Origin of the sequence: Vibrio sp. 10N.261.54.A5, assembly GCF_041471145.1 — a bacterium.
In the GTDB taxonomy this organism is placed as follows: domain Bacteria; phylum Pseudomonadota; class Gammaproteobacteria; order Enterobacterales; family Vibrionaceae; genus Vibrio; species Vibrio crassostreae_C.
Window position 1 is genome coordinate 1 of sequence record NZ_JBFRNU010000024.1, and the last position, 57,671, is coordinate 57,671.

Consider the following 57,671-nt stretch of genomic DNA (forward strand, 5'->3'; position numbering starts at 1 on the left):
CCAGAGCCAGAGCCAGAGCGCCAATTTTCGAGTCACCACTCAAGCTACGCAGAAATACGCGCGGCTGAGTTTGAGGTTCCTAACCTTGAAGATGTTCAGAAACTACTCAGCCGTTTAGAGGCGACCAATGTTGTTGATGAACTGAACCTTGATGAGTTGATGGATCAGAACACCCAGAAAATCGCCCAGCAAGCAGACATGCAAATGTTTGATGTCGCGGTTGAGTCTGTTCAAGTGTTCGAAGAGCCAGAGATTCAGGATTGGAATCTTCCAGAACCCGATTTATCAATTGTTGTAGAGCCACCTGTTGAATCGCAGCAAATTGAAGAGTTACAAGCTGAACCGTTAGCGACGGAACAAGCAGAAGTTAAGGCTGTTGAGCCTGAACTTGACGTTCCTGAGCCCGAGACAGTTATTGAACCAGAAACTCAAGCCGGAGGTGCTGACCAGTTTACCTCTTGGGAAAGTACGGTTCGCAAAGAAGACTTTCAAGTCTTGTATTTTGATGTAAACGGCGTGACCTTTGCGGTGCCACTTGATGAGCTTGGCGGCATCCATCGCCTTGAAGAGTTAAGTCATATCATTGGTAAGCCAGCTTGGTATTTGGGTTTACAAACCAACCGTGATAGTCAGCTAGATGTGGTCGACACCGCAAAATGGGTGATGTCTGAGAAACTATCAGGTGACGAATACAAAGAAAACTATCAATATATAGTGATGCTTGGAGAGAGCTTGTGGGGCCTTGCGGGCACCGAGCTCAAAGGCACCGAGCTACTTAATACAGACAAAGTACGTTGGCGAGAAATGGCAGGGAAACGCCCATGGCTCGCTGGTATGGTAAAAGAAAAAATGTGTGCTTTGATTCATGTTGAAGCATTAATCGCCATGCTAAACGCAGGGCTAGATGTAAAAGCATTAAGCTAGTAATAAGCATTGGGCTAACAATAAGCATCAAGTTAATAATAGTGGTCGGTAACGACGGCAAGAGGATTATCTATGTCTCATATGAGTGAAGTTGAAGTAAGAAAAGAGCAAACGAATGATGAAGTACTTCAATGGGTGACTTTCCAGCTAGAAGAAGAAACTTACGGCATCAACGTAATGCAAGTACGTGAAGTACTACGTTACAGCGAAATTGCTCCAGTACCGGGTGCTCCAGATTACGTTCTAGGTATTATTAACCTACGTGGTAACGTTGTTACTGTTATCGACACTCGTTCTCGCTTTGGTTTGATGCAAGGTGAAATCACAGACAACACTCGTATCATCGTTATTGAATCTGAGCGTCAAGTAATTGGCATTCTAGTAGATAGCGTTGCTGAAGTGGTTTACCTGCGTTCTTCTGAAATCGACACAACGCCAAGTGTTGGTACTGATGAAAGTGCTAAGTTCATCCAAGGTGTAAGTAACCGAGATGGCAAGCTACTTATCTTAGTAGATCTAAACAAACTACTAAGCGAAGACGAATGGGATGAGATGGCTCACCTGTAATGTTTGAAGCGCTTCCTTTAAGCCCTGTCGCTCTGATATCAGGCGTTGGGGTTTTTACGTTATTTATCCTGATTTTGATTAGCAAAGTAAAACGTGCGATTCAAAAGCAGCTCGATCAGTCACGCCTGCAAGTTCGTAACTTGGACAAAGAGCTTCAAAAATCGAGTAAGCAATTACTTGAGGTTCGCTCTGTTGTGGTTGGCCTTGGCCAGAAAGTGACTGAACAACAAGATCTTATCAAACATTTGAATGAACGTATTGTTGAGCTGGAACATGCGGATACCGATGGACGTTTGTACACACGTGCAACGAAAATGGTTCAGCTTGGCGCTGGGATTAACGAGTTAATTGAAGAATGTGAATTACCCAAAGCAGAAGCTGAGCTGATGATGTCTCTGCAGAACAAGCTTGCTGGTAAAGAGAAAATTCCTTCATTACGAAGCGACCCTTCATCGTACGATCAGCAACCCGATGCCTCTCGCGATCGCAGAGACCCGCCTCGACGTCGTTAAATTGAGCGCTTAATTCGTATTGAGCAATTGATGTTTATTACGTATTCCTCTTAAAAGAAGCTTCGGCTTCTTTTTTTATGCCTGTCCGATCTATATAGAACGATGTTTATAAGTGCTTGTATCTACGACAATATCTTGTTTGTTGATGAAAATGTGTAAATTGTGATGAGGTGGTAACAGTTTCTTACCGACTTTGTTCTATCGAAAACGCCTAGTCCTGTTTTGTCACCATGTTGGTGTGCTACTATAGCGCTCTCATTACTCGACTAAATTTACCTATGCTAGAAGTCTCAAATTTAACTGCTATTCGTGACGACAGGATTCTGTTTGAATCGTTGTCTTTTCAATTGAAACCAGGTGAGCTGGTTCAAGTTGAAGGTCGTAACGGTACCGGGAAAACGACACTCCTTAGGATTATTACTGGCTTAGGCGATCGCGATGACGGCACTATCTCTTGGGACGGTGAGTCTATTGAATCGAGTCGAGATGTTTATCATCAAAATTTACTTTTTCTTGGTCACCAAACAGGCGTAAAGCGCGAGCTTAGTGCTTATGAGAATCTGAGCTTTTATCAGTCGATTCACAGTGGCGGTACCAGCAAAGAAGAGCTTTATCACGCGCTGGCTCAAGTCGGGCTTGCGGGCAGAGAAGACGTACCTGCGGGGCAACTTTCAGCAGGCCAACAACGCCGAGTTGCGTTGGCTCGCCTTTGGTTGAGCAAGCAAATGTTGTGGATTCTTGATGAGCCGCTGACTGCCATTGATAAGCAGGGCGTGAAAGTTCTCGAATCTCTTTTTTCTCAGCATGCAGACAACGGTGGCATTGTGTTGTTAACCACACACCAAGATATGTTTGCTGATAGCCCGAAACTAAGAAAAATAAAGTTGGGTGAGTAATATGATCTCTTCAATGACCACGATTATCCGACGCGAACTGCTTATCGCGTTTCGACGTCAAGCGGATATCTTTAACCCTTTGTGGTTCTTCATCATTGTTATCACGCTTTTCCCTTTGAGTATTGGCCCAGAGCCAAACCTACTTGCGCGTATTGCTGCGGGTATTGTTTGGGTGGCCGCTTTGCTCTCTGCATTGCTCTCTTTAGAGCGTCTTTTCCGTGATGATTTTCAAGATGGCGCCCTTGAACAGATGATGCTGATGCCAATCCCGTTGCAGTTGGTAGTATTGTCCAAAGTCATAGCACACTGGTTGTTGACCGGGTTACCATTGATTTTAATCAGCCCATTATTGGCTGTTTTGTTGTCTTTAGATTTTGATACATGGCTCTCAGTTGTGTTGACCTTGCTGGTAGGAACACCCGCATTGAGTTTTATTGGTGCGATTGGTGTTGCGTTAACCGTTGGGTTACAGAAGGGCGGAGTCCTGTTAAGCCTGTTAATCTTGCCGCTTTACATCCCCATTTTAATCTTCGCGACGTCAGCAATTGACGCTGCGGCTTTGGGCGTTGCATACAACGGTCAATTGGCGGTGCTTGGGGCAATGTTAATGGGTGCGATGACTATGACGCCTTTTGCGATCAGTGCCGCACTTAGAGTAAGTGTGAACTGATTGGGGTTCCGTTATCGTATAGCCAATGTGAACCAAATGTGTCGATTGGACTCATAGAGTCAATAAAACTGAAAGCAAGACAAATAAAATTATTATAATTATAGCTTTAATAGCTGTAAGCAATATGAAGTAAGAGTGAGATTACAACATGTGGAAATGGCTCCATCCCTATGCCAAAGCAGAAACCTCTTATCAGCTTGCTGGTAAACTTTTGCCATGGTTTTCGATCCTAGCGCTATTGTGTCTATCCGTCGGTACCGTGTGGGGGCTTGCATTTGCGCCTTCTGATTACCAACAAGGCGATAGCTTCCGTATCATCTACATCCATGTACCGTCTGCAATCTGGTCTATGGGCGTTTACATGTCGATGGCGATTGCTGCCTTTATCGGTTTGGTATGGCAGGTAAGGCTATCAGACATGGCCGCACTGGCGATGGCACCGATTGGTGCTGTGTTTACCTTCATTGCGTTACTAACCGGCGCTGTTTGGGGTAAACCAATGTGGGGCGCCTGGTGGGTTTGGGATGCGCGTTTAACCTCAGAGCTGATTCTTCTATTCCTATACTTGGGTGTGATTGCACTACACCACGCTTTTGACGACCAAAAAACAGCAGCGAAAGCGGCAGGCATTTTGGCTATCGTTGGTGTCATCAACCTCCCTATCATTCACTTCTCTGTAGAGTGGTGGAATACACTTCATCAAGGCGCGACCATTACTAAGTTCGCAAAACCTTCGATCTCAAGTGACATGCTATGGCCGCTTCTTCTTAACATCTTCGGCTTCGCTTTCTTCTTTGGCGCTTTAACCATGATTCGTTTCCGTAACGAAATCATCAGTAAAGAGAGTCACCGTCCATGGGTTCGCAAGCTTGCGGCTGAAAAAGCGTAGTAGGGTAGGTAATTATGTATTTTGAATCTTTGAGTGATTTCTTAGCCATGGGAGGTTATGCCTCGTATGTCTGGAGTGCATTTGGAATCACATTCCTCGCGATGATCATTTTACTGGTCGTAAGCGTTCGTCGTGGTAAGCAATTACTAAATGAAGTACAAGCTAAGATTGATCGTCAAGCTCGTATCGATGCAGCAAAAAATATGGAGAACACTCTATGAACCCAAGACGTAAAAAGAGGCTGGGCATTGTCTTAGCGATCTTTTTTGGTATCAGTGCGACTGTTGGATTGATGGTTTACGCACTTAACCAGAACATGGATCTGTTCTACACACCAACTGAGCTGGTCAACGGCAAAGATGGTAAGAAACCTGAAGTTGGTCAACGCCTACGTATTGGTGGCATGGTCGTAGTCGGCTCTGTAAGCCGTGACAATGAATCACTACGTGTAAGCTTTGATTTGCAAGATGTAGGCCCTAAAGTAACAATTCTATACGATGGCATCCTTCCTGATCTTTTCCGTGAAGGCCAAGGTATTGTTGCTCAGGGTGTTCTTAAAAATGCAACGACAATCGAAGCGTTTGAGGTGTTGGCAAAGCACGATGAAGAGTACATGCCTTCTGAAGTTGCGGAAGCAATGAAGAAAACCCATGAGCCTTTGCAATACACGACTGAACAAAAAGAAGGAAATGCTCAATGATAGCCGAGATCGGCCATTTTGCGATGATCCTGTCCTTGGGACTTGCATTGCTGCTAAGCGTGCTCCCACTGTATGGAGCCGCTCGAAATAACACATTATTGATGAACAGCGCACGACCGTTGTCGTGGGGTATGTTCGGATTCTTAGCGATTTCGTTCTTTATCCTGTGTTACGCGTTCTACACAAATGATTTTACGATTCAATACGTAGCAAGTAACTCGAATAGCCAACTGCCTTGGTACTACCGAATTACGGCGGTTTGGGGCGCTCACGAAGGTTCATTACTGCTTTGGGTTCTTATCCAAGCGGGTTGGACGGTTGCTGTAGCGACGTTTAGTCGTGGTATGCCTCAAGAGTCTGTGGCTCGCGTACTGGCTATCATGGGTTTGATTACTGTCGGCTTCTTGCTGTTCATTATCGTAACGTCTAACCCGTTCCTACGTACATTGCCTTTCTTCCCTGTAGATGGCCGTGACTTGAACCCACTACTGCAAGACCCGGGTTTGATTATTCACCCGCCAATGCTTTACATGGGTTATGTAGGTTTCTCTGTTGCGTTCTCTTTCGCAATCGCTTCTCTAATGAGTGGTCGTCTTGATACGGCATGGGCTCGTTGGTCACGTCCTTGGACAATCGCAGCTTGGTTATTCCTAACGGTAGGTATCGCACTAGGTTCATGGTGGGCTTACTACGAACTTGGCTGGGGTGGCTGGTGGTTCTGGGATCCAGTAGAAAACGCTTCATTCATGCCTTGGTTGGCTGGTACTGCTCTAATGCACTCACTAGCGGTAACTGAAAAGCGTGGCACATTTAAAGCTTGGACAGTATTGCTGGCTATCTCTGCATTCTCGCTAAGCTTACTAGGTACATTCTTAGTTCGTTCGGGCATCTTGGTATCTGTTCACGCATTCGCGTCGGATCCTGCTCGTGGTATGTTTATTCTAGGTTTCCTAGTCTTTGTTATTGGTGGTTCACTGCTGTTGTTCGCGGTTAAAGGCGCATCGGTTCGTGTTCGCGGTAACTTCGATTTGGTTTCTCGTGAAAACGCACTGCTTGGTAACAACATCTTATTGATTGCAGCGCTTGTCGTTGTATTAGTCGGTACGCTACTGCCATTAGTTCACAAACAGTTAGGCTTGGGCTCGGTATCTATCGGTGCTCCATTCTTTGACATGCTGTTCTTTTGGTTAATGATTCCGTTCTCGTTCTTGCTTGGTATCGGTCCTCTGATCCGCTGGAAACGTGACAACCTGTCTAAGCTTGTTAAACCAATGCTGATTTCAGGTGCATTCTCACTGGGCTTGAGTGCGCTAATGGTTGCTCTATTGGCCGACCGCTTCAGTGGTACTGCGTTTGCTGGTTGGGTAATGGCGTTCTGGATTATCTTCATGCACGGCTTTGAGTTGCATGAACGTGCGACTCACCGTCACACATTCCTGAAAGGTCTAACTAAGCTACCTCGAAGCCACTGGGCAATGATGTGTGGTCACATTGGTTTAGCCGTGACAGTGATTGGTATCGCGATGGTGCAAAACTACAGCATCGAACGTGATGTGCGTCTGGCGCCAGGTGAAAGCTACCAGCTTGAAGAATACAGCTTCCTGTTTACAGGGGTTCGTGACAAAGATGGTCCTAACTACGATGGTTACATTGCTGACTTTGAAATTACTAAAGAAGGCAAATACATCAACACGCTTCACGCTGAAAAACGTTTCTACACCACCGCTAAGTCTATGATGACGGAAGCAGCGATTGACCGTGGTGTAACGCGCGATCTTTACATCGCGATGGGTGAACGTTTAGACGACAACAAATCTTGGGCTGTACGTATCTACTACAAACCATTTGTACGTTGGATCTGGGCAGGCTCTTTGATCATGTCGATTGGTGGCGCTATTGCTATCAGTGACCGTCGTTACCGTTTCCGTAAGCCAACCAAAAAGTCGGCTGAAGAGCAGGAGGCTTAATCCGAATGAACAAGAAGATTTTATTCATTCCATTGATTGCGTTCATGGTTCTAGCTGGAATCTTTGCAACGCAATTAATGCGCAACCAGTCGGGTGATGACCCAACTAAGCTTGAATCCGTATTGATTGGTAAGCCTGTGCCTGAGTTTGACCTAGAAGATTTAGAGCAACCAGGTAAGCTGCATGATCAAGCTATCTTTAAAGGTGAGCCGTTGCTTCTTAACGTATGGGCGACTTGGTGCCCTACTTGTTATGCAGAGCACTCTTACCTGAACAAACTTGCTGGTCAAGGGGTTAAGATCATTGGTCTTAATTACAAAGATGATCGCAATAAAGCGGTTGGTTGGTTAAAAGAGCTGGGTAACCCGTACCTAATCAGCCTGTTTGATGGTAATGGCATGCTAGGTCTTGACCTCGGCGTGTATGGCGCACCTGAAACTTTCCTAATTGATGCTAACGGTGTGGTTCGTTACCGCCATGTTGGTGATGTGAACCCGACCAACTGGGCATCGACGCTTGAGCCGATGTATCAAGAGTTGTTGGAGGAATCGAAATGATTAGAAAGGCATTGATTACTCTATTTGCTACGTTCGCAATCTCAGCGACGGTTTCTGCTGCACCTATCGAATTTCATGAATTTGATACCGTAGATCAAGAGCAGCAGTTCAAAGAGCTAAGCAATACATTACGCTGCCCTAAATGTCAGAACAACACGATTGGTGATTCGAACGCTGAGTTAGCGGTCGACTTACGTCAAAAAGTGTACGAGATGACAAAAGACGGTAAGTCGAAGCAAGATATCATTGATTACATGATTGCTCGCTACGGTAACTTTGTGACTTACAATCCACCACTGACACTAGCAACATCGATCCTTTGGATTGGTCCGTTTGCGGTGGTTGTGTTTGGATTTGGCTTGATCATTTTGCGAAGCAGAAAGTCAAAATCGAAAGCGGCAGTAGAGTCAGATAAAGACTGGGATGCAGACAAAGAAGCTCGCTTAAAAGCGTTACTCGATGAAGAGAACGACGGAGATAAGAAGTAATGACTCTATTTTGGATTTCTACCATTATCCTTTCGCTAGCGGCAATTTTCTTAATTGTTCTGCCTTTCATTAACAAGAAGGCAAACAATGACGAAATGCTTCGCGACGAGTTGAACAAAGCATTCTATAAAGACCGTCTTGTCGAGTTAGAAGTAGAAGCAGAGGAAGGTCTTGTTGATAACCAACAAGAACTGATCGATGATTTGAAACAGTCTCTGCTTGATGATGTTCCTGCACAAGAAGAGATGAAGAAGACTCAAATCTCTACGCTTGGTGTGGTTGTACCGTCGATCATCCTTGTCGTCGTTGTGACTTATGGTATGTACTTTAAGTTCGGTGCGTTGGACAAAGTTCAACACTGGCAAGAAGTGAGCTCGAACCTTCCTGAATTGTCTAAAAAGCTAATGTCATCGGAAGGTGGTGCACTAACGGATGATGAGTTGGAAGATTTGACTCTAGCGCTTCGTACTCGTCTGCATTACCAACCAAAAGATTCAACAGGTTGGTTACTACTCGGTCGTATTGCACTGGCTAACCGTGATGCTGAAACAGCAAAAGATTCTATGGAGCGAGCTTACAAGCTTGAACCTAAGAATGAAGATGTTCAGTTAGGTTTCGCACAAGCACTGATGCTTTCACCTGATGAAGCGGATCAAAACCAAGCTCGTTTGATTTTGAGCCGTTTGATTCAAAACGATTACGTCGACCTTCGTGTGTTCTCACTGCTAGCGTTCGATGCATTTGAGCGTCAAGACTACCCGGGTGCTGTGAAGTACTGGAGCATCATGCAACAGATGATTGGTCCACAAGACAGTCGCTATGAAATGCTTTCGCGCAGTATTGAAAGTGCTCAGAAGAAAATGGGCGACACTATGGGTGTCGACCAAGGTAAGACTGTTGCTGTAACGCTCGATCTATCTGCAGACGTGAATGCTGACCCTAACTCAGTGTTAATTGTGTCAGTACACAGAGCTGATGGTTCTCCAATGCCTATCGCAGCGGCACGCTACCCACTAGGGACTTTCCCTCGTACGGTTGTGCTAGATGACGGCAACAGCATGCTGGAAGGGCAAGAGCTGTCTAGCCTTGAAACACTGATGGTTAGAGCTAGGCTTGATACAGACGGCAACGTTTCAACTCGCGAAGGTGATTGGTACGGTGAAAGTGAAGTGGTTGAATTGGGCGCTCCAGTTACCATTGATATCAATAAGCAATATTAATCATCACTTTGCATAGGTGTTATCTATTCCGATTTGCAGATAAACGGTATAGACTTAGCCAAACAATTGAGGCCAGCGATTGCTGGCCTTTTTTATTATTTGAATTCCTTATGGAAAAGGTGATATGTCTGTCAGTGTTTTAAGACTCTCGAGTTTACTTTTTATCGCAAGCTTAACGGTTGGGTGTTCAAGCGCGCCGGACGAAAGTGTTGACGATGATAACCTCGAAACCTCTGAATACGTCGAAGAGTCCCACTCCAATGATCCTTTTGAAGGTTTCAACCGAGCGATGTGGGATATCAACTACGAATATCTAGATCCTTACTTAGTTCGCCCTGTTTCCCTCGCTTATGTTGACTACACCCCTGTGCCAGTGCGTTCTGGTATCTCCAATTTCCTAGCCAACTTAGACGAACCATCAAGCATGGTGAATAACCTTATTATGGGCAATGGTGAAAAAGCACTCGACCATTTCAATCGTTTTTGGATTAACTCAACGATTGGTTTGTTAGGCTTAATCGATATTGCTAGCGAAGCTGGGATCACCAAGTACGATGATAAGTCGTTCTCTGATGCGATTGGTCATTACGGGGTAGGAAATGGTCCGTACTTCATGGTGCCGGGTTATGGCCCAATAACAACGCGTGAAGTAACTGAAACCGTTGATGGTATGTATGTGCCTCTGTCTTTCTTGAACTTCTGGGCTAGCTTAGGAAAGTGGGCATTCGAAGGCATGGAAACTCGTGCTCAGTTAGTGTCACAAGAAGCGCTCTTGGATAACTCTCCTGATCCATATGCATTAACGCGTGATGTTTACATTCAACGTCGTGATTTCAAAGCCGAGATTGAACCTGAAGAGGTCGACCTTGAAGAAGAAGATTTCATCGATGGTTATCTAGAAGATTACTAGAAACACGATTTAGAAAACCGATAAAAGACAGGCTCGATGTTGATGCAACATCGAGCCTTTTTAATATTTTCTACTTTTAGGGCGGTAGATTAGAAGCGGTAGTTCGCTTGGATGCCCACTAACCAGATGCTACCAGTCACTTCACCTTCGAAGTCACCACCAAATGGCGCAGAACTTGCGTCATCTTCAACCATTTTTGCGTCTTTCGCTAGGATGTAAGTGAAACCAGCGTCTAGTGTTAGTTGCTCAGACCATTGGTAGCCAGCACCAATACTCAACCAAGTGCGGTCTGTTTCCGGAATCGTCGCAGTACGGTGTTCATCGCTTACCGCTGAAGTGTCGTACGCAATACCAGAGCGCAGAGCTAACTTAGGTGTCATTTGGTAAGTTGTACCGATCGCAAAGCGGTAGTTGTCTTCCCAGTTCTCTTGCTTGATATCTTGAGTTCGAGCAGGACCGAATTCAGGGATGTCAGCTACTAGTTCTTCAAAGCTACTCCAATTAGTCCAGTTAACGCTCGCATGTACAGCGACTTTATCTGATAGTTGATGGAAGCTTGCAAGCTCGGCGGTTGCTGGCAATGCAAGTTGCATTGAGCCGTTATATTTTGACTTCACAGGAGTACCTAAAGCGCCAGCAACAGCATCAAAAGCGACACCATTTGCGTGGCCCTCAAGCGTTAGGTCTACTTCTGACTTGTAGGTAAAACCAAGGCGGTTGTTTTCATTGATCTGCCAAGCGGTACCAACTTGCCAGCCCCACGCTGTGTCATCACCTTCCATGTATTTTAAAGCTGTACCTTGAGGCATAGGAACTAGAGAGTTAACTGTAGATACCGCTCCAAAGCTACCTTCAGCCATGATGTAACGAATACCACCACCAATAGATACGCTTTCAAGTACTTGGTAAGCCGCGTTTAGGTTTAGCTCCATCGTAGTAACACTTGCTTCGTTACCGTGGTTTGCGCCACCAAAGTCTTTACCTAGGTCTGTTTCCATACCGTAGTTAGTGCCAGCAGCAAAGCCTAATGCGAACTTGTCGTTGTACTTATGAGAAACATAAAAGTTTGGGATTACTGCACTGTGCGCAAAATCGCTAGAATTTGACGAAGTCGATTGTCCCATCATGGACGTAGAAGTACCGTCGATATCGATGTTAGGGTCAACATAGATAGCACCAACAGAAACCTGAGTACCTTCTAGGTAAGTCAGCATGGCAGGGTTACGCCATTGTGCGTCTGCGCCGTCAGCCATTGCAGCTTCACCAGCGTATGCGCGGCCAAGGCCTGTTGCTGAGTATTCTGCTAGTTGAAAACCTGCCGCGTGAGTGACGGTAGAAGTCGAAAGTAGTCCAACTGCCACTGCAGCAGATAGAAGAGTCTTATTCATTTTCATTATTATGTTCGCTGAATCATAAGTATTTAGTGGCGTGATTCTACGTTTAGAGTCATTGCTTTAAAAATGAAATTCGAATAAAACAGTGTTTTAGGGATTTAATGAGTAAATGTGTTTAATTATTAGAGAAATAATCTAAATGTTTCTGCTGTGTTGCGAAGTTTGAGCGTACACTTGTAGTCATATATTGACCTTGCAGGCTACAGTTGTAAGCTTAAATTGATGTAGGTCAGTGGTTTAGGTAATAAAAAAGGGTCGCATTATGCGACCCTTTGGAGATTACTTATTAGCTTATATTAGAAGCTACGGCTGTACTGCAGACCCAGTAGGATTGCATCAGCATGTGTCGTACCAGTAATTGATGAAAGGTATTGTGGTTGACCTGGTGCACCAAAGAATGGGTTTTCAGTCTTCTCTTCTACGTCAACATCATCACCCATTAGGTAAGTGAAACCAAAGTCGATGTTCGACTTTTCGTCTAGGTGATATGTGAAGCCTGCAGAGAACCATTGACGATCTGAGTCTGGAACTGAAATTGAAGTTAGCTCATCCTGTGCGCTTGTGTCGTACATGTAACCCGCACGTAATGTCCAAGTTTGGTTTAGGTAGTATGTACCACCGATGGCATAGTGCATACCGTTTTGCCATTCGTAGTCATTCAATACGCCAGCATCTTTAGCTTCTAGCTTGTCAAAAGAGCTCCAGCCGATCCATTGAACAGAGTAGTGTACTGCAAATTTTGTATCTTCAATGCGGTGGTAACCAGAGAACTCAAGAAGATCTGGTAAAGGCATGTACAACGTGTCGTCTTTGTACTCAGTACCTAAGTAAGAGATATCGCCTTCAGCTTCTAGCTTCGGAGAGTAATGATAAGCTAGACCGAAACGGTTGTTCTTATCTAGCTCAAATACGGTACCTAAGTTAAAGCCTAGAGCCCAACCATCTGCATCGACATTTAAAGCATCGCCTTGCATGCCCAGAGGGTTTGGTCGCTGAAGCTCGCCTTTTCCGTAAATTAGGTCAAGGCCAGCACCAAAGCTCCATTGTTCGTTCAGACGGTATGAACCAGCAAGGCCAAAGTTAACACTTTGTACATCTGTTAGACCGCCATACTCGTTACCAGCGTAATCTGAAGAGAACTCAGTTTTAGTGCCGAAGTTAGAGTAAGCGTTGATACCCCATGCAAACTTGTCATTAACAGGAACAATAAGGTGGATGTTTGGAGCGATAGAAGTATCACCAGCATCATCGTAGTTTGCATTTGAAGACAAAGGAGAAGAAACTCCACCTGGATTGTAGCTAGCGTCTTTAACTTCAATCATAGAAGTGATGCTTTCAAAACCAAGAGATAGTTCAGTTTTGTCAAACAGTGCCATTGCCGCAGGGTTACGTGCCATTACTGACGCGTTATCTGCGATTACTGCATCACCAGCGAAAGCACGGCCGATACCGGTAGCTGATTGTGCGTTAAGTTGGAAACCTGCTGCCATCGCTTGCGAAGACGCCAGTGTAATTGTTACTGCTAAAAGAGACTTTTTAAACAGACGCGTGTTGTTGGTAGTCATTCATTTATTCCTTTATATATCCGCCTCTACAGGGCGATTGATTTGAGCAATTGCTCAATGGTGGCTGATCCTATTCGCAAGTATACGATATACAAATCCGACCATTGGAAATTTTGAGTGGAAAATTATGGAAATGACGCCTATCTGGCACGAAAATGGTGCGAAATGCTGTTTTTTAGAGTTTTAACTCTAGAGGTATTGGTGGGGTGAATGATTTTGCAGTTTATTTATAAATAAAGCCCAGCAATATCAGTAATATAATTGCTGGGCCTTTTGTGACGGGGCTTTAAGAGCGAATTAGCTCATTGGTTTGATCATTTTTGTCAGCTTTTCGGCGATTTTGGAAACATCCTCACCATTTTCACCCACAAGGATTAAGCTGCTGCCATCGACGGGGGTTACCGAGCCGGACATGCCTTTTTCATCAAAGTCGATAGGTTTGTCTGTCGGAATACCGGTTAAAAACAGTGTTACTTTGCCTTTTGCGCCTTGGAAGACCATATGTACTGCGTTAGATTTACCAAAGCCACAGTGGTTTAGGTAATAGACGTGGTAAGGGAAAGCATCATCAAACTGAAAAGCAAATGGATTCATTTTTGCATTGATCTGCTGCGATGTGACCTGTTCATCGATGTTACTAACAAAGCTCTTCTCATCAACAACATGCTTCATCGCCGTATCAACTAAACTAGCTTGCGCAGGTGAAACGAATGCATTTCCCCAATTCACTTGGCCAACTAATAAACCTGCAACGAATGCTACTGAGGCGGCCATTGCCATTGCTCGTCTCGCAAACGTTGGCCTTACTACTTTGCTTTCTTCGCTTGAGGTCTGATTGAACAGAATACGATCAGCAAGATCGTCTGGCACATCCACATTCATCGCAGAGTGGATCTGTTTATCAAGCGCTAGTACATCGTCTAAGAAGTTACTATTGGCTTCGCTATTCGCGGTCGCATCAACAATATCTTGTGTACGTTGTTTAGGTTCCGACAATACACGACGACGAAATTCCAAATCATCCATTATGTTGCCCCCTCTCTGCCTCTTCTGTATCCAACAGCTCTTTCAACTGATTTCGAGCTCTGAATAAACGTGTCATCACCGTGTTTTTGTTGAGATCGAGAATATCGGCAATCTCATCACCACTAAAACCACCAATCACTTGCAAGAAGAGAGGTTCACGGTAATCAATTTCAAGTTTCATGATCTGGGCTTGCAACCACTGGTGCTGATGGTGCGGGTCATCGCTGACACTAGCATCGTTACCGTGATCGTCGATATCAACCAGATCAAACTGTTTGCGTTCAAAACGTCGAGCGTTCTCGCGTCTCAAGATGGTAATCAGCCAAGATTTAGCGGCTTTTTCATCTTGAAGGCTATCGAGTGACTTCCATGCACGAAGGCAAGTTTCTTGAACTAAGTCTTCGGCAATGCTTTTGTCTTTGCATAACCAATAGGCGTAGCGAAACAGGTCACGATGATAGGCACGCACGAGTGCTTCGTATTTTCTTTGTTTGTCCATATCAGAGTTGACCGGACGCTTGGCTGTTTTCTTTCCAAACATTTTTATTATTGACACACGAGCCTCCATAATTGCTCTGCGTATAGCTGTCCTCTATACGTTGTGCTTCGTTTTTTATATTTTTAGAGCTAACGATCGGCAGGAAATCGTAAAATCACATTAAAATTGATCTACTTCAAAATCTAAGGCCTCGAACCCGTTATAGTACACCTTGTCGTCTAGTTAGTCATTCGTGGCTAGCATGTTGAGCAAGACGACACTTCCTTTTGAAGGCTGACTTTACTTTCTCCTAATCAGGAAACTGATTATTTCAATTGGCGCTAAGTTAATTGCTTTATATACATTCCGACCACACAGCTTTGTGTGGTTTTTTTTTGCCTCAAGAAAACCATTCCCTACACAGCGATAACAGTCTTTGCTTACAATAGTTTAGTCTCTTACGACAACCTTTCCCCCAAAAAGGTTCGCCTGAATGCGCAGTTATATTTTCAAACAGTGAGATACTCGTATCACGTTTATTTAAACGCTCGTTTGATTTAATTAACAACTTCTTTACAATGCTTCAGGTCAGACCTCTTAACTTTAAGGAGAAACCATGGGCAAACAGGAAGTCAAAACGCGTTCTGGAGAACGTGTTGCCGTTGTCGCTGGATTACGAACCCCATTTGCTCGTCAGAGCACAGAATTTAGCCAAGTGCCTGCGGTTGACCTAGGCAAAATGGTTGTGAGCGAAATGCTTGCAAGAACGGATGTCGATCCTGCGCTTATCGAACAAGTTGTGTTCGGCCAAGTAGTGCAAATGCCAGAAGCGCCGAACATTGCGCGTGAAATCGTGTTGGGCACAGGCATGAACATCAATACCGATGCCTACAGTGTCACACGAGCATGTGCGACCAGCTTCCAAGCGGCAGTTAACGTGACCGAAAGCATTATGGCTGGCACGATTGATATCGGTATTGCGGGCGGTGCGGACTCTTCTTCTGTATTGCCTATCGGTGTTTCGAAAAAGTTAGCGGCAAATCTATTAGCGCTGAGTAAAACGAAAACTATGGGTCAAAAGCTGAAAATTCTTAAAACACTTTCCGTAAAAGATTTGATGCCAGTACCACCTGCAGTTGCTGAATACTCGACCGGTTTATCCATGGGACAAACGGCTGAGCAAATGGCTAAGACGCATGGTATTACTCGCGAAGCTCAAGACGCACTTGCTCACCGTTCTCACTCTTTGGCTTCTCAGGCATGGAAAGAAGGCAAGATTAAAGACGAAGTGATGACTGCATTCCCGGCGCCTTACAAAAAGTATCTAGCGGAAGACAACAACATTCGCCACGACTCAACGGTTGAAGGTTACGCTAAGCTACGTCCTGCTTTTGATAGAAAGTACGGCAGTGTAACGGCAGCCAATGCTACGCCACTGACTGATGGCGGTGCAGCAGTGATGTTGATGCGCGAAGGTAAAGCGAAAGAACTAGGCTTAGAAGTGCTTGGTTATATTCGTGGTTATGCGTTCTCAGCGATTGGTGTTGAAACAGATATGTTGATGGGCCCGACTTACGCGACCTCACAAGTATTAAAGAACACCGGTTTAGAGTTGTCAGACCTTACACTGATCGAGATGCATGAAGCATTCGCTGCCCAAGTTTTGGCTAACGTTAAAATGTTCGCGAGCGATGAGTTTGCACAGAAGAATCTTGGCCGCGACAAAGCGATCGGTGAGATTGATATGGAGAAGTTCAACGTGCTGGGTAGCTCGATTGCTTACGGACATCCGTTTGCAGCGACTGGCGCGCGCATGATGACTCAAACATTACGTGAACTGAAACGTCGCGGTGGCGGCTTGGCATTGAACACAGCTTGTGCGGCTGGTGGTTTAGGTGCAGCAATGATCTTGGAGGTAGAATAATGTCTACGACTCTTGATGCAACAACAGAAAAAGAAACAGTCGCTCAACCAGATTCAACCTCTGCGACTGAATCAACCAAAAAGAAAGCGACAGCATTTACTCTCAATATCGATGAGCAAGATATTGCTTGGTTAGCGATTGATGTGCCAAACGAGAAAATGAACACGCTGCAAGCGGCTTTTGCTGAAGAAATGAAAGCCATTTTCGAGCAACTCAAAGAAAAGCAGAGCCGAGTTAAGGGCCTAATCGTTCATTCTCTTAAGCCAGATAACTTTATCGCTGGTGCTGATGTAAGAATGCTTGATGCGTGTAAAACGGCTGACGAAGCACAGTCTCTAGCTCGCCAAGGGCAGGAGATGTTCCAAACTCTGTCTGAACTACCGTATCCAGTAGTCGCAGCGATTCACGGCCCATGTTTAGGCGGTGGTTTAGAGCTCGCACTGGCGTGTGATTACCGCGTATGTACCGATTCAGATAAGACTCGTCTTGGTCTACCAGAAGTACAGTTAGGCTTACTACCAGGTTCTGGTGGTACACAGCGTCTACCTCGCCTTATCGGTTTGCTGCCTTCTCTTGACCTTATTCTTACAGGTAAACAACTGCGCTCTAAGAAAGCGAAATCGCTTGGTGTTGTGGATGCTTGCGTGCCTGAAACTATCCTGCTTGAAGTCGCTAAGAGCTTTGTTGAAAAGAATACGGGCAGTAAAAAAGGTAAGCGCCTTGCGTCGAAAAGCCAAGCGTCGACCAAAGAGAAGCTGATTTCACGTAACGGCCTTGGTCGCAAAGTGATTTTTGAACAAGCTTCTAAGAAGACCAATCAGAAAACACGCGGCAATTACCCAGCAGCAGATGCGATTCTAGACGTGATTCGTTATGGCCTTGAGAATGGCTTTGACAAAGGCCTTCAGTATGAAGCGAAGCGTTTCTCTGAACTGGTTATGACTTCTGAATCTAAAGCCCTTCGTTCGATTTTCTTTGCAACCACGGAAATGAAAAAAGAACACGGCGCAGACGCAGAACCAAAAGCGGTTAAGCGTGTTGGTGTGCTAGGCGGCGGTCTTATGGGTGCAGGCATCAGCCATGTCAGCGTTGCTAAAGCGAAAGTGCCTGTGCGTATTAAAGACGTATCAAATGAGGGTGTACTGAACGCGCTTAACTACAACTTTAAGTTATTCGATAAGCAGCGTAAGCGTCGTATTCTGAGCCGAGCGGGTCTTGAAAGTAAGATGCTTCAGCTATCTGGTGGTATCGACTTTACGAGTTTCAACCACACTGATGTAGTGATTGAAGCGGTATTTGAAGACCTCGACCTTAAGCAATCAATGGTTGCGGATATCGAAGCCAATGCCAAGCCAGAGACTATCTTTGCGACCAACACGTCTTCGCTGCCAATCCATAAGATTGCGGAGAAGGCGCAGCGACCAGAAAACGTGGTCGGTCTTCACTACTTCAGCCCAGCCGAAAAAATGCCGCTAGTAGAAGTTATCCCTCATGAAACTACGTCAGAAGAGACGATTTCTACGGTTGTTGCATTAGCGAAGAAGCAAGGTAAAACGCCGATTGTTGTGAAAGACACGGCTGGTTTTTATGTGAACCGTATTCTTGCTCCGTACATGAACGAAGCAGCGCATTTACTGCTAGCGAACGAGCCGATTGAAAAGCTCGACAGCACGTTATTGGACTTCGGTTTCCCGGTTGGTCCTATCACTTTATTAGATGAGGTGGGTGTTGATATCGGTGCGAAGATCATTCCGATTTTAGTGAATGAGCTTGGCGATCGTTTCCAAGGTCCTGATGTGTTCGATATTCTTTTGAATGACAATCGTAAAGGCCGCAAGAGTGGTAAAGGTTTCTACACTTACAAAGGCAAGAAGAAGGAAGTGGATAAGTCAGTTTACAAGCTGCTTAAGCTGCAACCAGATCCTAAGTTGAGCGATAACGATATCGCGATGCGCTGTGTGTTACCTATGCTAAACGAAGCGGTTCGTTGTCTAGACGACGGCATTATCCGCAGCCCTCGTGATGGTGATATCGGTGCGATTTTCGGTATCGGTTTCCCGCCATTCCTAGGTGGTCCGTTCCGTTATATGGATCAAATCGGCATTAAGTCACTGGTTGAGATGATGAACGATTTCGCTAAGAAGTACGGTGACCGTTTCGCGCCATGTGATGGCCTACTGACACGTGCTGGATTGGGTGAGTCTTTCTACAAGTAACTCTCTAACTCATTGATTAAGAAGCCCGTATCAAGCAATTGATGCGGGCTTTTCTGTTTTATGAACGAGTGTGAAAGGAATGAGATTCCCGACTCAGTCGTTCCTCCTTCTCGGGAATGATGATTGAGAGATAAAAAGTAAGTTATTGCGTTGATTAGAAAGGTGGTCAAACACACGTCAATCAAAACTACCGTCATCTCATAAAGCGACGAAGGAGCGTAATAGGAGATCTGCTTTTGGGCTGCATCCAATAAAAAAGGTTGATGCTTTCACATCAACCTTATGATTTTCATTCCAGCTTTATCAGCCTAGCTCAGTATCTTTCGGGCGTAACTGAAACTCATCAATAGAGCCAATTTCAACACCTGCTGACAGCTTCTCTTCCTCATTATGAGCATTACCGTGAGCATGCATAATCAGGCGATTTGCCGTGCGTGGTTTTAGCTGGCTAACCACAAAACGCATCATGTCTGAGCGAGTTAACCCCTTAAGGTCTTCCAATACGCGCTCTCTCTGGTTGAACTCAACATCCTTATTGCCTATCGCAACCCATAAGCGCTGAGCTCGCCCTCGCAAAGTTGTATCTGGTGTCGAAATCTGATTCCAGAGACCGCGCTTACTGCTGTGCCATTGATAGTCGTTAAGCTCCAACAGCACCATGTAAAAGGCATTGAGGAACTCATCTATTGAAGCTAACAAGTCAGCAGGGGCGGCATTCGGTGATTGCACATACAACACAATACCAGGGTGTCGGTTGAGCGGCATATTGACAGTACCGACCATGTAACCTAGCTGCTGCTTGGTTCGTATCTCATGGAAGAAAGTGGCCGACATCAAATGGTTTGCCAATGAATACAGCGCGATATTTTTAGGTGAAATATCAGGGCATTGGTAATAAACCACAATTGCTGAATCATCTTGGTTACACACCACTTCACGTTGGAAGCTGCCGTTTTCACCGAGCATGATGAGCGGACGCAGTGATTCTTCGTAAGCCTGATCTTGAACACGCAGTGCATCTTTTAGCGTTTCAGCCATCTTGTGTGCATCGGCTTTTTTCCAGTCGCCATACACAAACATCTCAACATGAAGTTCCGCCAAGATTGCTTGAACAAAAGAGGAGAGCTCATCGACCTCTATCGTTTCTAGGGCTTCAATTAACACGGAATAAGGCGGGTTATTTGGTTGAAGTATCCCAGTCATTGCATTAAACAACTGCGAAATAGGGCGATCTTGCGACGCGTTGTTCCAGTTTCTGAGCAATTGATGCTTGATGGTTTCGAAGCGTGTTGGACTAAAGTCGCGTGCTTGGAAACGTTCAAGAATCATATTGAGCAGTTGTGGCTGTTTCTCGCTAAACCCGGACAGAGTGAGCGTTACACCGCCCTGATGGGTGTACATGTTGTAGCCCATTCCGGCGATTTCAGCCTGATACGTATCTTTTTCGAGTGAGTCTAAGAACATCTCTACGCACAAGCGTGTTTTAACGATATTTCTTGGGCTAGCAACTGAGTGCGGGCTATCGATAGCAACATACACCACACCTTTTGGCACCCGGAATTGATGGTCTTGCAGATGCCATAGCTTAAAGCCATCGAGCTCTTCTAACAGTTGTGGGAACTTAGCGTCACCTTCGAGTTCAGTCGGGTCTAGATCGTAGCAAATAAACGGGTTTTTGCTTGGGAGTTCAAACTGCCAACCGGGGTTAATGCACGTAAAGCATTGAACTTGTTCAGCGCTAAAAGGTGTGACCGAGTAGGGCGTAAAGTACCACTTCGCTTCCCTGTCATACTCGAATCCCTGAGCAACAATGGTTGCCCGCATGTTGTCGACGGTTAAGTAAGGCAGCAAAGCACGCTGTAATTCGTCATCGAAATGCGACATTTTGTAATCGCCATACACCACATCTTGCTCTTGGTAGTGCTGCATGTTGATGACGAGGTGGCTGACGACATCAAGCGGTCTTGCTGGCTCTTGAAAGCGGAAAGCAGACTCTAAAACGGCGCGTTTTTCTAGGTAGCGCCACTCTTCTATGCCTTGTTGTTCGACTAACTTGATGTACTGAAATATCGCTTGGATGATGTTATCGGTTTTGGTTAAACCTTCTATGGTCAATGAGCAACTGACTGTGAAATCACGGTAGTTACTGCCACTCGCGCCACCACCTGCAGAGAGAGATGTTATCCAGCCTTTCTCTTTGAGTTGCATCATCAAACTGCCTTCACCTTCGTAACCTAAAAGGTGGGCAAAGAACGACAAAGGCTTAACGCCGTAGTGTTCGTCCATGCTTGGCATCGGGAAGGTTAAGATCAGTTTGCGCACTTCTTTAATCGGCTCAACGCGGACTTGTACACCCGTACTTAACTCGCCGACAATCGGAACTTCAACCTTTTTGCCTTGTAGGTTGTGATTGGTGATTGAGCTAAAGCGATCCTCAACCCAGCTTTGCATCTCATCTAACGACTGATTGCCAGACAGTGTCAGTGTCATCAAGTCAGCAGAGTATTGTTGCTGGTGGAAAGCTAAAATCTCTTGTCGAATCGTCTCGCCGTTTCTGTCGCCCAACGTATCGATATTACCGACAGAAAACTTCGAGAATGGGTGATTGTGATTCACCAGTTCTTTGGTAACTTGGTACAAGCGTCGTGAGTCGTCGTTGAGTTTCATCTTGTATTCGGAGTCAACGGCTTGGCGTTCTTTGTCTAACGCTTCTTCGTTGAAAAGGGGAGCGGTAAAAAATTGGCTGAAGCGATCAAGTGCGGTTTCAAAGGCATTCAATTCAACATCAAAAAAGAAGCAGGTGTGCTCTGTTCCTGTCCAAGCGTTGTTGCTACCGCCATGCTGGCTGATAAAACTTTGGAACTCTCCGACCTTTGGATACTTTTCAGTTCCCAAAAATAGCATATGCTCTAAGTAGTGAGCTAAACCCTCTCGGTCTGTAGGGTCATCAAAATGCCCCACATTGACGGCTAATGCGGCTGCTGCTTTTTGAGCATTTTGATCCTGAACTAACAGTACACGTAACCCGTTATTTAAGTTTATGTAGCGGTATTGATGTTCATCATTTGGGCTTAAGTGCACAGGAGCATCTCCAGAGAAGGTGGTTTTTAAATTATGTACCCGATGATTCGGCGTGCAAACCTTGTGATCATATTTTGGGATATGAAGTGCTTTTTGGCGATTTCTAAATCATTTTTATCGATTTTTATCAGTAATTTATTTTCTTTTAACAAGATTGTTAAGAAAGTCGAACTCTTTGGCAAGTGACTTGATATAATTATTTATATTGACTGCGGTTTCTCTGGATTGAGAGCCAAACCTAAGTAGCGTTTCGCTGATATATGGGATATATCGACTTTCGACATGTTACGAAGACAGGATTGAACATGAAAATATTCATTATGCGCCACGGTGAAGCAGAACATTTTGCCAACTCGGATGCAGAAAGAGCGTTGACCAAGCGCGGGAAAATGGCTTCTCTTGCCGTGGCACAAGCTGCAAATGAGCAGGGGATTAGTCAATTCGATAAAGTGCTGGTGAGCCCATATTTAAGGGCACAAGAAACGTGGTTAGAGATCTCTCAGGCGTTTTCTGGAAAGAAAGTAGAAACCTGTGATGATATTACGCCTTATGGAATGTCCGACGATGTGTTTGATTTGACCTTAGCAATGGCTGAAGTAGAAAAACTAGAGACCATTTTATTTGTTTCTCATTTACCTCTAGTGGGCTACCTAACTGCAGAGTTTGCAACAGGCATGGCGCCGCCTATGTTTCCCACTTCGGGCCTAGCGTGTATCGACTTCAACCTTGAGACACAAAAAGGTGAGTTGCTTTGGAACATCAATCCATAAGCTCGTTGAGCTCTGTTTGATGACAAAGTTGCAGACAATTAGAAAGGGCATCTCAATATGATTGGGATGCCCTTTGTTGTTTTTTGGTGAGAGAGAGTTTGTTAACCAGAATTACTTCTCAGGAACCGAAAGCAAGACTAACAGCGCGCCATTGCCGCCAAACTCTAACGGTGCTTGGTGGAAAGCCATCACGTCTGGGTGCTGTGCTAACCACAAAGGCACCTTCTGTTTAAGGATGTGTTTACCGATACCGTGTTGAACACAGGCACACGCCACGCTCTCTTTCACGCAGTGCGCAATCATCGCGCCAAGCTCACGTTTGGCTTCTTGTTGAGTCATACCATGCATATCGAGATACACGTCAGGCACGTAGACACCACGACGGAGGCGCTTGACCTCATATTTAGAGACATCATCACGCGCATAACGCGTCGGACCGTCTTCGCTAAGATGCGGAATGAACTCATCCGAGAAATAAAACTCGCTATCACTGGCTTGTCTTGCCGTTCGAGTAATTTCTTTTTGCTTGGCATTTCTTTTTGGCTGCTGGACTATGGTATCCTGTTGCAACTTTTTAACGCCCTTTACTGCATCGTTGAACAGGGCGAAATCGTCATCGAAGTCGGTGTCTTTTTTGCTCATCAGGTTATGAATTCTAATTAGAAACGTAATTAGCAGTATTGTAGCGCTTTTCGGAGACAATTTTGGATAAGATTTTTGTAGAAGAAGCGGTATCAGAACTACACACGCTTCAAGATGTGATTCGTTGGACTGTTAGCCGCTTTAACGCAGCGGGCCTATTTTATGGTCACGGCACTGATAACGCGTGGGATGAGGCAGTACAACTTATCTTACCTACTCTTTATCTGCCGATTGATGTTCCTTCGCATGTGATGAACTCTCGTCTAACGAGCAGCGAACGTCTACGTATTGTTGAGCGCGTAATCAAGCGTATTAATGATCGTACACCAACGGCTTACCTAACCAACAAAGCTTGGTTCTGTGGTCTTGAGTTCTTCGTTGATGAGCGCGTTCTTGTGCCTCGTTCTCCAATTGGTGAGCTGATCGAAGCTCAATTCCAACCTTGGTTAACTGAAGAGCCAACTCGCATCATGGATATGTGTACGGGTAGTGGTTGTATCGCTATTGCTTGTGCTCACGCATTCCCAGACGCTGAAGTAGATGCGATTGATATCTCTACTGACGCATTGCAAGTTGCAGAGCAGAACGTTCAAGATCACGGCAGGGAGCAGCAAGTGTTCCCAATCCGTTCAGATCTTTTCCGTGATTTGCCAAAAGAGAAATACAACCTGATCGTATCTAACCCACCTTACGTGGACGAAGAAGATATGAACAGCCTGCCAGATGAGTTTACTCACGAGCCAGAACTTGGCCTAGCAGCGGGTACAGACGGTCTGAAATTGGTTCGTCGCATCTTAGCTAATGCACCAGACTACCTAACTGACGACGGTATTCTTATCTGTGAAGTTGGTAACTCAATGGTTCATATGATGGATCAGTACCCAGAGATTCCATTCACTTGGATTGAATTCTCTAACGGTGGTCATGGCGTATTCATGATCACTCGTGAGCAGCTTGTTGCTTGCGCTGATGAGTTCTCTATCTACAAAGACTAGGTTTCAATTATTAGGTTAGTGCCCCTATCTTAGGGCTGTAAGCTTAGAACCTGACATCTAGTAAGACGTTCGATTTGAAACGTTTTTATTTAAACGCCATGCAGCAATGCATGGCGTTTTTTATTGCCTAGATTAAAGATGTTTGCATTTATATCGAAGACGTTAAGCGCAATATTTAGTTGATTAATATGAGGGCTTATTACATATTGGTGTTTAATATTTAGTCGTTTTAGTGAGTTAAGGAGGATTCACGATGAGCTTTGATACATGGATTTATTATTTATTAGCGGTGCTAATTTTAACGGCATCACCAGGCCCAAGTTCTTTATTGTGCATGACCAAAGGTGTGCAATCTGGCTTTAAATTATCGATATTTACTGCCTTGGGGAGCTTAACTGCGATTACTGGTATTTTAACTTTATCGTTTACCGGGCTAGGGGTAATTATTGCTTCGTCTGAAGTGGTATTTAATGTCATAAAATGGACTGGTGCAGCTTATCTGATCTTCCTCGGTTGGAAGTCTCTGCGCTCTAGCCAACAAGATTATGACAAGTTATCGGATCAACAAGGCGGTGCTCAATCTGTCAAAGAAAGCGCTGCGCAGCATTACTTAAGTGGCTTTATTGTTGGCGCGAGTAACCCCAAAGCTATCTTGTTTTTTACTGCACTTTTCCCACAGTTTATTGATCCCTCAATTGCGCTATTACCACAGTTTACCGTGTTTGCTTTTACCTTCGCAGTGATGGAATTGTCTTGGTTATTGGTGTATGCCTACTTGGGAGCGAAGTCGTCAAATTGGTTGTTTGCGAAAGGTCGAGCCAAGGTCTTTAATCGTGTCACTGGAGGTGTCTTTATTGGGGCTGGCGCACTGCTTTCGACGACCAGTCGAGCATAACTTTCTGTTTTATCAGAGAGGTGAATGGTTACAGAATATTCTTGATGCTGTCATAAAAGGTTAATATTAATGTGCTTGCTGCTTTTGGCGAAAAGCCGATATATTGTAGTTACACCATCACGTTCTCAAGGAGAGACATATGCAGCATCAAGAAATGATTCAACACAGTAACTTTGGCGTAATCAGTCGTACTTGGATTTTCTCTACCCTTTCTCTAGTGGGTATTCTTGCTCTAATGTAGTCAGCTTCATGGCTCTATAGTTTTAGTTTTTATTATGAAATCACTTGTTAAAAAGTCTTCAAAGTCAGAACTCTTTCTCTTATAAATGTGGCTTTTCTCATCAGGCTAGCCACTTAACTTTTTCTTAGTCATCTTCTTCTAGCAAGCATCCCCCAGTAATTTACTCCTAGTCACCACTTTCTTCTTGTGGAATGGTTTATCACCTTACCTCTATAAACAAGCGCCATCGCACTTCTGAAGTTGTTACGAAACTGTGATAATCTTAAGTTATCTTTTATCTACAGTGTATCTCTCATGTCTGTCTGGGATTCTATTTCATTTAACAATCGATTTACTGCATTACCTCGACTGTTCTATACCCCAATTCAACCTACACCGCTCAGCAATGTCCAATGGCTCGCATGGAATCATAAGCTTGCGGATGAACTCGGTTTTTTGTCATTTGATGATGCTTCCGAGGAATTGCTTGAAACGTTATCTGGCAATGTTGAACCTGAGCAGTTTTCGCCTGTAGCAATGAAATACGCAGGCCACCAGTTTGGTTCTTATAACCCGGATTTAGGTGATGGAAGAGGGCTGTTATTAGCTCAAATTGTCGCGAAAAGTGGCGAAACGTTCGATTTACACCTTAAAGGTGCCGGTAAAACGCCCTATTCACGTATGGGCGATGGACGCGCTGTTATTCGATCAACCGTTCGTGAGTACTTATGTAGCGAAGCGATGGCAGGGCTCAATATCCCAACCACTCGCGCGTTGGCTATGATGACCAGCGACACACCGGTATATCGAGAGAAGCAAGAGTGGGGCGCATTGTTGGTGCGTGCTGCCGAATCACACATCCGTTTCGGTCACTTTGAACATCTGTTTTATACCAATCAGTTGGCTGAGCATAAGTTGCTGGCCGATAAAGTCATTGAATGGCACTTCCCTGAGTGTCTCGATGAAGAGAAACCCTACGCTGCTATGTTTAATCAGATTGTTGACCGTACCGCGGAGATGATTGCGTTGTGGCAAGCGAATGGTTTTGCTCATGGCGTGATGAACACCGATAACATGTCGATCATCGGGCAAACTTTCGATTATGGCCCGTTCGCGTTTCTTGATGAATATGACCCAAGATTGATCTGTAATCACTCGGATTACCAAGGTCGTTATGCTTTTAACCAGCAGCCAAGAATAGGGCTTTGGAACCTGTCGGCACTGGCTCACTCACTTTCTCCGCTGGTGGATAAGGCCGACTTAGAGGCGGCTTTAGAGCAGTACGAACCGCAAATGAACGGTTACTTTAGTCAGATGATGCGTCGTAAGTTGGGGCTACTTTCGAAACAAGAAGGCGACAGTCGTTTGTTTGAATCTATGTTCGAGCTGATGTCGCAAAACAAAGTCGACTACCCAAGGTTCTTTAGAACGCTATCGAACCTAGACACCTTGTCGCCACAAGAAGTGATTGATCTGATAATTGATCGAGAGGCAGCAAAACTGTGGGTAGATAACTACTTACAACGCTGCGAATTGGAAGATAGCTCAGTGGTCGAGCGCTGCGAAAATATGAGACAGGTAAACCCGAAATACATCCTCAGAAACTACCTAGCTCAGCTAGCGATAGACAAAGCAGAGCGCGGTGATAGCAGCGATATTGACGCTTTGATGGTGGTACTGGCAGACCCTTATGCGGAACACCCGGATTATGAATACCTTGCGGCTCTACCTCCTGAGTGGGGTAAAGCCATGGAGATCAGCTGCTCTTCATAACCAACCAATAGCGGATTAAGCCCTAAAGATTCAGATAGAGGTCACTAAGTTGTGATCTTTATCTGTTTGTTCTTCTAACTTTACAAACATGTCAATAATCAAACAATCGGCCAGCCTATACACTATGTGAATAAGTTGTAAATTTAATAGGTTTGGGCGATGCCAACAAATACTCGAATTCTCGTGGTGGATGATGATCAAGAAATCCGCGAGCTGCTGGAAGAGTACCTCACAAAATCTGGTTTCGATGTTTCTTCTGTGGGAGATGGTGTTGAACTAGAAGCTCATCTGCAAAACCAAGGTTATCCAGATCTGATTCTGCTTGATGTGATGCTACCCGGTGACGATGGTTTTACCTTGTGTCAACGCGTCCGTAAGCAATCGAATGTGCCTATCATCATGCTGACTGCCGTATCGGATGAAACCGACCAAATTATCGGCTTAGAAATTGGTGCTGATGATTACATTGCCAAGCCGTTTAGCCCTCGTCAGTTAATGGCGCGTATCAAAGCGTTGTTGCGCCGCGTTCAAGTGGTGGATGACAAGACAAGTGATGCATTGCCAAAACAGATTGTTTTTGGTGATTGGACGCTTGATACGTTAGCGCATCGAATTTCCCACAATGAAAACTCGGAAGAGATGGATTTGTCGGGCAGTGATTTTTCTCTGTTGATGTTGTTCTTAACTCGCCCTAACGAAGTTCTCGACCGTGACACTATCTCATTCGCGACCAGAGGCCGTGAAGCGTTGCCTTTTGAGCGAGGCATTGATGTGCAGCTTAGTCGTCTGAGAAGCCGATTGGGCGACAGTGGCAAGTATCCTCACTACATCAAAACCATGCGCGGTAATGGCTATATCCTCGCTGTGCCTGTTCAGTATGAACACTGATAATCAAGTGATGTTAATGAGCACCTCGGCAATGAAGTATTTCCTATGAACGGGTTGAGTCGGTTAAAGCCAAACTCTTTGGTTGCCAGAACATTGTTACTGACCTTGTTAGCTGTGGTGATAGCTCAAGGTATCGCAACGTCTATTTGGTATAGCGAATCCAAACACAAAGAACTGGAGGGGATTCGTTCTGCCTCTTCAAGCATGGCCAATATGTTTGCCTCGACGGTGACTTTCTTCCAGTCTCTGCCCGTTAAATATCGCCATATCGTGTTGGATCAAATCCGTAATATGGGCGGTACGCGCTTCTTCGTTTCTTTCAATAAAGAGGCGTTGATTGTCGAACCGATCCCTGATACCCGTTTAAAAACCGCCTCGATTGAAGCGATAGAAAGTGTTTTGAGTAGCAAGCTCAATAAAGTCGAATCAGTGCGGGTTGATTTCTCTCGCCCTGAACATCTTCGTTTGCTTAAAAATGACATCTACTTGAGCGATCTCCCACGATCGTGGGCACATCATACTTTAACCTTAGAACCTCTTAACCCTCCTATTCTGGTTGTTCAGATAGAATTAGCCAGTCATGAATGGGTGTATATCGCCGCGTTGTTGCCTGCGCCTTACGTCAAACTCGACGATACGATTCTCGGCAGAGAACAGGTGATCTTCTTAGTTTCCTCGACCCTCATTCTTTTGGTTTTGACTTACTTGATGATTCGTCGGCAAGTACGCCCTCTTAAAAAATTAGCAAGAGCGGCCAATGAGATGAGTATGGATATTCAGCAGCCGCCACTTAACGAAGAGGGGGCTACTGAGCTGGTGACGGCGACCCGAGCGTTTAATCGAATGCAGCAACGGATTCGTCGCTATGTTGCCGACCGTGAGCACCTTTTCTCTGCAATCTCACATGATTTAAAGACACCAATAACACGGCTTAGACTACGAGCCGAGCTATTGGAAAGCGAAGTAAAGAAAGACAAGTTCAATAAGGATTTGGATGAGCTTGAGATGATGGTTAAGGGCGCTTTACAAGCGGTAAGAGATACCGACCTTCACGAAAACAACGCCATTATCGACCTCAATGAGATGATGCTCTCCGTGATTGAACTGCACAACCAACATCAAACCTTGGTTGAGTTTGAGCCCATTGTGGTTGACCCGTTAGTCGCCAAACCATTAGCCATTAAACGTGTGCTGACCAATCTTATCGACAACGCTGTGAAATATGGGACATCAGCTGAAGTCGATATTAACAGTGATTCGGTGTGGGTTATCGTGACTATTCAAGATCACGGAAAAGGTATTCCTGAAGACAAGTTAGAGTTGGTGTTTGAACCTTACTTCAGGCTCGCCACTGACGACCAAGGACACGGTTTAGGGCTTGGAATCTGTCGAAACATCCTACACGGACACGGCGGAGATCTCATTATTCGTAACTCCCCTCAAGGCGGCTTAGAAGCTAAAGTCTATATTCCACGCGGCCTAGAAGTTTAATGTAACAATTGTGTTACATTGAGCTTACCTTTTGTTTCAATCTTACAAATCAGAATAAGTAGACTCTGTATTGAACCGGACGTCGAGTCCGCTAAAACATGGAAGATAATAATGAAAATCAATAAAACCCTACTTACTCTATCTCTTCTTGCTGCCTCAACATTTTCTCAAGCTGGTGAAGTGGAAGTGCTTCACTGGTGGACTGCCGGTGGCGAAGCGAAATCCGCAGCTGTACTGAAAGAGATGATTGAAGAACAAGGCCATACTTGGAAAGATTTCGCTGTTGCTGGTGGCGGCGGTGAAAGTGCGATGACTGTTTTGAAAACTCGAGCAGTGTCGGGCAATCCTCCATCTGCGGCGCAGATTAAAGGTCATGATATTCAAGAGTGGGGTGGTTTAGGTTTTCTAACGTCTCTCGATGCAACTGCGAAACAAGAAAAATGGGATGAGCTACTGCCAGAAGTGGTCACTAAAGTGATGAAGTGGGATGGCGAATATGTCGCAGTTCCTGTCAACGTTCACCGTGTTAACTGGCTTTGGGCTAACCCTGTTGTTTTAGAAAAATCAGGCGTGACGGTTCCAACTACGTTAGATGAGTTCTTTGTTGCCGCAGACAAGATTAAAGCGGCTGGCTTCATTCCACTGGCTCACGGTGGTCAACCTTGGCAAGACGCTACGGTATTCGAAGCTGTAGCACTTGATGTACTAGGCAGTGAAGATTACAACAAAGCGTTCGTTGATCTGGATATGGACGTGTTATCTGGCGACAAAATGGTGGAAGTGTTCACCAAGTTCAAAAAGATGCGTGATTACATCGACAGCAACTCTCCGGGTCGTGATTGGAACGTAGCAACTTCGATGGTTATCAATGGCGAAGCGGCAATGCAGATCATGGGTGACTGGGCGAAAGGTGAATTTACTGCGGCAGGCAAAGTACCGGGTAAAGATTACATCTGTGCACCAGCACCGGGCACTGATGGCCAATTCACTTTCAACATCGATAGCTTTGCGTTCTTTGATCTGAGTGACAAAGAGAACCAAAAAGCGCAGCAAGACCTAGCGAAAACCATTCTTACCAAAGATTTCCAAGAAGTCTTTAACCTTAACAAGGGTTCTATCCCTGTACGTCTAGATATGGACATGTCTAAGTTCGACCAATGTGCGTTGGATTCAATGGCAACCTTCAAAGCGAGTGCGAAATCTGGCGATCTTGTTCCGAGTATGGCTCACGGCCTAGCGACAACAAGCTACGCTCAAGGCGCGATTTACGACGTGGTAACCAACTTCTTCAACGAAAAAGATGCCGATCCAAAACAAGCGGCGGCTAAGTTAGCGAAAGCTGTGAAAGCGGCTATCTAATATAACTTGATAAGCGACACACAACGCACGTGAGTGACGGGTTGTGTTGCTTTACCAAACCCCCAGGGTGGGTAGGCTCGTAGGGAGCCTATCTACTCTTCACTCCCAATTCTGATATGCGTGATGCTGATGTGGTGCCGAAAGGTAAGCCATTGGCTCGATTGTGCAACAAGGATAAGTTATGGAGCATGTTTTGACTGAGTCGACTCCAAAACCCACAAGGAGCCAGCCTGCGCCCAAGCCTAGCTTTGCTGACAGGTTGCAACATTGGTTACCCAAGATTGTACTGGCGCCGACCGCGTTAGTGACCGTGGTGTGTATCTACGGCTATATATTCTGGACGGCGGCGCTGTCGTTTACGAATTCTCGATTTTTACCGAGCTTCAACTTTGTTGGTTTAGCTCAATATGAAAAGCTGATGGACAACGATCGCTGGATCACCTCAATCACCAACCTCGGTGTGTTTGGTTTTCTGTTCATGGCGATTGCTATCTTGTTGGGTGTGGGTTTGGCGGTATTGCTTGACCAGAACATCCGTCAAGAAGGCGCGATTCGTACTATCTATCTCTACCCAATGGCGTTGTCATTCATCGTGACAGGTACGGCGTGGAAATGGATTCTTAATCCAGGTCTTGGTATTGAAAAGCTGATGCAAGATTGGGGATTCAGTGACTTCAAATTTGATTGGCTAGTCGACTCTGAAATGTCGGTGTATACCTTGGTTATCGCGGCACTTTGGCAGTCTTCAGGGTTTGTGATGGCGATGTTCTTAGCCGGTCTGCGTGGCATCGATTCTTCAATCATCAAAGCGGCTCAAATCGATGGGGCAAGCTTACCCACTATCTATCTCAAAATCATTTTACCTTGCTTGCGTCCTGTGGTTTTCAGTGCGGTGATCATCACCTCACACATTGCGATTAAGAGTTTCGACCTTGTGACCGCGATGACAGCGGGTGGCCCAGGTTATTCATCGGATCTTCCTGCGCTATTCATGTACGCACACTCATTTACGCGTGGACAAATCGGCCTTGGTGCTGCCAGTGCCATGATGATGCTTGCTGGTATCTTAGCGATTCTCGTGCCTTATCTTTACTCTGAACTTAGGGAGAAAAAGTCATGATGAATAACATCAATTTTGCTCGAATCTTTATTTATTCAGCACTGCTTTTCTTCTGCTTGGTGTATCTAATGCCATTGTTTGTCATGGCGCTGACCTCATTCAAAACTCTGCCAGACATTAAGGCAGGTAACTTGATGAGCTTACCGAAAGAGTGGGTGTTTGATGCTTGGTATAAAGCGTGGGACACCGCCTGTACGGGCGTGAAATGTGAAGGCATCAAAGGCTACTTCTGGAACTCGTTCCAAATGGTGATTCCTGCGGTTGCGATTTCAACATTGCTCGGTGCATTCAATGGTTATGTAGTGACGAAATGGCAATTCCGAGGCTCGAATCTGTTCTTCAGCTTACTGTTGTTTGGTTGCTTCATTCCGTTCCAAGTGGTGCTACTACCAATGGCAACCATGCTCGGCAAGATGGGGCTAGCGAACACAACCATCGGCTTGGTGATTGTGCACGTTATCTACGGCATGGCGTTTACAACTCTGTTTTTCCGTAACTTCTACATCTCGATTCCGGATGAATTGATCAAAGCAGCAAAACTGGATGGTGCAGGCTTCTTTACCATTTTCTTCAAGATCTTATTACCGATCTCTACGCCTATCATCATGGTGACGGTGATCTGGCAGTTCACCGCAATCTGGAACGATTTCTTGTTCGGGGTGGTGTATTCCGGCTCAGAGACTCAGCCAATCACCGTAGCATTAAATAACTTAGTCAACACCAGCACGGGCGTTAAAGAATACAACGTTGATATGGCTGCCGCGATCATCGCCGCGCTGCCAACGCTGTTGGTGTATGTCTTCGCAGGAAAATATTTTGTTCGTGGCCTAACGGCAGGATCAGTAAAAGGATAATTACCCATGGCAACATTAGATTTAAAACAGATCCGTAAAACCTATCGCAACGCGGACAACGAAACGTTAAAGGGCATCGACATCAGTATCGATTCGGGGGAGTTCTTGATACTTGTCGGCCCTTCGGGGTGTGGAAAATCCACCCTAATGAACACCATTGCTGGGCTAGAAAATATTAGCTCGGGTGAAATCGTGATTGATGGTGTTGACGTGGCCCAGGTTGAACCTAAAGACCGCGACATCGCGATGGTATTCCAGTCGTACGCACTTTACCCAAACATGACGGTACGCGGCAATATCGCCTTCGGCTTGAAGATCCGCAAGATGCCACAAGACGAAATCGACGCAGAAGTGAATCGCGTCGCTGAAATGCTGCAAATTGAGCAACTGCTTGATCGTAAACCATCACAGCTATCTGGTGGTCAGCGCCAGCGTGTCGCGATGGGACGTGCACTAGCGCGTCGTCCTAAGTTGTACCTGTTCGATGAACCGCTTTCTAACTTGGATGCCAAGCTGCGTGTTGAAATGCGTCATCAGATTAAACGCCTTCACCAAAAGCTTAACACCACCATTGTTTACGTCACCCATGACCAAATAGAGGCGATGACCTTGGCGGATCGTATTGCGGTGATGAAAGATGGTGAACTGCAGCAACTCGGTACGCCGCAAGAGATCTACACCAAGCCAAACAATATGTTTGTCGCGGGCTTTATGGGTTCACCATCAATGAACTTCATTAAGACCATGGTGGATTTGGATGATGATCAGAATCCGATCATCAAAGTAACGGGTACGTCTGAGCAAGAGCACCACATTCGATTACCACAAAGCATGCGTGAACAAGATGGCAAAGAAGTGGTGATTGGCCTGCGCCCTGAACATATTACCGAGCAGGAAAGTGAAGATGTGTCGGCAACGACCAAGCTAGACTTGCAGTTAGAAGTGCTAGAACCAACAGGGCCAGATACGATTGCGATGGTGAAAGTGAACGACCAAGAAGTGGCATGTCGCTTGTCGCCAGAATTTGAAGTGTCAGTTGGGCAAATGGCGCCGCTGCATTTTGACTTATCAAAGGCGGTATTCTTTGATGCTCAGACTGAAGCGAGAATTGATTTTTAGTTTTTGAGACAGTAGCTCAATGAGAGTCTAAGCTTAAGCAAAGGCAGTATCACTAATTACTAATAAGTAACGTGATGCTGTCTTTTTTGTTGTTTTAGCCTGTTTTATTTCCTCAAGAAAACAGAGGGATAAACGAGATAAATGGATTAACTGCAATAATATCGCCAAATAGCCTCCGTTAGCTCTATAAAGCTGACCGAGAACAGCGTAGGATCGCGCTACTTTAGACCAAATACTAGGTTGCACTTTGGTGCATAAACAGAAGAATACATGAAACTAACAGCAAAACCCTCAGCTAGTAACGCTTTACTTATTTCTATTACGACACCGGACTTCAAAGGTGACGAAGCAAAAGAGTCTCTTGCCGAACTTGCTCGCTTAGTAACAACCCTAGGGTTTAAAGTGGTCGGTACTCAATCGCAGCACCACAGTTCAACTCAACGACAAAACGTGTTGGGTGCTGGTAAGCTTGCGGAAATTGCACACCTAACCGGCTACCAAGGTTCGATTGAAGAAGCAGAAGATGAAGACTTCCTTGATGAATCTGGTCTGTTTGATTCAGAAATCGACGAGCTAGATTTTGATGATCTTCCAACGGGCGACTTTCAATACGGCGCTGCTGATGTTGTGGTATTCGACTGTGATTTGAGCCCGTCTCAACTGCGTAATGTCGAATCTCACCTAGGTGTCGAAGTTTTTGACCGTACAGGCATCATCATTGAGATCTTCAGTCGCCACGCTCGTACTCGTACTGCTCGTCTGCAAGTTGATATCGCTCGTCTAAACTATTTAGTGCCACGACTTCGTGAAACGGCTGAGGGTGACAAAGAGCGCCAGATGGGTCAGGGCGCTGGTGAAACTTCACTAGAGCTAGACCGTCGTAACGTACGTGACCAAATTGCTGCGCTTAAGCGTGAGCTAGTAAGCGTACAAGATGAAATGAAGACCCGACGCACAAGGCGCGCGGAGCTTTTCACTGTTGCTTTAGTTGGCTACACCAATGCCGGTAAGTCTTCGATGATGCGTGCAATGACCGCAACCGAAGTGGTGGGTGAAGATAAACTGTTCGCAACGCTAGACACCACGGTTCGTGCGCTTCAACCAATTACTCAGCCGCGTATTCTGGTTTCAGATACAGTAGGTTTCATCAAGAAACTGCCACACGATTTGGTTGCTTCGTTCCACTCTACGCTAGCAGAAGCGCATGATGCTTCATTGCTGCTTTATGTCGTTGATGCTTCTGACGTTTCATTCCGCGCACAACTTGATGTGGTACACGACGTATTGGCACAAGTGGGCGTTGAAGGTAGCGAAAAACTATTGGTGCTGAATAAGTGCGATAGATTGACGGAAGAACAGCAGTTAGAGCTGATCGAAGAATTCCCAGATGCGATGCTAACGTCGACTCGTGATCCGTTAGATATCACTAAACTGCACAAGTACATCGTTGGTGTTGCTGAAGAAGGCATGATCGAAGAAGAGATCACTATCCCTTATTCTGGCCAAGGCATAATTGGTGAGATTCGCTCAAACATGAGTGTGGTGAAGGAAGAGTACGACTACGAGTGTATTAAATTGACCGTTCGCTCAAGCGCGATTGATTTGGCACGCTTGAAAAAGCGTATGCAGAAATCTTAATCTTTTAGCTAGCTTAAGAAGAATGACCAAAAGAAAAGCGACCTAAGTGGTCGCTTTTTTCGTTTTTGGAGCCTAGCTAATTTTAGTTTAGCTGACTAATGAGTCACTTACGCCATTCTTTGAGTTGGCTTCCAGCGTGCCAGTTCTGGTTCAAGCTTGATACCTTGCGAAGTCAGTAGGTTAACACGTGCTAAGTAAGCCGCACCGTGCATCAGGTGCTTGGCTAGGTCTACTGCATTACGTTGTTGGTAATCATCTAGGTAGCTGTCTTTTGCCCATGCGTTGAATGCGCCAAGTGCAGGGCCTGCCCATACTTGATAATCCATTTCACGGCCTTGTTCGCCTGTGTTTGACCAACGGCTAGAAAGACCCAAGTACCAGCGGAAAATCAACGCCATTTTACGTTTCGGGTTGCCTTCAGCACGTTCGATCTGTTTAGGGTCGCGCTCGTTAAAGTGCGCCACAGTACCAGCCCAAATATCATCCAGTGTTGAACGGAATACTTGCTTCTCTAGCTTTTGACGCTCTTCAACTGGAATCGCTTCAATCGAGTCGTAACGTGTGTAGATCTCGTACAGCTTGTTCGCACGCATTGGGAATAAGGTACCGCGCTTAACCACTTGCAGTTTCACTCCCATTTCGAACATGTCTGCCGCCGGGGCCATAGTCACGTCAGCCATTTCGGTTGTCGAAAGTAGCTTACGTGTGTGTTCGCTCGCGCCAGCCTCAACACACGCTTGGTTGATTGAACCGGTAACAATGTAAGCCGCGCCCATGTTAAACGTCGCTAGAGCAGCGTCAGGCGTACCTACGCCACCACCACAACCGACACGTAGCGGTGTTTTGAATTGGTACTGAGCTTGGATTTGCTCTTTCAGTGCAAGAATCGTTGGTAGTAGGGTTACTAGCGGACGATTATCGGTGTGACCACCAGAGTCAGCTTCTGCAGTAATGTCATCAGCCATAGGAACTAGCTGTGCCAGTTCCATCTGTTCTGCTGTGATTCGACCTTCATTAACTAGAGCTTGCAGCATTTTCACAGGAGCAGGTTGCATGAACTTGCTTGCGACTTCAGTACGGCTCACTTTTGCGATGACTTTGTTGCCGATCTGGATTTCACCTTGTGCATCACGGCTAAGGCCAGCAGCACGATAGTGAACAATTTGCGGTGTTAAACCTAAGAAGGCTGAAGCCTCAACCGTTTTCACTTTGTGCTTCAAAAACAGCTCTACACTGCCGCGCTCTAGTGCAGGTTCACTTGGGCTGTGAATCAGGTTAAACGCGTAAGGGCCGTTTGGTAGCGCTGCTTGAATACGGTTGATCGCTTGCTCAACGCGAGACGGGATTAAGCCTGCCGCGCCAAATGAACAAAGAATGCCTGCCTGACCAAGCGCAATTACAAGCTCTTCAGATGAAATGCCATTTGCCATTGCGCCAGCATAGTAAGCGTATTTCACGCCATGACAGCGACGAAAATCTTCGTCGCCTAGGCTTTGTGTACCAAGAGCTGGAGCAAAGGCGCTGACAGGTTGGCTGTTCGCAGAGCTTGCTGAATCGCCCGATGCAATCTCAGCTTGTTGGCTTACACCTAAGCCTTTTTCTGGGTGGTTCACTACGTAACAAGCAAGGCTTAAGTCTTTTAAGATGGTCGACATTGCTGCGTTATCGAAATGGGTAGTGCTCCCTTCAATCTGCCAAGGCCACGGAGATAGCTTTTCGTTATTAAGTGTAGTTTGAGTTGTCATACTAAATTCTTTCCTAATTCTTTGTCTCTAATGGCGGCTTATGCTTCTTCGATACAAATCGCGATGTCTTTCACTTCGTAAATACGCAGACCATCTTTGCTCAGGTTTGCGTCGCCAACGATGATGCGTTTGCCGTCTTCGTCTTTAACCGCAGTGATATGTACATCCAGAGACATCTGTTTGTTCAGAGGGTTAATCTGACCACGGTATTTCCATTTCACTTCAGATTGGATTTGACCGAACTTTGGATTGCGGAAGTCAGCGCCAAGATCTTTGTTTAGCGCATAGGTTTGCATCAGCTCGATGATCGCTTCGACACCTAGAGAACCTGGCATTACAGGATCTTGATGGAAGTGGAATTGGAAGAACCAATCACTTGGGTCAATCGTACGCTCAGCGTATAGGTAACCAAGGCCGTCTTTACCACCATCGCTGGTGATCTGTACAGTATCGATAAAGTTCAAGCGACCGCCAGCCAATTTGTAATGCTCTTGCACTTCACCAGTAGACGAGACAGGTGCAGTGAAGTAACGAGTCGTTTTGTCTAACAGGTTGATGTTTACATCTGGCGTGCGGTTGTTATCAACGTGCCAAGGATGAGTCACCTTACCGTTGTCCAAACCCAGTTGGTCTTTCAGTGCTGCGCCTTTGAAGTAACCAAATACCGCTGTACCTTCGTAGAATGGCACGCCGTCAGTGCTCAGTTCGAAGCTAAAGCTCTGTACGATGTTTGTACCCATCATTACGGTTGAAAGCAGGCGAGAATCGTTGGTGATCGTTTTGCCACGCAAGTCGACGTTACGCAGCATTTTGCCGCTGCCGTCTAGGTTACGGAAAAACAGTTCTTCACCTGGGAAGCCTAGTGTGGTGCCCATGTAGCCAGAGATGAAGCCGTTTGGCTGCAGTGAAATCTCCATCAACACCGAGTAAGGCATCAAGGTATGGTGGCTGTTTTCATCAAAGTACCATGCATTTTCTGGCACTTCGTATTCAGCGATACACGATGACGGTTTCTTGAAGTCGCCACGCTTGCCGTCGATCTCAACGACACGAGTGGTTAACTGCAAGTCGCCACACGGAGTACGTGGTGGAATCATCCCACGGTAGATAGAGAAATCAGGGCCGAAACATTTTTCGATGTCGCCAGTCGCGAATTCGAACATGTGGTATGGCGTGAATGGAACCGTATCGGGTGTGCGGTTCGGGTAATCAGGCGTTACCGGAGCTTCAACATGTTGAAGAGGAATCACGCCTTTATTTGGCGCTGTTTCTAGGTCTTCAATTTGCGCCATCAACGGCGCATTTGCTGAAGCCTGCTGATTAATGGCGGGTGTATGGCCCAAGTTTTCGATAACAGGGGTCGCGACAGCTGTTTCTAAAGAAGGCAGGTAACGAGTACATTCGTCATCTTCTTTGATCATCACACCCAAGTTTTGGAAATCAACAATCACTTTGCCATTCAGTAAAATATCGATGTTAGCTTTCGCGTATGGGCGAGGGCTTAGACCAATCTCGGTCACTTCCATGCGGTAAGTCAGTTCTGCCGATTGTGGTAGAACTTGACCACGACAGCGTACTTGTTGAGGGGCATTTTCAAGCGGTTGGAAACGACCATTTTGAACAAGCGTGTGCATGCCAAGGTGCATCATGAAGAATTGCAGCAGTTGACCACAACCTTCTGCCATCAAAGAGCCAGCCATTACTGAGTCATCTTTGAAGTGACAAGGGAAGTACCAGTGCTCAGGCTCTAGCTGTTTGTGACCTTCAATCAGACCAAGTCCCCATGTGCCACCTTGCGGTTCAACACGGCTAACCTTTTCGATCATCATGAACTTCTCTGCGCTGAAGCACAAAGAAGGCTGGTGGCGATCAGATTGGTGAGTCGGGCCAAAACACTCTGCAATGTTTGCAGTCAGTAGGTGGCGCAGTTCTTGGTGGTTAAACTGGGTTTTAGGGCAGTGCAACATAGGGTCGAAACGTTGCTTAGTGGCAAGTTTACGAGCCTTGATTTCATCTTCAGTGTGAATCACGCCCTTGCCATCGGCTAGCTCTTCATCAGTGAAGAAGCCCGCACAGCCGTTATCCATTTTCAGGATCATCTTGTCGCCAACGAAACATTCGTACGAGAAGAAGAACAGTAGCGTGTCGCCATTGCGAGCAAAGCTGTTGATTGAGATGTCGTAACGCAGCGTATCGCCACCACGAGGCAAGTCGCCAAGGAAGGTCAGTGTACAATCAAGCAGGCGATAAACACGCTTGCCTTTGTTTTCGAAATCAATGCCTAAGTAGCTGATCAGCATTAGGTCACACTGACCAGATTCTACCGCTACAGCCCAAGGGATTTGACCATCAACAAGATACGGCGCATCAACTGGGATGTCGTATTCGGTAGTCATGGTACTTGGCTTGTATTCGTTCACTGTCGCGTTGAGCTTGGTTACACGAGATACCAATAGGTAGTCTGTGGTTGGTAGGCGAACGCGGCGCGAGTAGCTATCGATGATCGCGTAGTCAGGGCCAAATACATTGGCGATGTCGCCTTCAGCGTATTCAACCAGATCATCGTAATCCCAGATACATGGTTTACGGATAGGTTTTACTGGTGCTGGTGTCGCAAGTGCGTTTACTGGCGCTGACTGAACCTGAGCTGGTTGAGCTTGAACAGGCTGAGTTGGCGTTTGTTGACCATTCGTTTGTTGAATAAGGGCTGAGCTATCTAAACCAGACGTAATTGCGTTTAACTGTGCTTTTAATAGCGCATCAGCCATCTGCATGCCTTGGGCTCGAGTGTGCAGGAATGCTTTGTGTACCTGTTGAGCTGCTTGCTGATTTTGAGCAAAAGCTTGGTTGTGTGGTGTTACAGACGGCTGTGATGCTGCATCCGTATTAGCGTCGATATTTGATACGCCATTTTTAGCGGATAGGACATGAGTCATATTGCTGTGGTTACCTGTTAGCTGACTGTGGCGAGTTGGCGCCAGAGTAGGGGATACTGATGTAGGAGTTTCGATGACTGGCTCTACCGCGTTCTGCGCTAATGCCTTCTTCTCTAACTCTTTTTGCGCAAGGGCTGCTTTGATGTTTGCTGTCGTTGGAATCGACGCCACTTTTGCTGCTTGTTTGCCAGAAGCTTTCTGCTGAATCGTTGCCAAGTTAGTCACTGGGGTTTGGGCAATATGTTGATAGATATCGCGACCACCAAGAGTCACTTGCTTAACCAATTGACGTTTAGCATCGCTCGCCAGTTCATTGCTTAAACGAACGGAAAGTGACTGAGATTCAACACTCGACTGGCTTAGTAGCAGCTGTGAACATTGTCCTTCGCTGATGTTGGCAACAATCGCGCTCTTAGAGCTGATATTTGGATTCAGAGACTCAAGGTTCAGGTTGAGGAGACCGTGTAGCAGGCTTGCCATGCCAGAAGCTGCAGAGCAGTGACCAACACGTTGGCTCGCTTGAGTGGTCTTGGTAACTTCTAAGTTGAGAGATACAAGCTCGTGTGACAAAGACTCAGGTGCATGGTTAAGCTCAAGCAGAGAAACATCGTTTGAGCTCATACCGACTTGAGTCAGTAACTCATCAGCAACGGCGTTGCTACGCTCGCTTGAACCAAAGGCCAATGCATTGATGCTGCCGTAAGCCGTATCTTGGTTTCCGGTGGCTCGACTCTCTTCAACAAGAACGATTGCACCAGCGCCTTCACCGACATTCCAACTGCCGTCTTGCGGTTGTCCGAATTTAGGATCAAGTGACACTGGGCTCACGCTGTTCTTCAGAATCACATGTTCTGCGCTGCCGCTAAGGTCAACGGCTGCAATCACGACTGCATCCATGGATTCTTGCGACATTAGGTTTTGTGCGACATCGATACAACGAGCAACCGACTGTTCAGCGGCTGAAATCGTAAAGGCAGGGCCGTTAAAGTCCCACAATGAAGAGATGCGCGAAGCCATGATATTACCGATGAAACTGGTGTACTGGTTCAGCTTGGCTGCGTCCATCACACTGTCCATCGCAATGGTTTCTAGCGCTTGGTATTCGTCTTGTGTCAGCTCAATCCCCATGTTGGTAAAGCTGTCAGCCAATTGGCTATGCAGGTTTACGCGTCCACGGAATTGGTGCATCTCAAGCTCTGTTTCCATAGCGACGAGTACTGCTACCTTTTGGCCAGCTACAAGCTTGGCATCTTTGATGGCTTCGTCTGCAACTTTCATCAGTAGCAACTGCTGAGAGATCAAACGGTCATCTTCATTAGGCGGCACTTTGAAGCGTAGGAAATCGAGGTCGAATTGATCGATGTACGCGCCATTTGGAATGCCGTGTAAACCAAACTGATTCAGCAGTTCTGGATGTTGGTCTAAGCCTTTCCAGCGTTTCTTCGGCAAGGCAATGAAAGCATCGCTGTTAGTCTCAATCGCAGTGCTTAGTGCATTGATGCTTTGCAGAGAACCGAAGTGAGACGCGAGACCAGTAATGCTTAAATTAGGCGATTGTAGGCTTGGAGATGCTGACTCTAGAGTCTGGTTTGCATGACCCGTACCTGAATACGCTTCAAGCAGTAAGTGAGCATTACAACCACCGAAACCAAATACAGAAACACCCGCACAGCGCTCTTGGTTGCCCGCTTTACTTGGCCAAGGTTGCACTTGTGTTGGTAGCGTCTGTGAACCAAATAAACCTTCTGGCGACGATAGTGGCTTGTCCAAATTAATACTTGGAGGAAGCACACCTTCTTTCATCGCGAAGATCATCTTCATGATCCCAGGCATACCTGCTGCCGTCAGTAAGTGACCGAGATTTGACTTGGCAGAGCCAATCAATGGCGGGTTAGAACCATTCAACTTGTCAGCAAAGAAACGTTCCATTGAGGTTAACTCAACCTTGTCACCTAACGGTGTGCCGGTTGCGTGGCACTCAATCACTTCAATGCTGTCTGGTGATAGGTTTGAAGCCTCGTAAGCGCGTTCAAAGGCTTGGACTTGTCCCTTGCTATTTGGACTTAATACGAACTGGCCACGGCCATCGTTCGACAAGCCAATACCGCTGACGACTGCGTAGATGTTGTCGCCATCACGCTCTGCATCAGCTAAGCGTTTTAGCACTAAAACACCGGCACCTTCGCCAGCAAACAGGCCTTTACTGTTGCTATCAAACGGAACCGACACACCGTGGTCAGGGTAAGCGTGGAAAATGGAAAAACCCATGTTGATAAAGAATGGGTCAGCACCGGATACCGCGCCTGCCAACATCATGTCGGCTTTGCCCGTGTTCAAGTAATCACACGCTAACTTCAATGAATACACTGAGCTTGCACATGCCGCATCTAGGCTAAGTTGTACGTTGCCTAAACCTAGCGCATCAGCTACTAACTTAGAGGCGTTGTGTGCTGCAGCACCGTTGATCGGGTTGAGGTCTTGAACAGTTTCATTGGTTGGTAGCAGTGAAAACTGGTCATTATTCAATTTATCTTTAAGTGCTTTCTCGACCACTGAGTGATACATCGGCAGAAACAGGTCGTTTGAGCGTGTGGTTGGGAACGAAAGGGCACCCATGATCACGCCTGTGCGCTCTAAAACATCGGTATTCAAATCAATGCCAGCGTCGACTAAAGCCTTACGACTGGTATCCAAAGCCCATAGGAAACTCTGGTCAACACCTTTGAATGATTCGGCTGTTAAGCGGTAGCCATTGCCATCGAAATTGAAGTTTTCGATGTAGCCACCTTTATCACAGTAAAAGCGGTCTGACTCACCTTGCACACCCTGATAGCTTTCAGGCTTAGCACCTAACTTGTCAGCGCTTAATGTGGTTCGAGAATCTTTTTTGTTCAGCAAGTTTTGCCAAAAATCTTTTGGCGTATCAGCTTCCGGGTATTGGTTGGCAATACCGACAATCGCGATCTTATTGCACTTCACTTGCTGCTTATTCTGAGCCTGATATTGAGAACTCATACTAGCTCTCCTTGATGATTCACTGCGCTGCCATGAGACACACCACTTAATTGCTTAGCGGTGGTGATATGTTGTTCTAGCCCTTGAAGAAGTGGCTCGACAGACAGTGGGATTTGATGAGTAATGAGCTGACCAATGCACTTGATGAGCGTGACAACATCGTCACCGCCTTTGGCATTGGAAGCGATTGTGCAGTACTGGTCGGCTACGTTGTCGCTGCGGTTGATCTTGTCGATCAATGTGCTGGTTTGACGATCGGCACCCACTTCAATAAACAGGCGAGCACCTTGCTGACGCGCACTTTGGATCAACGCGGTGAAATCTAACGTTGAACAGAAGGTGTCGGCAATCGAAAGGGCGATGCTGTCGCTGTCGATATTGATTGGTGCACCAGTCGGTAGACCTGCTGCGCTGATAAAGCGGATATGCTTTGGCAACTCGTCGAACAGTGGTTGCGTGTAAAACTCTCGCACTTGGTTATGCTGGCTTAACGCTGGTGTGGTGTGCATTGCAGTAACACGGTTCGCGGCAATGCCACGTTTACCCAGTTTCTTGAGTAGAGCACGACAAGTGTTTTCACAACCGGCCAGTACGCAGGTGTCACCTTGGATAATGGCAAGATAGGCTCGTGGAAACTCAGGTAATAGAGCCTCAATCGCTTGTGCATCACTGCGAACCACAAAGCTATTCCATTGGATGCTTTCGTCGCTGCTCAGCTGCCAATCTTGACGCACTGCGGTGAGCTCGCCCGAAATAGCAGTGGTGAAGATCGGACTGGTTTGAGTCATCTCAATCAGCGCGTGTGGGTTTTTCCAAACATTTAAGCTGGCCCACATCGAAGCTTCACCCTTGGAGTATCCCAAGGCGAAATCTGGCTGCACTTTGAATTCATCACATAGCAGTTGTGTTAACAGATAACTACTGCCCACACCGGCAATTGCCAATTCACTGAGTGACATTTCTTGCGAGTCTTCAGCGTAGGTTTTTTCTGCCTGCAGCATCTCTTTCAAGTTACCTTCTCGCTCTAAGCGGGAAAATAACTGTGGGAAATGGTGGTGAAACTCGCGCAACATGCCGGGATAAACCGTGCCAACACCAGGGTAAACAAATGCAACGCCACCTTGGCTTTGAGGCTTTGGTGAGAAACAACTGCCTGCTGGAGTCTTGTATTGGCTATTTTCAGCCATTACTTTTGGTAACGTATTTTCTAGCGCTGTGATCTCTTGTAGTGCAGCCTCAATTGAAGCCGCTTGAATCACGATGTTCGCGCTAAGGCCAGCATTGTGCTGAACGCTTTGAAAGTGGCTTAGGTTTGAATGCATCAAGGTGGCGATAGCAAGTTCGTTGTCAGCTGAATCGTTAACGCATTTAAGCTCAGCTCTTAGTGAGGCTAGCTTAGAAACTAATTCAGCTTGGTCATTGCCAGAAACCACAAACATCAAACGCTCGCTCGATAGCAGTGGCTTTGGTTCGTGCAAACCGGTCGCTTGAGTCAATATCAGGCTGGTGGATTTCTGGTTTTCTTCGCTGAAGGTTAACGCAGCAACACGTGCTTTGTTCGGCTCAGTAAACCAATAATGGTTCGGTAATGAATAACTCGGCAATGAACGGCTCGATATTGCATTAACCATATTCAACAATTCATCAAACTGCTGCGAAGCAGAGAGCGCTGAGTACTGCTGTTGATGGCTTAGATCTGTAGCGGGGCGGCGAGCAAAATCCAGAGCAAGCTGAACGCTATCTCCGGTAGTTGTATCTACAAAACCCGCTAGATAAGCGTGTGGATGAATCTTGTTTTGAGCAGCCGTCAACGCACTCAACATCAACAATGATGGTGAGTGAGAATCCAAACAAAGCTTAACAGCACTGCCTTGATTGACTGCCTCAATCGCTTGAGTAAGTGCTTGATTAAAATTGCCATCAACCACAACAGTCATCATTTCTGGAAGCGAAGATGATAAGTCGGCAGAAAGCTCAGCCGCGTTTGCTGGCTGAGCTAAAAGAGCGATGCGCAATGGCATCGCTTTATTAGTAGGAACAGTCACTATGACAATTGCTCCTTTTCTGCGTTCTTATTAGACTCTTTCTTCGATACTGTTGAGCTAGACTTCGGCAAAAATGCGTCATTTAAACTCTTGCTGATGGTGACTTTGGCACCTTTCATTACTGCGCTTAAACGACCATCTTGATGGTAAAGCGAGATATCAGCTTGCAGTGAACGAGCCGTGCTTTTTATCACGCTCAGCTCTAGCCAACCTTGGTCACCATTGTGCATCGGTGCGTAACAAACAAACTCACCGATTGCAGACGGTAGGCTTGCCGCGCCGTATTTTAATCGAGCCCATACCAGCATTGCTTGCAACAGATAATCTTCAGCAAATGGCTGACTATCGCCAAAACCTTGCTTAGGAATAAATGATCCGCAGTCGCTGTTTTCAATCTGAGGCAATTGGCACTGAGCCAGTAAGCCTAAGTCGTCAAAGCGTTCGACTGAGGTGATACCTTGCAGTCTTGGTCCGTGAAACAGAGTGCCGTCACTGTATAGAGCTTGTGCCGTTGTTACAGGTGCTGAAGTGTTGGCTTCAAAGCGCTTTTCTGACGCTTGTTGAGCATCTTCAGACACTTGCACAGAGGCAACTTGCAACTGAGCTTGATACTGTGGTCGCCCTTGGCAACTGATCACCGCTTTTAGCTGCTCTTTTGATTTAGCATCAGAAGAAAGAACCAGTTTTAGCTCTTGCACTTCATCAGTATCAAAAATCACACCCTTAAGCAGTTTGTAGTTGTGAACGCTAACGTTCAGCCCTAACAGTTGCTCTGCCACTTCACGCATCCATTGGATGGCACACACTGTCGGTAACACTGGGTTACCGGCAATGCAGTGATCTTGAATGAAAGGCAATGCCTTTGGATCAAGATGACGTGTCACCGTAATGCTTGTACTCAGCGGACTCTCTGCAAGGTGCACAGACTCCGCATTAAGCTTTTTTACAGCAGCTTCCTTGTTGTCAGAACCTTGCATGCTCGTACCAACCAACAGTTGAATGCCAGTTTCGTTCAGTAGCTGAGAACTAAACAGTTCTGCACCAGCCTGAAGAGGAATTACGTAAACACCACGCTCTGTGAACATACGTTTCAGTGCTGCGTTGACCATGCCACCGTCCCACGGTCCCCAGTTGAAGCTCATCACTTTCGCTTTAGGGTTGCGAGCAGACAATTGTAGAGCCGCTTTGTTTAGGATCTCGTTAGACATCGAGTAATCGCTTTGGCCTGTGTTTCCGTAGAAGCCCGCCGCCGAAGAGAACATCGCAATCAGTTTTAGCTTGCTGCTATCAAGACCACCAAGAACCGCTTCTAGTCCGCCTACTTTGGTGCCGTAAACCATGTTCAGTTCATCAAGTGTTTTATCTTGAATGTGCTTGTCAGCCAGTACGCCTGCACCGTGGATAAGACCCGTGATGCCGTCGAAATTCGCCAGTGTTTTCGCTACAGACTCATGGTTCGACACATCTAGACTTAGGTATTCAGCGCTCGCGCCAATCTCGTTGAAAGCGGCAAGTGCTGCGTTGATTTCAAGGCTGCTCAATACCGGTTTTAGCAAGGTATCAACTTTCTTTGGCGTTGGTTTGTCACCTGTTGCTTGTAGGTGAGCAATAGCCGCTGGTTTAAGCTCTTTCTCTTGCTTGCCTTGTGCCCACTGAGGTAGCTCAGCTGAAGTAATATGCTTACTACGACCTGCAAGAATGAAGTGAGACTTACATTGCTTAGCAAGCGTCAGTGCACATTCAAACGTCACGCCTTTAGCGCCACCAGTTACGAGAACTTTGTCGCTCTTGGTGAGTTGAGCGCCTGTGTTTTTGGTTTGTGCAGCGCCTGGTGTTGCCGCAATCAATGTTGCACGACCAGATTCACCGTTTTCAGCATGGCTAAGACCGATTTCAACCGTGTTGGTATCGATATCGAACAGTTCGCCTGTGATAGCTTCAGCTAGGTGACGAGCATCAATAGAAGCGTCAGCATCCAATGCGCGGCAGAACACGTTTGACCATTCATGGCTTAGTGTCTTAGTTAGACCAGACAGCGCGGCTTGGTTAAGTTCCGCATTCATCAATTGCTTAGTATCTAGGTAACCAAAGCCACCATCGATACGGCTTAGTGTGAAGAATACACTACGACCAGAAACGGCATTTAATTGGCCATTTAGGTGCTTCGCGAATAAGAACGCTGTGGTTAGTGAAGCTCTGGAGTCTGCATTCAAGTTAACCGCTTGCTCGTTGCTTTGTTTCGCATCAACGATAGCTTGTAAATGAATGAAGCCAGCAATCACTTTGTTCGACGTTTTAAGGTCTGCTTCGATGTCGTTAATAACTGCAGTCACACCAGCATCATCGACGCTGTTGAGTGTGTAGCTTGCGATTTCACTGTTTAAAGGTGACGCGGCAGAAAGAGCACTACGCACTACAGCAACTTGAATGCCGTTAGCGGTCAACTTTTCTGCTAGAACACCGGCGTTGTGACCATCATCTGTGATCACGACACAAGCGTCTTTTGAGAAACAATCGACGAGTTTATCTGCCGCTGGTAGCTTTTTTAGCGCTACCTCATTGTGTGGAGGAAGTTCCGCTGTCGCTGTTTCTGCGATAGGCGTTACTGATTCAGCTTTTGGAGTCGCTACGGGTGCAGCAGCGGATAGCTTGCTTTGCATGTAGGTAACGATTTCACCAAGCGTACGACACTCAGCTAGGTCTTCAGGGTTTAGTTCTGGCAGCGTTGGTAGCTGGTCTTGAACCGTACCCAGGATCTCAACACGTTTGATTGAGTCGATGCCAAGGTCTGCTTCCATGTCCATCGCTAGGTCGAGCATTTCTGCTGGGTAACCTGTTTTGTCGGCAACCACTTCCATCATTGTTGATTGAACGTGAGCAGGGTTTAGGTCGTTGCTTGCGCTTTCTACTGAGGCTGTAGCTGCTTCTGGAGCAGGCGCTGCGTTAGGAGCTTCATTAGCGCCTAGCTTGCTGTTCATGTAAGCAACGATTTCGCCTAGTGTACGACACTCAGCTAGATCTTCAGGGTTCAGCTCTGGCAATGTTGGTAGTTGGTCTTGAACTGTTCCAAGGATCTCTACACGTTTGATAGAGTCGATGCCAAGGTCTGCTTCCATATTCATTGCTAGGTCTAGCATTTCTGTTGGGTAGCCCGTTTTATCAGCCACTACGCTCAACATTGTGCTTTGAATTTGCTCGGCGTTTAAACCGTTTGAGACTGCTTGCGCTGGTGCAGATACTTGAGCTGCTGCTGGAGCAGAAGCCGGAAGCTTGCTGTTCATGTAGGCTACGATTTCGCCTAGAGTGCGACATTCAGCTAAGTCTTCAGGGTTTAGCTCTGGAAGAGTCGGTAGTTCGTCTTGAACCGTACCTAGGATTTCAACACGCTTGATTGAGTCGATACCAAGGTCAGCTTCCATGTCCATTGCTAGGTCTAGCATTTCAGTCGGGTAGCCCGTCTTCTCTGCTACCACTTCTAACATGGTTTTCTGAACGACAGCGGCATCTAAACCGCTAGCTGCTTGAACTGAAGTTGCTGCAGTTTGAGTGACTACAAGAGCAGAAGCCGGAAGCTTGCTGTTCATGTAAGCAACGATCTCGCCAAGAGTGCGACACTCTGCTAAGTCTTCAGGATTTAGCTCTGGAAGAGTAGGCAGTTCATCTTGAACCGTACCAAGAATCTCAACACGTTTGATTGAGTCGATACCAAGGTCTGCTTCCATATCCATTTCTAGATCAAGCATTTCCGTTGGGTAACCTGTTTTCTCAGCAACCACTTCTAGCATGGTTTGTTGAACGACTTTCGCATCAAGACCGTTAGCGGCTTGAACAGGAGCAGTTGCGCTTGGCTGTGCTGCAACAGGCGCTGATGCTGGCATCTTGCTGTTCATGCTTTTACTGTTCATGTACTCGACGATTTCACCAAGAGTACGACACTCAGCTAAATCTTCAGGGTTCAGCTCAGGTAGGTTTGGCATTTCGTCTTGAACGGTACCAAGGATCTCTACGCGCTTGATTGAGTCGATACCAAGGTCTGCTTCCATGTCCATTTCTAGATCAAGCATTTCCGTTGGGTAACCCGTTTTCTCAGCGACCACTTCTAGCATCACTTTTTCAGCATCTGCTGATTGTACTGCTACTGGTGCAGCTACAGGAGCTGGTTGTGCTTTAACTGGTACAGGTTGGGCTGCAACAGGCGCTGCCGCTTGAGCCGCTACTTGCGGTGCAGGAGCTGCTTTCTGTACTGGCGTAACTTGAACAGACTGAGCTTGAACTGGCGCGGCTTGTACAGGAGTCGCTTGTACTTGAGCTACAGGCTGTTGAACGATAGCTGCTGGAGTCGCTTGAATCGCTGGCTGAGCATTTACAGAAGCAACGAAGGTTGGTTGTGCCGTTTGTACTGAACCTTGCGTCAGCATATTAAGTGCTGAGTTGTTGCTGTGTGCTTGCATCTCTAGGTAATGAGCGTGAGCTTTTAGCGTTTCAGCTTGGTGCTGGTGGAACATTTCCATAGAACGCTGTAGGTTCTCAGGAATTGCTACGCCTGCTGTTGCCATTTTCGCTTGCTCAGACATTAGGGTGTTGAACGTGTCACCGTATTGCTGAGGAATCGCCAAGAATTGCTGATGTACTTCTGCTGCTTGTTGCTGAGCATTGAAGAACGATTGCAGTGAAGATTCATCAACTGTTACTTGAGCTGCTGGGGCAGTCTGAACCACTTGTGATTGTGGAGCAGCTGTTGCTACTTGTGCACTTGGTGCTGGAGCAACTGACTGTTGTACATTTGAAGCTTGAGGAGCAGCAACAGGTACTTCAACGATTTCTCTTTTAATCACTTCTTTTTCCACGATTTTCTCGACTTCAACTTTCACTTCAACAATCTCAGTCTTTTCGGTGACGTTGCCCGAAGCTAATGATTGATCCATTTTCTTACGAGTAGCTGGGCTGATGTAGTTGGTTGCATTCAGCTTGATGTTCATTGGTGATGCCTTTGCAGGTTCAGCAATGTCAGCTTGGTAAGGGTCAATGTTGTCTAATGAAACACCTGCCACACACAGTTGAACCGCAGCTAAACGAAGCTGTTGGTCACTGTCGCCTTTAGGGCTTGGGTTGATGCTGATTGCGTAAAGCTCTTCGTTCTTATCAGCTAATGTTTTTTCAACCAGCTTTTGAAGAATGTTTTTCGGACCGAACTCAACGAATACGCGCGCGCCTGCTTCATACATCGCTTCAATTTGTTCGCTGAAACGAACCGATTGCAGCATGTGCTGTTTGAATGCTTTCTTGATAGCTTTAGCGTCTTTGCTGTGCAGCTTGCCCGTTGCGTTTGAGTAAAGCGGCAGCGTTGGAGCGCTGAATGAAGCTTTATCAATTGCAGCAGCAAATGGCTTTTGAGCGTGAGCAACAAGTGGTGTGTGGAAAGCACCAGATACTGGCAGAGCAATCGCTTTGAAGCCTTGTTCTGTTAGCGCCTGTGCTGCTTGTTGAACGGTTGTTGTTGGACCTGCAATAACCAATTGAGTCGGAGCGTTGTAGTTGGCAATGCTCACACCTTCGAATTGGCTGATGCAGCTTTCAACGGCTGGAAGCTTGTCTGCGTCTAGGATGACCGCAAACATAGTACCGCTGTCGCCTTGTTCTGGTGTCGCCGCCATCGCATCGCCACGAGCGAAAGCTAGCTGGTAGTAATCGTCTTGCGAGATAACACCCGATGCACATAGTGCGCTTAGCTCACCAAAGCTGTGGCCTGCGACCATGTCGGCTTTGAAGCCAGCTTGAGTCATGATGTCGAACTGACCCATAGACACAGTACCAATCGCACTTTGCGCGTTGGCCGTGTTGGTTAGCACCGCTTCTTGAGCTTTGGTTGCTTCTGGTGTGAAGGTTGGAATTGGGAACAGAATTTGCGACAGAGCCGTTTTCTTGTGCTGACCAAATACTTGATCCGCTTGAGCAAGCTGTTGACGCATCTCAGGGTAGTGACACGCAAGCTCGCGACCCATATTTAGGTATTGCGAACCTTGACCTGCAAATAGCGCTGCCACTTTACCTGCGCCGCTTTCAGCAATCAGTGCCGACTCACGGTAGCTAGTTCCGTTTGGCATCTGCCAATGTGTTTTGGTTTGGCTCTCAAGCATAGAGACCGCTTGAGTCAGTTGCGCTTGAAGGTCTGCTTGGTCAGTGACAACTAAACCAAGGCGAGCGTGCTTAGCGTCTACTTCGCGTAGAGCGTGTTGTTCTGCAAGTGCTTCCAGTTTGAACGCAGCATCGGCAACTTGAGTTGAAACTTGTTTTAGCTCATTGATCAATGCTTGACGAGATTCAGCGCTGAATAACAGAGTTTGCGGCACTTGGCGCTGACGGTATTTGTCACCGCGAGCATGTTCTGGGGTGTACTCTTCCAATACAACGTGGAAGTTAGTGCCACCAAAACCAAATGAGCTGATACCTGCACGGCGTGGTGTGCCGTCGACACGTTTCATCCAAGGACGCGTTTGTGTGTTTAGGTAGAACGGTGAGTTCTCGATATCCAACTTAGGATTCGGAGCTGATACGTTGATCGTTGGCGGCAGTACTTTGTGGTGCAGTGCTAAGGCAGCTTTGATTAAACCTGCAGTACCCGCAGTTGATTTAGTGTGACCAATTTGAGATTTCACAGAGCCTAACGCAATGTGTTGCTTCTCTTCGTTGTTCTCACTAAATACCGAATTTAGACCACCGAATTCGGCCACATCACCCGCTGCTGTACCTGTGCCGTGCGCTTCTAATAGGCCAAGCGTGTGCGGTGCGAAACCAGCATCATCGTAAGCACGTTTCAGTGCTTTTGCTTGTCCTTCAGGGCGAGGTGCGTAAATACTCTTGAACTTGCCATCCGAAGAAGAACCGACACCTTTAATTACTGAGTAGATTCTGTCGCCATCGCGCTCTGCATCTTCAAGACGTTTTAGAGCAACCATGCCGATGCCTTCACCAATCATCATCCCTTTTGAATCGATATCGAAAGGTTGAATGGTTTCATTAGTAGTGAATGCTGGAGTTTTAGAGAAGCTCATGTACATGGTTGGTGAGTTATCAGTACACACACCACCTGTGATCATCATTTCACTGCGGCCTTCAACCAGCTCGCTCAGTGCCATGCGCATTGCGGCTAGAGAACCTGCACACGCAGCATCTACTACACAGTTGATGCCACCAAGGTCAAAGCGGTTAGCAATACGACCTGAAATTACGTTACCTAATGAACCAGGGAATGAGTTCTCTTCCCAGTGGATGTATTGGTCTTGGAATTTTTTGATCAGCATTTCGCTGTCTTCGTCGTTGATGCCACTGCTCTTGAAGACTTTTTTCAAAACAGGGTATTGAAGACGAGCATTCAAGCTTTGAGCGATCTTCTGACCACCGCCTACACCGAGTGTAATACCGATCTTATCGCGATCGTAACCTTCAGGAAGTTTCGCATCTTCAAGTACTTCTTTTGCCACGATCAGAGATAGCAGCTGTGACGTATCAGTCAGTTCTAGGATATTTGGCGGAAGGCCGAATTCCATAGGGTTGAAGTCAACTTCTGGGATGAAGCCACCGCGCTTACAGTAAGATTTGTCTGGCGTAGTACGATCTGAATCGTAGTAATCTTCTGGGCGCCAGTGTGTATCAGGCACTTCGGTAATTGCATCGATCTTTTCGCTGATCAAATCCCAGAATTTGTTTAGGTAGCGAGAGTTCGCAAACATGCTTGCCATACCAACGATAGCAATAGGCATGTCTTTAAGACGTTTATTAAGTCGAGTGTCGTCGACTGATTCCGGTGTATTTTTTTCGGGTTGGCTCATTATGAGTCTCCACTTGAAATCACTGAGGGCGATGTCGTGTTTTGAGGCTGCGCTTTTAATTGAATCGAAAATAAATCTGAAACAGATTTGGGCAAACGCAGCTGAAGAGTAAGGCTGCCGAAAGTTGGCCACCTGACTGAAATAGGGGGTGCGAAGTTCATTGACTTGCAGACGTTGAGAACGTGTTTCATGCGTGAAGGGGGTATTCGAATGTGAGGTTAATGTCCATTTAAATCCTGTCCAAAGTACTGCTTTATGCAAAGCAGGTATCCGCAATAAAAACGTGTGAATTTGTTTAATGGTTGAGCAGGCTACCCGAGGTGAGTGGCCGATACAATGCTCCCAGAGGCCACTATGATCTGTTCAGACCAGATGATTTTACTGAACTTTTGTTTTTTGTATTTTTAATGCAATTAACTTATTGATAATTAATGGATATGAGTAGTTTTTTAGTGTTTATGCTCTATTTTTTGACTTGGTGAGATCTATGTCAGATTTTTGTAAGTAACATTTAATAGATGTCTGTTCTGTAAGGCTAAGTGTGATCTGTGTTTTAATTTGTTATTATTTGAAAAATTAGTTTTAAGTCCGCATATGAAGGGTGTTTCCTGCGCAGATTCTCTATGTTTATCTCAAATCATAGGTGACTTAAATTTGTTCGTTTTGATGGTTTTTTGATAAGTGGTTTGAAGAAGTGAGCGTGAGTAAATTGGAAAATCCAATCGTTGATTTGTGGCTATGTTCTTTGAGTAATTTGCGTGATGATGTAGGCAGTAAGTCACACCTCAAACAGACACTCACAGCTGATGAAATAGCGAAGGTCGAGCGGTATCGAATGCCCTCATCTCAAGTTCAAGCCCTATATGTTCGCAACTACCTAAGAAAGGTGTTGTCTAGCTATTCTGATTTAATGCCCGAAGCGTGGTGCTTTGAATATGGCGAGAAAGGAAAGCCCAGTTTAGTCGCCGAACAGCAACTCATGACGGGGTTAAACTTCAATATCAGTCATAGCAAAGAACATTTGTTGATTGCAGTTTGCCAACGAGAAGGGAAGCCAGTCCAACTGGGTGTCGATATCGAACATGCAAGAAGCTCGACCAATATCGACTCGATCATGAAGCACTATTTTTCAGATAAAGAATTGGCGGATTTACTTGAACTTAGTAAAGAGCTGCAGAGAGAGCGTTTTTTCGATCTTTGGGCGCTGAAGGAGTCGTATATCAAAGCGACAGGTAAGGGGTTGGCCACATCATTGAAAAGTTTTTCGTTCGATTTTTCCAATCTAACTCAACAAACGCTGCCAGTTCATTCGTCGGGTTTACGACCAGAGTTACATGGAGGAATCATTGTCCATAACGGTGTAGGGTTGGATGCTGCTGAAAATGACAATACTTCAACAGATTGGCAATGCAGTTTAGGAAGGCTGGATAACCAGTTTCGATTTGCCGTGACGCTTGGTGGTGCAACGCTTCCTATGCAATTAGAGATTAAGTGCTTCCCCAAATCGAAGCTACTTGGCTGAGTTTACGTTCGTTACACTAGAACCTTTAGCTTCTAATCTTGAACACGGCTCGCTCTCAGCCATTCGTAATATTGGCTAACTCGTTTCGCCAAGCATCGCTTTTAATACTTCTGCGGGTACAGGCTGAAGTTGTTTGTCTTTATCTAGGCAAACCATCTCGATATCACCAATCACGGCAGGTTTGGTTGCATCTTTACGCCATACCTCTTGTCGCCATAAGGTTTTGTATTTGCCATCGAGCTCAAAAGAGGTTCGGATATCGCAGATCTCTGCGAACTCAACGCCGTCTTGAAAGGTCATATTGGCTTTATACACCGCAAACCCCAGTCCATGTTCATTCCACAACTCTGCCAGTTTATCGCTGCCCAACACATGCTCGCGCGCACGCTCAAAGTATTTAAGAAAGTTAGGGTGATAAACCACACCTGAGTGATCGGTATCTTCGTAGTAAATCTGTACTGGGTGATGGTAGATCTGACTCATGGGTAGCAACTCTTGGTAAGTAGTGGATCAGTAAATCTGACTAAGTTGTGCAGCACTCTACAGGATAGGTTGAAATTACTTCAAGGCATCATCGTGAAAGGGGCTTTTGGTCAGACCTCATTTATCACTGATGCTTTGGTCAACTCCCACCCATTTACAAATATTCTATGTGTCATTTTCCACCCATTAATTTTTGTAGCGAGTTAGCGACAACTGCAGGCAGATCTGATGAAGCCTTGCGGCTAAAGGCTTGTTAATGAATTGTGTCAATATGGCGCGCTAATTGCCTTAGTGAAAGCACGCAGTTCCCATTGAAGGGCTGCTTTGTTTACTAAGGAGAATAATAATGTTTAAGCCTCTTACCCTGCTGTCTGTATCTGCTCTGGCGCTCACAAGTTTTAATGCTGCTGCAAACTGTGACCCTGGTGAAATCGTGATTAAATTCAGTCATGTAACCAATACCGATAAGCACCCGAAAGGCATCGCCGCTTCTTTACTGGAAGAGCGAGTAAACACAGAAATGAATGGAAAAGCTTGTATGCAAGTTTTCCCTAACTCAACACTTTACGATGATAATAAGGTACTGGAAGCCCTGTTAAATGGTGATGTTCAAATGGCGGCGCCATCGCTGTCAAAATTTGAGAAGTTCACTAAGAAATACCGCATTTTTGACCTTCCTTTCCTATTTGAAGACGTAGAAGCCGTTGACCGTTTCCAAAACTCAGAATCTGGTGAAAAGCTGAAGAACGCGATGAAGCGTCGTGGCCTGCAAGGTCTTGCGTTTTGGCACAATGGCATGAAACAGATGTCGGCGAACAAACCTCTTATCAGCCCTGAAGATGCAAAAGGTTTGAAATTCCGTGTTCAAGCATCGGATGTATTGGTGGCTCAGTTTGAACAACTAGGCGCTAACCCACAGAAGATGTCTTTCAAAGAAGTGTACGGTGGCTTGCAAACTAAAGTTATCGATGGTCAAGAGAACACATGGTCAAACATCTACGGTAAGAAGTTCTTTGAAGTACAAGACGGCGTGACCGAAACTAATCACGGTATCTTGGATTACCTAGTTGTAACGTCAAACGACTTCTGGAAAGACCTACCTGAAGATGTACGCACACAGCTTGGCACTATCGTTCAAGAAGTGTCTGAGACGCGTAACGCAGAATCTTCAAAAGTTAACCTAGCGAACAAAAACAACATCATCGAAGCGGGTGGTGAGGTTCGTACACTTACGCCTGAACAGCGTGAAGCATGGGTAGCTGCACTTCAACCAGTATGGAAGAAGTTTGAAAAAGACATCGGTTCAGACCTTATCGATGCAGCGTTAGCTTCAAACCAATAACACCGCTAAGGGAGTGGCGAGTATTCGTCACTCCTTATTAAAACAATTATAAGCGGAGTCAATTATGGAAAAGCCTCAAATGGAACAACCAAATTCTAGCGAATCAGCACTGGAAACCTCTCTTTTTTCCAAAGTCGGAAGAGTTACGGATGTGATTGAAGAGTCACTAATCGCATTTTTCCTTGGCGCAATGACGCTACTTACTTTTGCCAACGTGGTATTTCGATACGCATTCAATGACAACATCTTATGGGCACTGGAACTGACCGTGTTCATGTTTGCTTGGATGGTGTTAGTGGGCGCATCTTATGGCGTTAAAAAACACTTCCACATTGGTGTTGATGTGATCATCAACCTTGCCCCAGAAAAGCTACGCAAAGTGTATGCGCTCATCGCCGTGACAAGCTGCCTAGCATTTTCAATCTTACTTCTTATCGGTTCTTGGAATTATTGGTACCCATTCGCGACCGATCGCGCATGGTACGAGACCGACGATATTCCAATGCCAGAGATGCTTCAGTTTCTTGCTGACTGGCTGAATGAAGGCGAGCGATACGAGAAACTGCCACGTTTTATTCCTTATATGGCGCTGCCGATTGGTATGGCAATGCTAACGTTCCGTTTTGCTCAAGTTGCTTACCAAGTCGTCACAGGCAAGCTTGACCGCATGATTGCAGGACACGAAGCCGAAGAAGAGCTGGATGCGCTGAAAGCAGACGTGCTAGCGGGCCCTGACGAAGATGCAACAGCGGTATTGAATTCGACTCCGCAGAACAAAGCGAATGAGTCGAGTACAAAATCTAACGGTAAGGAAGACTAATCATGGCAATGTTATTTCTATTTTTAATGGTAATTGCTTTCATGTTGGTCGGTGTACCAATTGCAATTTCCCTCGGTTTATCGAGCGTAATATTCTTATTGATGCACTCAGATGCGTCATTAGCTTCAGTCGCACAAACGCTGTTTAATGCATTTGCAGGCCACTACACACTCTTAGCGATTCCTT

The 57,671-nt window shown here is 46.0% G+C and carries 41 protein-coding genes (1 of these 41 running past the window's edge); 30 read left to right on the plus strand and 11 right to left on the minus strand.

What is annotated here, in order from left to right; genetic code table 11:
- The 13 genes from AB4329_RS07875 to AB4329_RS07935 all read left to right on the plus strand — a co-directional run.
- Window positions 1-924, plus strand: a 924-nt coding sequence (locus tag AB4329_RS07875) for a chemotaxis protein CheW (RefSeq protein ID WP_372137967.1), incomplete at its 5' end; no start/stop codon positions are given.
- 72 nt (window positions 925-996) lie between these two features.
- The gene (locus tag AB4329_RS07880) at window positions 997-1,491 is read left to right on the plus strand and encodes a chemotaxis protein CheW (RefSeq protein ID WP_017064109.1); all 495 of its coding nucleotides are present in this window, start codon (window positions 997-999) and stop codon (window positions 1,489-1,491) included.
- The gene (locus AB4329_RS07885) at window positions 1,491-2,003 is read left to right on the plus strand and encodes a DUF2802 domain-containing protein (protein ID WP_017060660.1); all 513 of its coding nucleotides are present in this window, start codon (window positions 1,491-1,493) and stop codon (window positions 2,001-2,003) included. Before AB4329_RS07880 ends, AB4329_RS07885 begins: the two co-directional genes overlap by 1 nt.
- A 278-nt stretch (window positions 2,004-2,281) precedes the next feature.
- The gene (ccmA, locus tag AB4329_RS07890) at window positions 2,282-2,899 is read left to right on the plus strand and encodes a cytochrome c biogenesis heme-transporting ATPase CcmA (RefSeq protein WP_017060659.1); all 618 of its coding nucleotides are present in this window, start codon (window positions 2,282-2,284) and stop codon (window positions 2,897-2,899) included.
- Window position 2,900: 1 nt separating this feature from the next.
- Entirely contained in the window at window positions 2,901-3,569 is a 669-nt protein-coding gene (gene ccmB, locus AB4329_RS07895) for a heme exporter protein CcmB (protein ID WP_017060658.1), read from the plus strand.
- Between the two features lie 148 nt (window positions 3,570-3,717).
- Window positions 3,718-4,458 carry a heme ABC transporter permease gene (locus AB4329_RS07900; RefSeq protein ID WP_017068974.1) on the plus strand — a complete coding sequence of 247 codons (741 nt, stop codon included), beginning with the start codon at window positions 3,718-3,720 and terminating at the stop codon, window positions 4,456-4,458.
- Window positions 4,459-4,472: 14 nt separating this feature from the next.
- Complete coding sequence (ccmD, locus tag AB4329_RS07905) at window positions 4,473-4,679, plus strand: heme exporter protein CcmD (protein WP_017060656.1); 207 nt, start codon at window positions 4,473-4,475, stop codon at window positions 4,677-4,679.
- The gene (gene ccmE / locus AB4329_RS07910) at window positions 4,676-5,158 is read left to right on the plus strand and encodes a cytochrome c maturation protein CcmE (protein WP_017064106.1); all 483 of its coding nucleotides are present in this window, start codon (window positions 4,676-4,678) and stop codon (window positions 5,156-5,158) included. The genes ccmD and ccmE overlap by 4 nt, the downstream gene beginning before the upstream one ends.
- The gene (locus tag AB4329_RS07915) at window positions 5,155-7,125 is read left to right on the plus strand and encodes a heme lyase CcmF/NrfE family subunit (RefSeq protein ID WP_017060654.1); all 1,971 of its coding nucleotides are present in this window, start codon (window positions 5,155-5,157) and stop codon (window positions 7,123-7,125) included. Before ccmE ends, AB4329_RS07915 begins: the two co-directional genes overlap by 4 nt.
- 5 nt (window positions 7,126-7,130) lie before the next feature.
- Window positions 7,131-7,682, plus strand: coding sequence for a DsbE family thiol:disulfide interchange protein (locus AB4329_RS07920; RefSeq protein ID WP_017066365.1), 552 nt, complete (start codon window positions 7,131-7,133; stop codon window positions 7,680-7,682).
- Window positions 7,679-8,170: a cytochrome c-type biogenesis protein gene (locus tag AB4329_RS07925; protein WP_017066364.1), complete on the plus strand. Its 492-nt coding sequence runs from the start codon at window positions 7,679-7,681 to the stop codon at window positions 8,168-8,170. Before AB4329_RS07920 ends, AB4329_RS07925 begins: the two co-directional genes overlap by 4 nt.
- Window positions 8,170-9,390: a c-type cytochrome biogenesis protein CcmI gene (gene ccmI / locus AB4329_RS07930; RefSeq protein WP_017066363.1), complete on the plus strand. Its 1,221-nt coding sequence runs from the start codon at window positions 8,170-8,172 to the stop codon at window positions 9,388-9,390. The genes AB4329_RS07925 and ccmI overlap by 1 nt, the downstream gene beginning before the upstream one ends.
- 124 nt (window positions 9,391-9,514) lie before the next feature.
- Window positions 9,515-10,300, plus strand: a complete 786-nt coding sequence (locus tag AB4329_RS07935) for a VacJ family lipoprotein (RefSeq protein ID WP_372137969.1) — start codon at window positions 9,515-9,517, stop codon at window positions 10,298-10,300.
- 89 nt (window positions 10,301-10,389) lie between these two features.
- On the opposite strand, the gene AB4329_RS07940 is transcribed toward AB4329_RS07935, so the two are convergent.
- The 4 genes from AB4329_RS07940 to AB4329_RS07955 form a co-directional block, all read right to left on the minus strand.
- The gene (locus AB4329_RS07940; RefSeq protein ID WP_017068971.1) at window positions 10,390-11,694 is read right to left on the minus strand and encodes an outer membrane protein transport protein; all 1,305 of its coding nucleotides are present in this window, start codon (window positions 11,692-11,694) and stop codon (window positions 10,390-10,392) included.
- A gap of 296 nt (window positions 11,695-11,990) precedes the next feature.
- On the minus strand, window positions 11,991-13,259 hold the full coding sequence (locus tag AB4329_RS07945) for an outer membrane protein transport protein (RefSeq protein ID WP_102332826.1): 1,269 nt from the start codon (window positions 13,257-13,259) through the stop codon (window positions 11,991-11,993).
- Window positions 13,260-13,556: 297 nt separating this feature from the next.
- Window positions 13,557-14,285, minus strand: coding sequence for a DUF3379 domain-containing protein (locus tag AB4329_RS07950; RefSeq protein ID WP_060983667.1), 729 nt, complete (start codon window positions 14,283-14,285; stop codon window positions 13,557-13,559).
- Window positions 14,278-14,826 carry a sigma-70 family RNA polymerase sigma factor gene (locus AB4329_RS07955; RefSeq protein ID WP_017060646.1) on the minus strand — a complete coding sequence of 183 codons (549 nt, stop codon included), beginning with the start codon at window positions 14,824-14,826 and terminating at the stop codon, window positions 14,278-14,280. The genes AB4329_RS07950 and AB4329_RS07955 overlap by 8 nt, the downstream gene beginning before the upstream one ends.
- A gap of 553 nt (window positions 14,827-15,379) precedes the next feature.
- On the opposite strand from AB4329_RS07955, the gene fadI reads away from it, so the two are divergent.
- Both fadI and fadJ read left to right on the plus strand, forming a co-directional pair.
- Window positions 15,380-16,687: an acetyl-CoA C-acyltransferase FadI gene (gene fadI, locus AB4329_RS07960; RefSeq protein ID WP_017060645.1), complete on the plus strand. Its 1,308-nt coding sequence runs from the start codon at window positions 15,380-15,382 to the stop codon at window positions 16,685-16,687.
- The gene (gene fadJ, locus AB4329_RS07965; RefSeq protein ID WP_372137971.1) at window positions 16,687-18,903 is read left to right on the plus strand and encodes a fatty acid oxidation complex subunit alpha FadJ; all 2,217 of its coding nucleotides are present in this window, start codon (window positions 16,687-16,689) and stop codon (window positions 18,901-18,903) included. Before fadI ends, fadJ begins: the two co-directional genes overlap by 1 nt.
- Before the next feature lie 303 nt (window positions 18,904-19,206).
- On the opposite strand, the gene AB4329_RS07970 is transcribed toward fadJ, so the two are convergent.
- On the minus strand, window positions 19,207-21,984 hold the full coding sequence (locus AB4329_RS07970) for an insulinase family protein (protein ID WP_372137973.1): 2,778 nt from the start codon (window positions 21,982-21,984) through the stop codon (window positions 19,207-19,209).
- Window positions 21,985-22,289: 305 nt separating this feature from the next.
- On the opposite strand from AB4329_RS07970, the gene sixA reads away from it, so the two are divergent.
- Window positions 22,290-22,754 (plus strand): phosphohistidine phosphatase SixA, encoded by a 465-nt coding sequence (sixA, locus tag AB4329_RS07975; protein WP_017064097.1) that lies wholly within the window; start codon window positions 22,290-22,292, stop codon window positions 22,752-22,754.
- A 111-nt stretch (window positions 22,755-22,865) separates the two neighbouring features.
- Here the strand turns inward: sixA and smrB are convergent, their stop codons facing one another.
- A complete protein-coding gene (smrB, locus tag AB4329_RS07980; protein WP_017064096.1) occupies window positions 22,866-23,396 on the minus strand; it encodes an endonuclease SmrB in 531 nt (176 codons plus the stop codon).
- Window positions 23,397-23,458: 62 nt separating this feature from the next.
- Between smrB and prmB the strand changes: the two genes are divergently transcribed.
- From prmB to hflX, 10 genes are all read left to right on the plus strand, one after another.
- Window positions 23,459-24,391, plus strand: a complete 933-nt coding sequence (gene prmB, locus AB4329_RS07985; RefSeq protein ID WP_372123886.1) for a 50S ribosomal protein L3 N(5)-glutamine methyltransferase — start codon at window positions 23,459-23,461, stop codon at window positions 24,389-24,391.
- 253 nt (window positions 24,392-24,644) lie between these two features.
- Window positions 24,645-25,286, plus strand: coding sequence for a LysE family translocator (locus tag AB4329_RS07990; RefSeq protein WP_017060639.1), 642 nt, complete (start codon window positions 24,645-24,647; stop codon window positions 25,284-25,286).
- 535 nt (window positions 25,287-25,821) lie between these two features.
- Window positions 25,822-27,279, plus strand: a complete 1,458-nt coding sequence (locus AB4329_RS07995) for a protein adenylyltransferase SelO (protein WP_065583674.1) — start codon at window positions 25,822-25,824, stop codon at window positions 27,277-27,279.
- Between the two features lie 159 nt (window positions 27,280-27,438).
- Window positions 27,439-28,167: a response regulator gene (locus AB4329_RS08000; protein WP_017060637.1), complete on the plus strand. Its 729-nt coding sequence runs from the start codon at window positions 27,439-27,441 to the stop codon at window positions 28,165-28,167.
- Between the two features lie 45 nt (window positions 28,168-28,212).
- Complete coding sequence (locus AB4329_RS08005) at window positions 28,213-29,658, plus strand: ATP-binding protein (RefSeq protein WP_017064094.1); 1,446 nt, start codon at window positions 28,213-28,215, stop codon at window positions 29,656-29,658.
- Between the two features lie 111 nt (window positions 29,659-29,769).
- A complete protein-coding gene (locus tag AB4329_RS08010) occupies window positions 29,770-31,017 on the plus strand; it encodes an ABC transporter substrate-binding protein (RefSeq protein ID WP_372117373.1) in 1,248 nt (415 codons plus the stop codon).
- 181 nt (window positions 31,018-31,198) lie between these two features.
- The gene (locus tag AB4329_RS08015) at window positions 31,199-32,137 is read left to right on the plus strand and encodes a carbohydrate ABC transporter permease (protein WP_371729561.1); all 939 of its coding nucleotides are present in this window, start codon (window positions 31,199-31,201) and stop codon (window positions 32,135-32,137) included.
- Window positions 32,134-32,991 (plus strand): carbohydrate ABC transporter permease, encoded by an 858-nt coding sequence (locus AB4329_RS08020; protein ID WP_009848502.1) that lies wholly within the window; start codon window positions 32,134-32,136, stop codon window positions 32,989-32,991. The genes AB4329_RS08015 and AB4329_RS08020 overlap by 4 nt, the downstream gene beginning before the upstream one ends.
- Before the next feature lie 6 nt (window positions 32,992-32,997).
- A complete protein-coding gene (locus AB4329_RS08025; RefSeq protein WP_017068959.1) occupies window positions 32,998-34,110 on the plus strand; it encodes an ABC transporter ATP-binding protein in 1,113 nt (370 codons plus the stop codon).
- A 270-nt stretch (window positions 34,111-34,380) separates the two neighbouring features.
- Complete coding sequence (gene hflX / locus AB4329_RS08030) at window positions 34,381-35,748, plus strand: GTPase HflX (RefSeq protein WP_371713634.1); 1,368 nt, start codon at window positions 34,381-34,383, stop codon at window positions 35,746-35,748.
- A 107-nt stretch (window positions 35,749-35,855) separates the two neighbouring features.
- On the opposite strand, the gene pfaD is transcribed toward hflX, so the two are convergent.
- Genes pfaD through AB4329_RS08050 form a run of 4 tightly spaced genes read right to left on the minus strand, consistent with a single transcriptional unit; the run spans window position 35,856 to window position 53,318 of the window.
- The gene (gene pfaD / locus AB4329_RS08035; protein WP_372137975.1) at window positions 35,856-37,493 is read right to left on the minus strand and encodes an eicosapentaenoate synthase subunit PfaD; all 1,638 of its coding nucleotides are present in this window, start codon (window positions 37,491-37,493) and stop codon (window positions 35,856-35,858) included.
- Window positions 37,494-37,531: 38 nt separating this feature from the next.
- Window positions 37,532-43,444: a beta-ketoacyl synthase N-terminal-like domain-containing protein gene (locus AB4329_RS08040; protein WP_372137976.1), complete on the minus strand. Its 5,913-nt coding sequence runs from the start codon at window positions 43,442-43,444 to the stop codon at window positions 37,532-37,534.
- Window positions 43,441-45,489 (minus strand): PfaB family protein, encoded by a 2,049-nt coding sequence (locus AB4329_RS08045; protein ID WP_372137977.1) that lies wholly within the window; start codon window positions 45,487-45,489, stop codon window positions 43,441-43,443. The genes AB4329_RS08040 and AB4329_RS08045 overlap by 4 nt, the downstream gene beginning before the upstream one ends.
- Window positions 45,489-53,318 carry a phosphopantetheine-binding protein gene (locus AB4329_RS08050; RefSeq protein WP_372137978.1) on the minus strand — a complete coding sequence of 2,610 codons (7,830 nt, stop codon included), beginning with the start codon at window positions 53,316-53,318 and terminating at the stop codon, window positions 45,489-45,491. The genes AB4329_RS08045 and AB4329_RS08050 overlap by 1 nt, the downstream gene beginning before the upstream one ends.
- Before the next feature lie 709 nt (window positions 53,319-54,027).
- Between AB4329_RS08050 and AB4329_RS08055 the strand changes: the two genes are divergently transcribed.
- Window positions 54,028-54,840, plus strand: coding sequence for a 4'-phosphopantetheinyl transferase superfamily protein (locus AB4329_RS08055; RefSeq protein WP_372102858.1), 813 nt, complete (start codon window positions 54,028-54,030; stop codon window positions 54,838-54,840).
- Window positions 54,841-54,915: 75 nt separating this feature from the next.
- On the opposite strand, the gene AB4329_RS08060 is transcribed toward AB4329_RS08055, so the two are convergent.
- On the minus strand, window positions 54,916-55,323 hold the full coding sequence (locus AB4329_RS08060) for a thioesterase family protein (RefSeq protein WP_004736070.1): 408 nt from the start codon (window positions 55,321-55,323) through the stop codon (window positions 54,916-54,918).
- A gap of 346 nt (window positions 55,324-55,669) precedes the next feature.
- Between AB4329_RS08060 and AB4329_RS08065 the strand changes: the two genes are divergently transcribed.
- From AB4329_RS08065 to AB4329_RS08075, 3 genes are all read left to right on the plus strand, one after another.
- Window positions 55,670-56,665 (plus strand): TRAP transporter substrate-binding protein, encoded by a 996-nt coding sequence (locus tag AB4329_RS08065; protein WP_016788636.1) that lies wholly within the window; start codon window positions 55,670-55,672, stop codon window positions 56,663-56,665.
- Window positions 56,666-56,729: 64 nt separating this feature from the next.
- The gene (locus AB4329_RS08070) at window positions 56,730-57,485 is read left to right on the plus strand and encodes a TRAP transporter small permease (protein WP_029235189.1); all 756 of its coding nucleotides are present in this window, start codon (window positions 56,730-56,732) and stop codon (window positions 57,483-57,485) included.
- 2 nt (window positions 57,486-57,487) lie between these two features.
- A protein-coding gene (locus AB4329_RS08075; protein WP_017060625.1) for a TRAP transporter large permease crosses the window boundary here: on the plus strand, window positions 57,488-57,671 show its start. 1,178 nt of this gene lie beyond the right edge of the window; only the first 184 of its 1,362 coding nucleotides appear in the window; it begins with the start codon at window positions 57,488-57,490; the stop codon falls past the right edge of the window.

Excerpts from the sequence above, each read along its gene's own strand:
- AB4329_RS08005 (WP_017064094.1), top strand. The coding sequence starts at position 28,213 with ATGAACGGGTTGAGTCGGTTAAAGCCAAACTCTTTGGTTGCCAGAACA.
- AB4329_RS07935 (WP_372137969.1), top strand. The coding sequence starts at position 9,515 with ATGTCTGTCAGTGTTTTAAGACTCTCGAGTTTACTTTTTATCGCAAGC.
- AB4329_RS07900 (WP_017068974.1), top strand. The coding sequence starts at position 3,718 with ATGTGGAAATGGCTCCATCCCTATGCCAAAGCAGAAACCTCTTATCAG.
- sixA (WP_017064097.1), top strand. The coding sequence starts at position 22,290 with ATGAAAATATTCATTATGCGCCACGGTGAAGCAGAACATTTTGCCAAC.
- AB4329_RS07940 (WP_017068971.1), bottom strand. The coding sequence starts at position 11,694 with ATGAAAATGAATAAGACTCTTCTATCTGCTGCAGTGGCAGTTGGACTA.
- AB4329_RS07945 (WP_102332826.1), bottom strand. The coding sequence starts at position 13,259 with ATGACTACCAACAACACGCGTCTGTTTAAAAAGTCTCTTTTAGCAGTA.
- hflX (WP_371713634.1), top strand. The coding sequence starts at position 34,381 with ATGAAACTAACAGCAAAACCCTCAGCTAGTAACGCTTTACTTATTTCT.
- AB4329_RS08065 (WP_016788636.1), top strand. The coding sequence starts at position 55,670 with ATGTTTAAGCCTCTTACCCTGCTGTCTGTATCTGCTCTGGCGCTCACA.
- ccmA (WP_017060659.1), top strand. The coding sequence starts at position 2,282 with ATGCTAGAAGTCTCAAATTTAACTGCTATTCGTGACGACAGGATTCTG.
- smrB (WP_017064096.1), bottom strand. The coding sequence starts at position 23,396 with ATGAGCAAAAAAGACACCGACTTCGATGACGATTTCGCCCTGTTCAAC.
- AB4329_RS07950 (WP_060983667.1), bottom strand. The coding sequence starts at position 14,285 with ATGGATGATTTGGAATTTCGTCGTCGTGTATTGTCGGAACCTAAACAA.
- AB4329_RS07915 (WP_017060654.1), top strand. The coding sequence starts at position 5,155 with ATGATAGCCGAGATCGGCCATTTTGCGATGATCCTGTCCTTGGGACTT.
- fadI (WP_017060645.1), top strand. The coding sequence starts at position 15,380 with ATGGGCAAACAGGAAGTCAAAACGCGTTCTGGAGAACGTGTTGCCGTT.
- AB4329_RS07955 (WP_017060646.1), bottom strand. The coding sequence starts at position 14,826 with ATGTTTGGAAAGAAAACAGCCAAGCGTCCGGTCAACTCTGATATGGAC.
- AB4329_RS08015 (WP_371729561.1), top strand. The coding sequence starts at position 31,199 with ATGGAGCATGTTTTGACTGAGTCGACTCCAAAACCCACAAGGAGCCAG.
- AB4329_RS07885 (WP_017060660.1), top strand. The coding sequence starts at position 1,491 with ATGTTTGAAGCGCTTCCTTTAAGCCCTGTCGCTCTGATATCAGGCGTT.
- ccmD (WP_017060656.1), top strand. The coding sequence starts at position 4,473 with ATGTATTTTGAATCTTTGAGTGATTTCTTAGCCATGGGAGGTTATGCC.
- ccmI (WP_017066363.1), top strand. The coding sequence starts at position 8,170 with ATGACTCTATTTTGGATTTCTACCATTATCCTTTCGCTAGCGGCAATT.
- AB4329_RS07995 (WP_065583674.1), top strand. The coding sequence starts at position 25,822 with ATGTCTGTCTGGGATTCTATTTCATTTAACAATCGATTTACTGCATTA.
- AB4329_RS07920 (WP_017066365.1), top strand. The coding sequence starts at position 7,131 with ATGAACAAGAAGATTTTATTCATTCCATTGATTGCGTTCATGGTTCTA.
- fadJ (WP_372137971.1), top strand. The coding sequence starts at position 16,687 with ATGTCTACGACTCTTGATGCAACAACAGAAAAAGAAACAGTCGCTCAA.
- AB4329_RS08020 (WP_009848502.1), top strand. The coding sequence starts at position 32,134 with ATGATGAATAACATCAATTTTGCTCGAATCTTTATTTATTCAGCACTG.
- pfaD (WP_372137975.1), bottom strand. The coding sequence starts at position 37,493 with ATGACAACTCAAACTACACTTAATAACGAAAAGCTATCTCCGTGGCCT.
- AB4329_RS08010 (WP_372117373.1), top strand. The coding sequence starts at position 29,770 with ATGAAAATCAATAAAACCCTACTTACTCTATCTCTTCTTGCTGCCTCA.
- AB4329_RS07880 (WP_017064109.1), top strand. The coding sequence starts at position 997 with ATGTCTCATATGAGTGAAGTTGAAGTAAGAAAAGAGCAAACGAATGAT.
- ccmE (WP_017064106.1), top strand. The coding sequence starts at position 4,676 with ATGAACCCAAGACGTAAAAAGAGGCTGGGCATTGTCTTAGCGATCTTT.
- AB4329_RS08040 (WP_372137976.1), bottom strand. The coding sequence starts at position 43,444 with ATGAGTTCTCAATATCAGGCTCAGAATAAGCAGCAAGTGAAGTGCAAT.
- AB4329_RS08050 (WP_372137978.1), bottom strand. The coding sequence starts at position 53,318 with ATGAGCCAACCCGAAAAAAATACACCGGAATCAGTCGACGACACTCGA.
- AB4329_RS08025 (WP_017068959.1), top strand. The coding sequence starts at position 32,998 with ATGGCAACATTAGATTTAAAACAGATCCGTAAAACCTATCGCAACGCG.
- AB4329_RS08060 (WP_004736070.1), bottom strand. The coding sequence starts at position 55,323 with ATGAGTCAGATCTACCATCACCCAGTACAGATTTACTACGAAGATACC.
- AB4329_RS07990 (WP_017060639.1), top strand. The coding sequence starts at position 24,645 with ATGAGCTTTGATACATGGATTTATTATTTATTAGCGGTGCTAATTTTA.
- AB4329_RS08000 (WP_017060637.1), top strand. The coding sequence starts at position 27,439 with ATGCCAACAAATACTCGAATTCTCGTGGTGGATGATGATCAAGAAATC.
- AB4329_RS08070 (WP_029235189.1), top strand. The coding sequence starts at position 56,730 with ATGGAAAAGCCTCAAATGGAACAACCAAATTCTAGCGAATCAGCACTG.
- AB4329_RS07925 (WP_017066364.1), top strand. The coding sequence starts at position 7,679 with ATGATTAGAAAGGCATTGATTACTCTATTTGCTACGTTCGCAATCTCA.
- ccmB (WP_017060658.1), top strand. The coding sequence starts at position 2,901 with ATGATCTCTTCAATGACCACGATTATCCGACGCGAACTGCTTATCGCG.